The sequence below is a fragment of the Rhodoferax sp. WC2427 genome (assembly GCF_040822085.1).
Taxonomy (GTDB): Bacteria; Pseudomonadota; Gammaproteobacteria; order Burkholderiales; family Burkholderiaceae_C; genus Rhodoferax_B.
Window position 1 is genome coordinate 3,555,861 of record NZ_CP162006.1, and the last position, 57,671, is coordinate 3,613,531.

The window sequence follows — 57,671 nt, forward strand, 5'->3', positions numbered from 1 at the left end:
CTGAACCCGGCGGAGCTGGTGCCGGTGCTGGTGGACGGCAGTGTCACGCTGACCCAGTCGCTGGCCACCATCGAGTACCTGGACGAGTTGCACCCTGCCCCGCCCCTGCTGCCCGCCGATGCAGCAGGACGCGCCCGGGTGCGCGCCCTGGCCCAGCTTATCGCCTGCGAAATGCACCCGCTGAACAACCTGCGCGTGCTGCAGTACCTGGAAGGCCCGCTCAAACTGGACAAGGAGGCCCGATCCGCCTGGTACGCCCACTGGGTGGGGCTGGGCTTCCAAGCCCTGGAGGCGATGCTGCAGGATCCGCGCACCGGCACGTTCTGCCACGGCGACACCCCCACGCTGGCCGACTGCTGCCTGGTGCCGCAGCTCACCAACGCCGAACGCTTCCACGTGCCGCTGCAGGCCTACCCCCAGGTGCGCCGCATCGGCGCGGCCTGCCGGGCGCTGCCCGCGTTTGCCCAGGCCGCGCCCGAAGCGCAGGCCGACGCTACCTGACTTCAGTGCCGCGCAGCAGCCCCAGGGCGGTTTCAAAGTCAAAGCCTTGCACCGCATCGCGCAACGCGGTGAAGCTGCCCGGGAAAGCCGCCTGCAACAGCCCGGCGTGGCTGGCCAGCAGATCGACGGCCTTGCCTTCGTCGTTCTCCAGCAGAGCCACCAGCTGGTTGCACACGCGGCGCAGCTGCGCCGGGTCGACTTCCACCGGGGGCGGCACCTCCACGGTAGGCAGGCGGCGCTGCAACTGGGTCAAAAGTGCATGCAGCGGCTGCACCACGGCCAGCGCCAGCAGTTGCACCGTGTGCATCGCCACGCGCTTGCGCAAGGCGTCTTCCAGCTGGCCGGCGTGGGCCTGCAGGTCGGCCGCACCCAGGCTGCCCGATACGCCTTTGCAGGTATGGGCCAGCCGCTCGGCCTGGGCGTAGTCGCCCGCGTTCAGGGCGGCTTGCAGCTGGGTTTCCAGGTTGTGCTGGTTGCGCACAAACAGGCGCAGCATCTCCAGGTAGACCTGGGGCTTGCCATTGGCGCGGCGCAGGCCCAGGGCGGTGTCCAGCCCCGGAATCCCCTCCATGCGGGCCAGCAGTCCCTGCGCGGAAGCAGACTCCTGCAGGGGCGGGCGACCGGGCTCAGCCTGGGGCGGCACCCCCCGCTGGTGCGGCGGCACCCAGCGCAGCAAGGCGGTCCAGAGTGCCTCGGGGGCAATCGGCTTGGTCACCACGTCCCACATGCCCGCAGCCAGGCAGGCCTCCTTGTCCTGCTGCATGGCGTTGGCGGTCATGGCGATGATGGGCAACTGGGCAAACGCAGGCAGTTGGCGGATGGCGCGGGTGGCCGTCACGCCGTCCATCACCGGCATCTGCATGTCCATCAGCACCACGTCAAAGGTTTTGGCCTGCACCTTGTCGAGCGCGATCTGGCCGTTGTCGGCCACATCCACCACAAAGCCCGCCGATTCCAGCAGTTCACGGGCCACATACTGGTTGAACTCGTTGTCGTCCACCAGCAGCACATGGGCTCCGTGGATGCTGGCCAGGCTGTCGGCCAGCGGGGCTGCGTGGTCCGGGCGCTGGATCGCAGGGTCGGTCTCGCCCTCCAGTGCGGTGCGCAGGACGGCGAGCAGCGATGCCTTGTAGATCGGCTTGACCAGCACGCCGTCCACCTCGCCCGCCTGCATTTGCTGGCCCAGTTCGTCGCGGCCAAAGGCCGTTGCCATGACCAGCCGGGGCCGTGGCGAGAGCTGCAGGGCGTGGATGCGGCGGGCGGTTTCCAGCCCGTCCATGTCCGGCATTTTCCAATCAATAAAAACCAGGTCTATCGCCCGTCCATTCAGCGCAGCAAGCTCTATTTTTTGTAGCGCCTCGGCGCCCGATGCAGCGCTGTCCACCTGCAGCGGCAGGCCCGCCAGCATGTCGCACAGCAGGCTGCGGGCATGGGGGTGGTCGTCTACCACCAGCACCCGGCAGCCTTGCAGCACGGCAGGGTTCCACACGCCACTGTCCGGCAAGGTCTGGGCGCCCTCCAAGGTGCCCAGATCGGCGGTAAACCAAAAGCTGCTGCCCACACCGGGGGTGCTGGTCACGCCCACCTGGCCGCCCATCAGTTCGGCCAGTTTTTTGGAGATCGACAAACCCAGCCCGGTGCCACCGTACTTGCGGGTGGTGGAGGCATCGGCCTGGTGGAAGCTTTGGAACAGGCCCTCGATCTGGCGCGGGGTCAACCCGATGCCGGTGTCCTGTACCGCAAAGTGCAGCTGGATGCGGCCATTCTGCGGCGGTACCTGCACCCGCACCACCACGCGGATGTCGCCGGTTTCGGTAAATTTGACGGCGTTGTTGGCAAAGTTGATGATGACCTGCCCCAGCCGCAGCGGGTCGCCCAGCAACTGCCGGGGCACCTCGGGGGCCACGTCGAACAGGAACTCCAGCCCCTTGTCGATGGCCTTGCCCGAGACCAGATTGGACACATTGGCCAGCAGCACGTCGAGCACAAACGGCACCTGCTCCACCTCCAGCTTGTCGGCCTCGATCTTCGAGAAATCCAGAATGTCGTTGATGATGCCCAGCAGGTGCTGGGCGGAGGTGGCCACCCGCTCGATGTACTGGAACTGGCGCGGATTGAGCTCGGTCTGCAGTGCCAGTTGCGACAGGCCGATGATGGTGTTCATCGGGGTGCGGATTTCATGGCTCATGTTGGCCAGAAAAGACGACTTGGCCTTGGAGCCCTCTTCGGCCAGAAGTTTGCTCTGCTCGACCTGGGCCATCATCTCCTGCTGCCGGTCGTAGGCGGCACGCAGCTGGACCGCCGACTGTTCGCCACGCGCCAGGTCTTCGGCCAGGCGGTTGGCGATCAGCGCAAAGCTTTGGCCCACTTCGCCGAACTCGTCCTTGCGGTCGATGGGCAGGGCCAGCCGGGTGTTGGCATCGCGGTTGCCCGCCGCCCGGGTAAGGGCCTGCTTGAGCGCATCGATAGGCCGCAACACCAGCACCTGCATGCCGTACGACAACGCCAGCAACAGCAGCAGCACCAACACCACCATCTCCAGCACCCGGGCCCACACCAGCCGGCGCAAGGCGGTCTGGATTTCTTCATGGGTGGTCACCACGGTCACAAAACCCAGGGCCTGCAACGAGCCATCGCGGTCGATGGACAGGGGGAACTCCAGGGTGTCTTCCAGGGCCGGTTGCTTACCCGCCTGGGGCGACGCGGCACTGGCAAAGGGCGCAGCCCCCTTGTCTTCACGTACCACGATGCCCAGCACCGGCGGGTGGATCTCGGCGGCCAGGTTGCGGTCCAGGGTTTCCTTGTCCAGCCGCCACATGGGCGAGGCCAGGTTGATCTCCAGGCGCTGTTGCAGCAGGGTGCGGTTGGCCTCGTAGCGCTCCAGCAACTGGGTGCGGCTGTCCGTATACGACAGCACGCCAAACACGCCCAGCAGGCCCGAGACCAACAGGGCGAACAGCAGGTTCAGCCGAAATCGGATGCTGTGGCGATTCACGTGGTTGCTGCGCTGGTAGCCCTGGCAAAACAGAAAGAGGGTGTGCCCGTCATCCCATCAGCGCGGCAGCCCCAGGCGTTGCTTGAAATCTGCGTACATCTTGTCGTACCGGCCACTGGCCTTGAGTTCCAGCAAGCCCGCTTCAAAGAGATCGGCCATGCGCTTGCCGTCGGGGTGGGTCTTGGAAAAGTTGAGCCAAAACCCGTCTTTGCTGATCAGGCCCACCTGCTTGACCTTGCCGCTCAGGCTGGCGTCGTTCTTGATGCGCAGCATGCCGGGCATGGTGTTCAGGATGACGTACTGCACCCGCTTGGCCAGCAGCATCTTGAGCAGGTGCTCGTCCGAGTTGGCTTCGAACTTCTTGATCTTCTTGTTCTGCATGAAGTCGGTGGGGTAGGTGTAGCCGGTGGTGATGCCCACGGTGCCACCTTCCAGCCCCAGCGTGGTCAAGCCGGTCTGGGGGGTGTCCGCCAAGGCGAAAATCGCCAGGCCCTCTTCAAAGATCGGGGTTTTGTGCCAGTAGAACTCGTCCTTGTTCTCGTCGGTGATGGTGGTGTCGAAGCAGGCCACGGCCTTGGCGGTCTTGACCATTTGCAGGCAGCGCACAAACGGCACCGCCACCATCTTCACATCGACCCCTTTGAGCTTGAAGACCGCCCGCACCAGATCGGGCGAAAACCCCTCCGGCCCCGACTTGTCGGCCTTCATGGACGAGTACGGTGCCCAGTCGTCCTCGGCGGCAATGGTGATGGTGGGATTCTGGGCGCAAGCGGCGGTTGCAAGACCCCAAGCACACAAACCGACCTGTAGACGCTGGATGAAAGACATGGTGGGCTCCTTGGCGCAGCACTACAGCGCTTCCAGGCACCACCGATGCGGACCTTGGCGCTATGCTGCTGCCAAGCATTCTGTAACAATTTGCGACTATTTGTCAGTACTTTTACGGTTTTACTGCTAGCAATGGCCCGTTTATGCAGGTAATAAAACCGTACGCCGCACTTTGCGCACATTGAATGCGCTGGCAATCAGCACGCCCTGCACCACAGCCAGGCCGATAAACACCCCCGCATACTGCCGGTGGTCCATCAAGGTGCCAAACAGCAGCGGCGAAATCGCCTGGCCAATGTCCAGCCCGGAATACACCACGCCGTACACCCGCCCGGTGGCATTGGCAGGGGCCGCGCGCTTGACGATCAGGTCGCGCGACGGCCCGCCCGTACCGGACGCAAACCCCATCAGCCCAAACAGCACCGGCACGCTCCAGGCGGGCACGTCGGCAAAGCCCAGCGCCAGCGCAATCGACGCGGCAAAGCCAAAGCCCACGCCAATCACCCGCTCGCAGCGCGCAGGGTCGGCCGCCAGAAAGCCGCCCAACACCATGCCACCGGCACTGCACAGCATGTAGACCGACAGGCACAGGGCCACCAGGTCCGGCGGCACGTTATGCAACTGGCGCGCCGCCTCGGGGGCAAAGGCCTGCACCACGCTCAGCGCCATGGCAAAGCAAAAGAAGAAGCCAAAACACATCCACACCGCCGGGATACGCAGGAAGCCCATGCTGCCGCCTTCCATCTGCGGTGCACCGGGTTTGCCCGCCGACAGCACCGGCAAGGCCAGCCGGTCGCGGTAGATCCACAACACCGCCAGCACCGCAAAGGCCAGCGCACCGGCGCACACCAGCGCGGTACGCCAGCCAAACGCCAGCGTCAGCGGCACCAGCATGGCCGGGGCCAGGGCCCAGCCCAGGGTGCCGGTGATACCGTGCACGCTGTAGGCGTGGCCCAGGCGCGGCGCGCTGATCTTGCGGTTCAGCAAGGTGTAGTCCACCGGGTGGAACACGCCGTTGCCAATGCCCGCCAGCACCGAAAAAGCCGCCAGCATCGCGTAGCTGGTGCTGATGGAAAACCCAAACGCCGCCAGCCCCAGCAGCGCCAGCCCGGCAAACAAAATGGGCCGCGGGCCAAACCGGTCCACCACAAAGCCCGAAGCCATCTGCACCGCGCACGACACCACAAAAAAGATGCTCATCAGCAGCCCCAGCTCGGCATAGCTGGCGTGGAAGTCGTCCTTCAGCCAGGGAAACAGCGGGGCCAACAGCAGCTGGCTGAAATGGCTGATCATGTGCGCCCCGCCCACCAGGCCGATCACACCGGCCTCCTGGCGCAGGCTGGGGGCAGAGGCGAAGGGGGTGCTGGCAGTGGTCATGCGGCTATCGTAGAGGCGGCGGTAATTTTCTGGAATACTGCATAAAGACACATTCCAGCGAATTTCAGACAACCATGCCCCGCAAGCCCGCCATCAAACCGCTCGATCTGGACGACGTGAACGGCTTCGCCCCCACGCCGCAACGCCCGCTGCGCAGCCGCGCCCGCACCCTGCCGGTGGACGCGCATTTCGAGCCGCACCAGCACGCCTGGGCGCAACTGGCCTACTGCGACAGCGGGCTGATGCAGGTCACCGCCAGCGATGCGGGCCAGCACAACAGCTTCATCGTGCCGCCGTCGCGGGCGGTGTGGATTCCGGCCAACATGCCGCACGCCGTCACCGTGCTGGAGCGCGCCCACCTGCGCACCGTCTACATGGACATCTCGGCCACCCCGCCGGGCTGGACAGGCTGCCGCATGCTGGTCATCACCCCGCTGCTGCGGGCGCTGATCCATGCACTGGAAGACACCCAGCCCAGCCCCCGCGAAGACGCGCTGATGCTGCTGAGCCTGGAAGAAATCCGCCTGGCCCACACCCACACCCTGCGCGTCAGCCTGCCCCACGACAAACGCCTGCGCGCCCTGTGCGATGCGGTATTGCGCGACCCGGCCCGCCAGGCCACGCTGGCCACCTGGGCCGCCGACTTCGGTGCCAGCGAACGCACCGTGGCCCGGCTGTTCCGCGAGCAGCTGGGCACCACCTACCTGCAGTGGCGCCAGCAGGCGGTGCTGGCCCATGCCCTGCCCCTGCTGGCGCGCGGCACCTCGGTAGGCCAGGTGGCGGTGGCCTGCGGCTACGCCAGCGACAGCGCCTTTGCCGCCATGTTCAAAGCCGCCATGGGCCAGTCGCCCAGCCAATTCCAGGGCAGCACACTGGGCGTGTAAGGCCCGCTCAGGGCCTGCGCTTGCGCGCCGCCGCCAGCCCCGCCAGACCCCAGCCCAGCAGCGCCAGCGAACCGGGTTCGGGCACCGCGTGCGGCACCTCCAGCACCAGGTTGTCCATCAGCATGCCGTACGACGCATAGCCCGTGATGTCCAGACGGTCCAAATCGGCAAAACCGGCCAGCGTCTCGGTGGTCCACGCGTCCCCGGTCACCAGCGAGGCCGTCACCGTGCCACCACCCAGCACATGGCCCACCAGATCGACCCGTCCGGCCACATCGCCCACCAGGCCATTGGCCAGGTCCAGCCGGTACAGGGAAAAAGGCGACGGGCCCACCAGGCTGATGGCCGTGCCCGGGGTGCAGTTGGGGCTGTCAAAGCTGCAAAACGCATAGCCCGCGCTGCCATTGGCATGCGCCTGGGTGCTGGCGCCGTACACCACCGCGCTGTAGCTCCCCGCGGTGCTGGAAAACGTGAAGCCCTGGGTGCTGAACGGCGAACCCGGAAGGGCATTCAGGTCACTCACCACGCCCTCGAAATCCAGGGTCACAGGGCTCGCGACCGCGGCCACGCAATGCAGGCCCAGGACGCATGCGGCCAAGGCACCAAGGGAAAGATTTTTTAGAAAAAGCATGTATTTTTAACGTTCCAGGGGAATAAAGAAGAATCCGTGTGCGCGCAAGGCTTGACACGCTGGTATTTTGCATACCCGGCATGCCGGAAAAACCGCAAATGCGGTGTCCCAACTGCAGACAAAGTGCAACTTGCGCGAATGCCCCGCCGCCCGCGTGCAGAAGCCGACCCAATTCCCCCAATTCCCCCAATTCCCCCAGTCCGCCCGGTCCCCCCAAGCGCCTCAGCGCAGCCCGGCCCCCCGCACCTCCAGCCGCACGCTGTCGAGCACCGTACCTTGCGCATTGCGGATCTGCACCACGTGGCGGCCCGGCCAGGGCAGCCATTGGGCGGACGGACCCTGGGCAAAAGGCTTGCCGTCTATCCACCAGCGCAGGCCGGCACCGATGGCCTGCAGATCCACCCGCTGGCGATTCGGCGGAATGTCGGGGTCCAGCGCGAAGATGGTGCCGGTGGCCGGGCTGGTGATGCGGGCCGGGTGGTCTTTCAAGTCTTTTTGGCCTCTAGCGCTTATTCCATCAGCGTGAGAAGCTACGGAATGCATAGCAAACTGGTTTTGCTGCGTGCCCTGCACGAACCACTCGCGGCGGGCCGCTTCGGTGCCGCCGAAGGCCACCGTTTGCTGCACCACGCCGGGGGGCGGTGCGGGCGCGCGGCTGGGCTGGGTGCGGTGCAGGAAGTGCATCACGGCGGCCCAGACGGGTGCAGCACCCGTGGTGCCGCTCACGTCCCACATGGGCGCGCCGCTGGCGTTGCCCACCCACACGCCCACGGTGTAGGCCTGCGAGTAGCCCACCGCCCAGTTGTCGCGCATGTCTTTGCTGGTGCCGGTTTTCACCGCCGTCCAGAAGCGCGTGGCCAGCACGCTGTCGCTGCCGAAGGTGCGGGCGCGGGCCAGGGGGTCGGACAGGATGTCGGTGGTGATGAAGGCGGCACGCGGGTCCAGCGCGGGGCGGAACTCGGGTTTCGGATTCGGCGTGAACGTGGTGGCGCTGGCCCGCCCGCCGTTGGCCAGCGCCCGGTAGGCGTTGGTGAGGTTCAACAGCGACACCTCGGCGCTGCCCAGCGCCAGGCTGTAGCCGTAATAGCCGCCCGATTCCTTCAGCGGCAGGCCCAGCGCCACCAGCTGGTCATGGAAGGCATCGGGCGACACCATCACCAGCGTGCGCACTGCCGGTACGTTGAGCGACGCGCCCAGCGCCGTGCGGGCCGACACCCAGCCTTTGAACTGGTGGTCGTAGTTTTGCGGGATGTACAGGCCGCCTGCGGTGGGGATGTGGGTGCTGGCGTCTTCCAGCAGCGAGGCGGCGGTGATGCGGCGCTCGGCAATCGCCTCGGCGTACAGAAAAGGCTTCAACGTGGAGCCGGGCTGGCGCAGCGCCGTGACGCCGTCCACTTCGGCAGCGGCGCTCAGGGTGCCGGACGAGCCCACCCAGGCCAGCACCTCGCCGGTGGCGTTGTCCAACACCACGATGGCCCCGTCTTCCACGTGCCGCCCTTGCAGTTCGCGCAGTTGCTGCTGCAGGGTCTGCACGGCAAAGCGCTGTAGTGGCGCGCGCAGGCTGGTGGTGACGGTGCTCGGGCCTTTCGCCACCAGCCGGGACAGGTGCGGCGCAATGCCCTCGCTGCTGTCAAACGCCTTGCGCTGCAGGGCGGCGGTGGTGAACATGTCCAGGCCCATGCAATCCGCCTTGGGCTCCACCGCCTGCAGCACGCCGCAGGCCCGCTGGGTGAGCGGGGTCAATTTGGCATTGGGTGCGCGCACCAGGGCCACGGCGACTGCCGCCTCGCGCGCGTCCAGCCCATGGGCGGCTTTGCCAAACAGGGTGCGGCTCAGTGCGTCGATGCCCACCAGCTCGCCCCGGAACGGCACCAGGTTCAGGTAGGCCTCCAGAATCTGGTCCTTGCGCCAGCGGCTGTCCAGTTGCTGGGCCGACACGGTCTGGCCGATCTTCTGCACCACACTGCGCCCGCCCGCACCGGGCTGCAAATCGGCATCCAACAGCCCCGCCAGTTGCATGGTGATGGTCGACGCGCCCCGGGTTTTGCGGTTCCACAGATTGGCCCAGGCCGCAGCCGACACGGCCTGCCAGTCCACCCCGCTGTGTTCAAAAAAGCGCTTGTCTTCGCTCAGCACCAGGGCCGTGCGCAAGGCGGGCGACACATCCGCCAGCGCCACCCACTGGCCGCGCCGCACGGTGGTGTCGGTGCGCAGGCGCTGCAGCAGCGCACCTTGGCGGTCCAGCACCTGGGTGTCGGACGGGCGGTAGCTGGATTTTATGGAGTCAAAAGTGGCTGTAGCGCTTATTCCATCAGCGCAAGAAGCTATTAAAAATATAGCAATACACCAGACACGGCCGGGATTGCTCACTTCACCCCCACCACCTTCACCCGTGCATTCGGCCACTCGCCAAACATCTCGGGTGCGTACATCGCCTCGACGCGGCTGGGCGGCAACGCAAAATCGCCCACGTTGTTCAGCCGGATGGTGTATTCCATCTTGACCACGCCCTTGGGCAAATACTCGTAGTAGCTGCGGAAGGACTCGAAGCTGCGTTCTTCAAAAGCGGGCCAGCCGCTGCCGCTGCGCTTTTCGCCCTGGGTGGCTATTTCGGAGTCGCGGCCCAGGCCGCTGCCAAGGATGGTGGCACCGCCGGGCACGGGGTCGGTGATGGCGACCCAGGTCATGTCGGCGCTGGCGTTGACTTCCAGGGTGATGCGCAGCACGTCGCCACGGGTGTATTGCCCTTTGACGGCCTGCTCCACCGGTTGAATAGTCTTCTTGATCTGGTAGCCCGCGTTGAACGGGGCTTTCAGGTCAATGGCCACTACGGATTGCAGGGTGAGCCAGGGCTTGCCGGCGCCTTGCTGGGTCACTGTGAGCGTGTCTTTGCTCCACGGCAGGAACATGCGGTTGTTGCGCAGGTTGCCCGGGGATGCGGGCGCACCGAAGGCGGTGGTTTGGTGCGGGGTGTCGGTGGCGGGTACGCGGTCTACCTTGCTCCAGTCCACGCTGGCGGTGGCGGCACCCAGGGCGGCTTTGGTGACCCCGGCCACGGGGGTGGCTTCAAACTGGGCGCTGAACTTCTCCAGCGCCATGCCACCCCAGAGGTTGGCGGTGGTGGTGCTCCAGGCGCCATGCTGCTGGCGGCTGATGAAGCCGTTGGCCAGGCGGCCCATGTCGGGCTTCCAGGCCGGGTCGGTCAGCACGGCCAGGATCAGGCGGGCGGTGTTGTCGTCGCCGTTGTGCATCAGCCACCACCAGTAGTCCTCTTGCTCGGTGCTGAAGACCATCTTGGTGCCCTGGAAGCTCAGGCGGGCGCGCAGAATTTGCTGGGCCTCGGCCAGGCGCTCGTCGCGCTTGGGTACATCGGTCACGCGCTTCAAGATGTTGAGCCAGTCGATCACCGCGTGGGTAGGCCACTGGTTCGGGGCGATGGTGATGCTGCCCAGCATGCGGGCCTGGGCCTTGCCATAGCGCGACAGGGCTTCGATGGCGGCGAGCTTGCGCACGTCCAGGTCCTTGCGCGGGCTCCAGAATTCGCGCTGGATCTTGCCTTCCACAAACGCGATCAGGCCGCGCTCCATGGGCGCACGCACTTCGTCGCTCAGGGCGAAGGCGGGGTTGATGCCGCCCGCCTCGTCCGAGGCCGCCAGCAGGTAGGCCGTGAGGGTGTCGCTGCCCCGGCTCGCCTCGCCGTCGCGCGGCGGAAAGTAGCTGGCCAGGCCGTCGCTGTCGAGGTAGCTGGGGATCTGGGCGACCACGGTTTGCCACAGCTTGGCATCGCGCAGGCCGATGGCCTTGCTGGTCTTTTGCTCCAGGCAGGCAAACGGGTAATTGGCAAACCAGTCGCGTACTCCGGGTAGGCCCTCGGCCAGCGTGGGCTGCAGGGCCAAGCGCAAACCGCCCCGGCCCGGCAGCGCATCGGCGGGCGGCGCAACCGGCAGCGTGAACGTGCCGTCCACCTGCACCAGGGTGGCCTGCTGCACCGTCAGGGGCACGGCGGGGATGATGCGTTGGCGCACCTTGAGGGCATCGCGGGCACCGCCCAGGGTGTCTTTGGCTTCCACCTCCCACAGGATGGCCTCGGCGCGGGTTTGTGCGAGCTGCGCCGGGGCGGTCACGGTCCATGCGACCTCTTTGGCCTCTCCCGCTGGTATGTCCACGGTTTGTTGCTCTAGATTTAGTAGCGTAGCGCGCGGGGCGACCTCTACCTTCATGGCTTTTTGGGTGGTGTTGCGCAGGGTGATCTGGGCGCGGAACTGGTCGTCTTCGCGCACCAGGGGCGGCAGGCCGCTGATGATTTGCAGGTCTTGCGTGGCGCGGATGCTGGTGGAGCCGGTGCCAAACAGGCCGGTGGAGGCATCGGCCACAGCGACGATCTTGAAGGTGGTGAGCGCGTCGTTCAGCGGCACGGCAACAACAGCCTGGCCGTTGGCATCCAGCTGCACCTTGGGGTTCCACAGCAGCAGTGTTTCCAGCAGCTCGCGGGTGCCGCTGTGGCCCCCACCGCCGCCTGCGGCCACGGCTTTGCGGCCGTAGTGGCGGCGGCCGATGATTTCCATCTGCGCGGTCGAGGTTTCCACGCCCCAGGCGCGGCGCTGCAGCATCGCATCGAGCAGGTTCCAGCTGCTGTTGGGCATGAGCTCCAGCAGCGCCTGGTCGACTGCGGCCAGGGCGACTTCGGCATGGGCGGCGGGCTGGCCGTTGGGCAGCTTGACGTTGATGGTCACCTTAGCCTGGCCGCGCACGGGGTAGCTTTCCTTGTCGGCCTTGACGCTCACGGCCAGCTGGTGGGCTTGGGTGCCGACGCGGATTTCGGCCACGCCCAGGCGGAAGGCGGGTTTGCTCAGGTCTACCAGCGAAGTGGGGGCCACGTATTCACGTCCCTCGTACCAGAAGCTGGTCCACCACTCGCGCGGGGCCTTGTAGCCCCAGGTGAAGAAGCTGTACCAGGGCACCTCGCGCAGGCGGCCGCGCAGGGCCAGCACACTCACATACACGTTGGGGCCCCAGCCTTCCTTAATCTGCACGCGCACCGTCGGGTCCTGCCCGTTGAGCTGCACCACCTGGGTTTGGATGATGCCTTCGCGCTCCACCGCCACCAGGGCGGTGGCAAAGCGGAACGGCATGCGCACCTGGAACTGGGCGGTCTCGCCGGGCTGGTAGCTCTTTTTCTCGGGCAGCAGGTCCATGCGGTCGTGGTTCTCGCCGCCAAACCAGAGCTCGCCCTGCTTGGTCACATACACCGACGCGGCGGCCTGGATGCGGTTGCCCGCAGCGTCTTTGGCAGTGACCACCAGCTCCACCTCGCCCGCTTCGTTCAAAGCGGCTTCGCACAGCAGCAGGCCCCGGCTGTCGCTCTTGCCGCTGCACACCACGCCCAGGTCCTTGGTGCTGGTCTTGTTGTCGTAGGTGTAGAAGCCACCCACCATGCGCTTGCGGCTGGTGGTGACGATGCGGGCGGTGGCGCGCACTTCCAGGGCCACGTCGGCCTGCGGTTTGCCGGTCAAATCCAGCGCCAGGGCCTGGAACTTGAGCTTTTGGCTGGTAGACACCCAGCCTTCGGTCTTGATGCCTGCAACCACGGCGGCGGGCCACAGCGTTTGGGTGCTGCGGAGGGTTTGCACCTCGCCGTTGGGGTCGGAGTAGCTGGCTTCCAGCAGCAGATCCTGCGGCTGCGGGCTGGGCGTGAGTTTGTCGATAGTGGTTTTGCCCGCGCCGTTTTTGTCCAGCGTGAGCGGCAGCTTGTCGGCCACCACGCGGCTGTCTTCGCTGGCGGTGTTTTCTTCTTCATCGCCCTCCCCGGCGGCCTCGCGCTTGCCGCGGGGGGCGGCGAAGCTGAAGGCCTCGAAGTCGCCATAACTCAAATATTTGCCGCGCACCAGTGCCGACACGCGCACCGGCAGATTGGCCGCGCCGCCCCCGGCCACGTAGTTGATCTGCACGTCCACCGGCACGCTGGTGGCATGGACCAGCGGCTTTTTGTCGCTGGGAGTGACGCGGCCTTCGAGCACCGGCAGGCGGAATTCTTCGACGCGGAACTGGCCGGTGCTGAAGGTTTTGTCGTCGCCCGGCCCTTTGAGTTCTACGCTGTACACGCCCAGCTTGGCGGCGGGCGGGATGGACCAGGTGCTCTCGGCGCTCTGGCCGCCGGTGGCGGTCTTGCGCCAGACCAGGGGCTGGGTGGTCTGCTGGCCGCTGCCGATGTGGGTGATGACCAGGGTGTCGGGCTGCACCTCCGCCAGGCCAAAGCCTTTGCGGGTTTCGGTGCGCAGCAGGTGCTTCATGGACACGGTTTCGCCCGCGCGCAGCAGCATGCGGTCGAACACGGTGTGGGCGCGCTCGTCGGGCTCTGCGCTGCGGCTGGTGGGCAGGTTGAAGCGCCAGGGTTCGATGCCCCGGTTCCAGTCGCTCCAGGTGAAGGCCATGTCTTCCGCGCCGGCCTGCATGCTGCGGGCGCTGATGAAATAGGCCTGGTTGTAATGGCCCTCGTCCTGGCAACTCGGGGCCTCGGGGGGGATGTCGGCCACATAGGCGATGCCCTGGGCGTTGGTGGTGGCGTGGCCCAGCGCATTGCCGCGGCAGTCGGACACCTGCACCTGGGCGTTGGCCACCGGCAGGCCCTTGTCCAGCGTGGTAACCCAGGCCAGTGCGTTCTCGCGGCCCAGCTTGAAGTGCACGCCCAGGTTGGTCACCAGGGCCGAGGTGCGGACGAACATGGTGCGTTTGCCGCCATGGCGTTCGTCCAGCAGCGAGGCACCCAGCTTTTGCGAGGCGATTTCGACCACGTGGAAGCCGGGGGTGAGCGGGATGCCCACCACCTCAAAGGGGCGCGGGTCTCCACTGGCAGGCTGGGGCAGGTCCAGCGTCTTCACGCCCGGCTGGCCTTGCAGCAGCGACAGCATGCGGCTTTGCACATAGCCCTTGCCTTCGTCCGGCAGCACCTTGGGCAGCGGGCCCTTGACCTGGGCGGCGGCCAGCTTGCGGCTGACGTTGTAGGCATCGAACTGCTGCACTTTGGCGTACCAGGCAATGATGTCGGCGTCGCTGCGAGGCTGCAGGGTGCTGACCTTGCCCGCGTTCAGGGCTTGCACTTGCAGCTTGGATTCGACATTGCGCAGCGTCACCGGCAACAGCGCCACGCCGTTGGGCTCGGCAAAGCGTTCCACAATGCCAAACGGCGACGCGGCAAACTTGGCCAACGGCGGCATGGCCCCCGTGCCCACCTGCAGGGGGAAACTCGCGGCATTGGCCAGGCTGCGGCCCGACGCATCTTTGAAGCCTGCAGGCAGGGCCAGCGTGTATTGGGCCTGCTCGGCAAACGGGCTTTTGAAGGTGATGCTGCTGACCACCGCCTCGCTGTCGCTGTCTTCTTCGTCAAAGGTGGGGGCAACCGTGTCCTTGCCCGAGGTGAGCTTGATGCCCTCCAGCAGCTTGCGGGCCACGGGGGCGTTGAAGGCCAGGTGCATGGGGCGGATCGGCAGGCAGGCGCTTTGGGCGTTTTCACGTTCGCAGCTGAAGCTGGCGGCAAACGGCGCGCGCACGGTGTAGTCGAAGCGCTTTTCCACCGTGTTGGGCACGCCGCTGGGGGTGGCCACGCCCTTGCCGTAGACCAATTGCACGGTGGCACTGGGTGGCAGGCGGCGGTTGCAGGCCAGGGTGAGGTAACGCAACGGCTCCTTGGCGGCGGCCTTGTCCAGGCCCTGGGCTTTGAGCAGGTCGGTCCGGTCCTTGCCGTCCAGCAGGCGCACGGCCACGCGCTCGCCCAGGCCGTCCACCGCACACCACAGGTTCGCCTGCACGCTGGCCAGCGTGGCCGGGCCGTTGAGCGTGAGGGTGAAGAACTGCTCTTCGTCGATCTGGTCGCCGCCCTCAAAAGGCCGGATGTTTTGCACAAACGGGCCGCCACTATTGAATTTATAGCTGCTCACGCCCTTGGTATAAGCGCTGGGTGCCGATTTGATGCCTAAAGCGGGTTGCAGCGTACAGCGCACGCCGGGCGGCAGGTCGTTGGCAAATTCAAACGCCCATTCGCGGTCGCTGGTCCAGCGGCCCGTGCCCTGGCTGGCCTGCGCGTCGTTGCACTGCAGGCTGGCCGGTGCCGGGGCCTTGGGGTCGCCGAAGTTGACGGCACTGGTGTCGAACTGCACCACCACCTGGCGGATGCGGGCCACCTCGCCCTGGGGCGAGACGCGGGTGATCTGGGCGGCTTGGGCTAAAGCACTGCTGGCGAGCAGGCAGCAGGCGGTGAAGAGGGTGTGGATACGCACGCGGGCTCCGGTTGGGGAGCCGCAAGGGTAGCCGATGCCCGCATGCGTTCGCCTGTTCCAGACGCAAAAAGGGCTGGCAAACGCCAGCCCTTTTGGGGAAGCTTACGGACCGTTACCGTTTAGGCCGCCGGTGCGCGCAGGCGGATGTGCAGTTCGCGCAGTTGCTTCTCGTCCACCGTGCTCGGTGCCTGCGTGAGCAAGTCCTGGGCGCGCTGGGTTTTGGGGAAAGCGATCACGTCGCGGATGGACTCGGCACCGGTCATCAGCGTGACCACACGGTCCAGGCCAAAGGCCAGGCCGCCGTGCGGGGGCGCGCCGTATTGCAGGGCATCCAGCAGGAATCCGAACTTGTCTTGGGCTTCTTCGGGCGTGATCTTCAGGGCATCGAACACCTTTTGCTGCACGTCGGCGCGGTGGATACGGACCGAGCCGCCGCCCATTTCCCAGCCGTTGAGCACCATGTCGTAGCCCTTGGAGATGCATTTCTCAGGCGCCGTAACCATCCAGTCTTCGTGGCCGTCCTTGGGCGCGGTGAAGGGGTGGTGCGTGGCGGTGTAGCGCTGCGCGTCTTCGTCGAATTCGAACATCGGGAAGTCCACCACCCACAGGGGTTTCCAGCCTTTTTCGAACAGGCCGTTCTTCTTGCCAAACTCGCTCTGGCCGATCTTGATGCGCAGGGCACCGATGGCATCGTTGACGATCTTGGCCTTGTCGGCACCAAAGAAAATCAGGTCGCCGTTTTGCGCGCCGGTGCGCGCCAATACTTCGGCCAGGGCCTTGTCATGGATGTTCTTGACGATGGGGCTTTGCAGGCCGTCGCGGCCCAAGGCCGTGTCGTTGACGCGGATGTAGGCCAGGCCCTTGGCGCCGTAGATCTTGACGAACTCGGTGTAGGCATCGATTTCGCTGCGGCTGATGCCGCCGCCTTCAGCCGAGCCACCGGGCACGCGCAGGCCCACCACGCGGCCATTCTTCATGGTGGCCGCACCCGAGAACACCTTGAAGTCCACGTCGGCCATCACGTCGGTGAGCTCGGTGAATTCAAGCTTGACGCGCAGGTCGGGCTTGTCGGAGCCAAAGCGGTGGGCGGCTTCCTGGAAGGTCATCACCGGGAACTCGCCCAGGTCCACGCCCAGGGTGTTCTTGAACACGGTCAGGATCATGCCCTGGAACATGTCGCGGATTTCCTGCTCGGTGAGGAACGAGGTTTCGATATCGATCTGGGTGAATTCAGGCTGGCGGTCGGCGCGCAGGTCTTCGTCGCGGAAGCACTTGGTGATCTGGTAGTAGCGGTCGTAGCCGGCCACCATCAGCAGCTGCTTGAACAGCTGCGGGCTTTGCGGCAGCGCAAAGAACATGCCTTCGTGCACGCGGCTGGGCACCAGATAGTCGCGCGCGCCTTCGGGGGTGGACTTGCCCAGCATCGGGGTTTCGATGTCGATGAAGCCGTGCGCGTCGAGGAACTTGCGCACTTCCATGGACACGCGGTAGCGCAGCATCAGGTTGTTTTGCATGTACGGACGGCGCAGGTCCAGCACGCGGTGCGTGAGGCGCGTGGTTTCGCTGAGGTTTTCGTCGTCGATCTGGAACGGCGGGGTGACGGAGGGGTTCAGCACCACCAGCTCGTGGCACAGGATCTCGATCTTGCCGCTTTTCAGGTTCTCGTTGACGGTGCCTTCGGGGCGCGCGCGCACCAGGCCCTTGATCTGCACGCAGAACTCGTTGCGCAGCGACTCGGAGACGGCAAACATCTCGGCGCGGTCGGGGTCGCAAACGATTTGCACATAGCCTTCGCGGTCGCGCAGATCGACAAAGATCACGCCACCGTGGTCACGGCGGCGGTTCACCCAGCCGCACAGGGTGACGGTCTGGCCCAGCAGGGCTTCGGTCACAAGACCGCAGTAAGTGGTGCGCATTTGAGATTGCATGGCTATTTTTTTCTGGCGCCTCTTGGGGCGCGTGGGTTGAAAGGAAATGCGCAGGCCAAAGGGACCCGCGGGTACTAGCTGGATTGGATGGGGTTGACGGGTTTGGGTGCGGACGGAGCCACGCCGTGGGGCACGACCACACCCATGGAGACGATGTATTTCAGCGCCTCGTCCACGCTCATTTTCAGCTCAATGCAGTCGCTGGCCTTGAGCATGATGAAGTAGCCGCCGGTGGGGTTGGGCGTGGTGGGCACGTAAATGCTGAGGTACTCGCCTTGCAGGTAATTGGCCGCGTCGCCACCGGGCACGCCGGTCACAAAGGCAATGGTCCAGGCGCCTTCACGCGGCCACTGGATCAGCACGGCCTTGCGAAAAGCGTTGCCGCTTTCCGAAAACAGCGTGTCCGAGACCTGCTTCACACCCGAGTAGATCGAGCGCACGATGGGGATGCGGTGCAGCAGGTTGTCCCACCAGCCGACCAGTTTGCGGCCCACAAAGTTGCTGGCCACGGCGCCCACCAACAGCAGCGAACCCAAAGCCAGCAGCACGCCAAAGCCGGGTATGTGAAAACCCAGCAGTTTGTCGGGCTGCCAACTGTCGGGCAGGATCAGCAGGGTCTGGTCCAGAAAATTCAGCACCCATTGCAGCACCAGCAGGGTGATGGTCAGCGGCACGATGACCAACAGGCCCGACAGCAGCCATTTGCGGATAGAAGCCATCATGGATGTCAGACCGCCGGGGTGCCGCCGCCGGACGGTGTGGGAGCTGGCGCTGGGGCGGGCGAAGGCGCAGCAACCGGTGCAGCCGACGTGTCGGCAGGTTTGGCGGGCGGGGCATCGGCAGCAGGTTTGTTGTCTGCAGGCTTGCCGTCATCGACTTTGGGGGGCGGAACCGCCGCGCCACCGCTGCCGTTGCGGAAATCGGTCACGTACCAGCCCGAGCCCTTGAGCTGGAATCCGGCCGCGGTGACCTGTTTTTGCAAGGCTGCCGCGTGGCAGCTGGGGCAATCGGTCAGCACCGCGTCGGACATTTTTTGCAGTACGTCGAATGCGTGCCCGCAGGACTCGCATTTGTAAGCGTAGATAGGCATGGCGTAGAAAGCTCGGGTTGAAGTCGCAAAACCTATGATTATAAGATGGCAGGGTGAAAACCCTGACCGGGTACGAACCTGTTCACGTTCTTAGAAGAGGAACGGCGATACCAGCAGCACGCGCATGGCCAGCAGGCCCAGGCCGAAACCGATGGCCCCGTAAACCAGGCCGTGCAGCAGGCGGTTGGTGCGTTTGTGCTCGGCCAGCAGCTCTTCCATCAGCTTGCGCTGCTCGGTGCCCCGGTCCCGGTTGTCGCTACCGCCCTGCTTGAGAAAGTCCACCAGCAGGCGCGGCAGTTCGGGCAGCAGCTTGGCGTAGCGCGGGGCTTCGTTTTTCAGCTGTTCGATGAAGGCCTTGGGGCCGATCTGCTCCAGCATCCACTTTTCCAGGAAGGGTTTGGCGGTGTTCCACAGGTCCAGTTCGGGGTCGAGGTCGCGGCCCAGGCCTTCGATATTGAGCAGGGTTTTCTGCAGCAGCACCAGTTGCGGCTGGATCTCGACCTGGAAGCGGCGCGAGGTCTGGAACAGGCGCATCAGCACCATGCCCAGCGAGATTTCCTTCAGGGGCCGGTCAAAGTACGGTTCGCAGACGGCGCGGATGGCGGCTTCGAGCTCGTCCACGCGGGTGGTGGCGGGCACCCAGCCGGATTCGATGTGCAGCTGGGCCACGCGCTTGTAGTCGCGGCGGAAGAAGGCGGTGAAGTTTTGCGCCAGGTACTCCTTGTCGTACTCGGTGAGCGTGCCGACAATGCCGAAATCCAGCGAGATGTAGCGGCCAAAGGTGGCCGGATCGACCGACACCTGGATGTTGCCCGGGTGCATATCGGCGTGGAAGAAGCCGTCACGGAACACCTGGGTGAAAAAGATCGTCACGCCGTCGCGGGCCAGCTTCTGGAAGTCCACGCCCGCCGCGCGCAGCCGCTCGGTGTGGCTGATGGGGATGCCCACCATGCGCTCCATCACGATGGCTTCCGTAGCGCACAGGTCCCAGAACATCTCGGGGATCAGCACCAGGTCCAGGCCTTCCATGTTGCGGCGCAACTGGGCGGCGCTCGATGCCTCGCGCACCAGGTCCAGCTCGTCGTGCAGGTATTTGTCGAACTCGGCCACGACTTCCAGCGGTTTCAGGCGCTTGCCGTCTTCCGAGAAGCCGTTGACCCAGCCCGCCATCATGCGCATCAGGCCCAGGTCTTTTTCGATCGCGGGCAGCATATTCGGGCGCAACACCTTCACCGCCACGTCGCGCAGCCGACCGTTGCGGTCTTTCAACACTGCAAAGTGCACCTGGGCAATGGACGCACTGGCCACCGGCTCCTGGTCAAAGCTTTCGAAAATTTCACCTAGGGGCTTGCGAAACGCCCGTTCGATGGTGGCCACCGCGATGGACGAGGCAAATGGCGGCACCCGGTCTTGCAGGCGGGCCAGTTCGTCCGAGATATCGGGCGGCAGCAGGTCGCGCCGGGTGGACAGCACCTGGCCGAACTTCACAAAGATGGGGCCAAGCCGCTCCAGCGCCTCGCGCAGGCGTTCCCCGCGCGGGGCATCCAGGTTGCGGCCTACCGACAAAATCCGCGACACCATCGCCAACCAGGGCTTATTGAAGCTGGTCAGCACCAGCTCGTCCAGGCCGTAGCGCAGGACGATCCAGACGATGTACGCGCCCCGAAACATCCGGCTCACGCAGAGGCCTTGTCGGCACCGGGGCGCTTGCCGATGAAGCCACGCAAAGCCGCCACCGCACTGCGCACCACATTGCCCAGGGTGTGGGCGGCGGTGTCACCCACCACGCGCGACAGGTCTTCTTCCAGATCCCAGCGCACATGGTCTACCAGCCAGTTGACTTCGGCGGCCAGTTGCACATCGCCCTCGATACGCACGGCGGGCTTGCCGGTGCTGAGCGCCTGCTGGGCCAGGGCGATGGGCGAGGTCTCGGAAATGGTGAGGGTGAGGTCGGCGCGCATGCCGGGCGTGGCGCGGTCCAGCAGGCCGGCCGGGGTGGCCACCAGGGCCATGTGGAAACTGCGCCACTGCATCAGCACTACCCGGCCCTTTTGGCGGGCCAGGCGGGCGGTGGCTTCGGGCTCTTGCTGCAGCACGTGGTTGAGCAGCAGGACGGTGCGGTTTTGCACCTCATCGACCACCCAGGGGGGTGGCTGCAGCGTGGCGCTGGCGCGGGTGAAGAGGTTTTCGAGCAAAGAAAAGGGGGACTGTGTTGCCATAGTCCCCCATTATCCGGGATAGTTACTTGACTCCAGGACGCAAGCGTCCTTGACCAATCGCAATTGCAGGGCTTACGCAAGTCCCCTTGCGCGCCCGGCGGGCGACACAAGGGGCGCTGCGTAAGTCCTGTCGCTATTGCAGGGCTTGTACGCCCGCCACCAACCAGCCGCTGGCGCCGCTCTTGGGTTTGGTCATGTTCCAGACCTCGCGGAACGGGCTGGGGCCGGCCGATGGCTCTTCACGGATCATGCCGGAGAACTCGACGCTGGCCATGTAGTCATTGCCCAGATCTTCGATGCCCAGCAACTTGGCATCGAGCATCACTACGTCTGTCTTATTGGTGTTGCCGCCGGTGTGGGTTTCCCGCTCGGTCAGCTGCGACTGGATTTCGCCCAGCATGGTGTCGGTCATCATGGCGCGCAGGGACGAAATGTCCGAGCGGTCCCAGGCCGATTGCAGGGTGATGAAATTGTTTTTGGCAGCGCGCAGAAAGCCTTCGGAATCAAAACCGGCGGGGGCACCCCATCCCTGCGGACCGGCCAGCGCGGAGCCGATCATTGAGCCGCCGGATTCCAGCGGAGCCATGTGGCTGCTGCGCTCAAAAGGCCGCGCCGACGCATCGTTGCCCACATGGTCGGGCGAATAGGTCGGGGCGGCGCTAGGTGCAGCGGCACCCTGGAAGGCAAACGGGCTGGGTGGCGGCGCATTGCTGGCCGCCTTGCGCGAACGGATGAAGCCCCACAGCAGCATACCTGCCAGCACGACCAGGCCAATCATCAGGAACTGGCCCATCTCCGCGCCCAGCCCCATGGAATGCGCCAGCCAGGCCAGGCCGGCCCCGGCCGCCAAACCACCCAGCATGGCGCCCCATGGACGCCGGGGGGCCGCAGCCGGTGCGGCAGCTGGTGCCGAAGGCGCGGCATTGGTGGCACTTTGCGACGGTGCCACCGGCGCGGGGGCCGCCTGGCGCTGCGTCACATTGCTGGACTGTCGACCCATCGAGCGGCCGCCGCCCAAACGCGCAGCTTCGGCATCGAAGCCTGCGGCCATGACCATTGTGGCGGCCAAAACCAATGCCCAAACTTTCATACTGACTCCGTTTATTGTTATGGATTAGACCGGACTACGCTTAACACTTGATCCCCACATGCAATGCCACCATGCCTCCGGTAAGGTTGTGGTAATCGACATGGCCAAAGCCTGCGGCCTGCATCATGGTTTTCAGCTCTTTCTGGCCGGGATGCATACGGATGGACTCGGCCAGATACCGGTAGCTGGCGTCGTCGCCTGCCACCAGCTTGCCCAGTTGCGGCAGCACCTTGAAGGAATACCAGTCGTAGACCTTCTCCAGCGGCTGGGCCACTTTGGAAAACTCCAGTACCAGCAGCTTGCCGCCGGGCTTGAGCACGCGGCACATCTCCGCCAGGGCCACGTCTTTGTGGGTCATGTTGCGCAGGCCAAAGGCCACGCTCACGCGGTCGAAGCTGGCATCGGGGAAAGGCAGTTTTTCGGCATCGCAGACCATCGTGGGCAGCACCACGCCCGCGTCCAGCAGGCGGTCGCGGCCGGTGCGCAGCATGGCTTCGTTGATGTCGGTGTGCACCACCCGGCCGGTGGCGCCGACCTTTTTGGCAAACGCCATGGCCAGGTCGCCAGTGCCGCCTGCGATGTCCAGCACCTGGTGGCCTTCGCGGATATCGGCCACCAGCACGGTGTAGGCCTTCCAGGCGCGGTGCAGGCCTGCCGACATCAGGTCGTTCATCAGGTCGTATTTGGAGGCCACGGAGTCGAACACGCCGCGCACATGGCGGGCCTTGTCGCTCTCGTCAACCGACTGGAAACCGAAGTGGGTAGTGCTCATGTTTGTATACTAAATCAGAATGGTGGCGCAGGACAGCGACAACCCTGCGCTGCACAGGGAATTTAAAGAAAATCGGCCTCTACCGCCCATTCCATGAGCGTGACAAGCTATAGTTACTATAGCAAATCAATGGGAGTGGCTGCCGCAACCCTTGGCCACTTTGCCGGGCATGGGCGTATCGCGGCTGGCACCGGCGGCGGCCAGGCGGGCTTCGTAGTCGGCCCATAGCTTGTCTTGCTCCCGGCCCAGAAAGTACAGGTACTCCCAGGTAAAGATGCCGGTGCTGTGGCCGTCGGAGAACGCGGGCTGCACGCCGTAGTTGCCCACCGGCTCCAGGCCGACCAGGGTGACTTCGCGCTTGCCGGTTTGCAGGGTTTCCTGGCCCGGGCCGTGGCCTTGCACTTCGGCCGACGGCGAGTACACGCGCATCAGCTCGAACGGAATGCGGAACACCGCGCCGTCGGAGAACGTGACTTCCAGCGCCCGCGACAGGCCGTGGACGGTAATATCTTTAGGGGTAGGCGCGCCCGCCTTCAAGCCGGCCATCAGACTAAAACCCGCTCAATGCCGCCGTGGTTGGCTTGCGCCACGTAGGTCGGCAGCCAGTCCTTGCCCAGGATCTGGTTGGCCATTTCGACCACGATGTAGTCGGCCTCCAACAGGCCGTTTTGCAGGTCGTTGCCGTAGCGGCTCAGGCCCTGCAGGCAGCTGGGGCAGCTGGTGAGGATTTTCACGTTGTCCTTTACGTCATTTCCGGCCAGTTTACCCATGGCCCGCAGCTTGGTTTCGTCGTTGCGCAGCTCTTCTTCCTTGCGGAAGCGGATCTGCGTGGAAATGTCGGGGCGGGTCACGCCCAGGGTGCCGGACTCCCCGCAGCAGCGCTTGCTCTCCAGCACCTGGTCGCCCAACAGCGCCTTGACCGTCTTCATCGGCTCCTGCAGCTTCATGGGGGTGTGGCAGGGGTCGTGGTACAGATAGCTGCCGCCGTTGTCCAGCGTAATGCCCTTTTCCAGCAGGTACTCGTGGATGTCGATGATGCGGCAGCCGGGGAAGATCTTGTCGAACTCGTAGCCCTGCAACTGGTCGTAGCAGGTGCCGCAGCTGACCACCACGGTCTTGATGTCCAGGTAGTTCAGCGTATTGGCCACGCGGTGGAACAGCACCCGGTTGTCGGTGATGATCTTGTCGGCCTTGTCGAACTGGCCGCTGCCCTTTTGCGGATAGCCGCAGCACAGGTAGCCGGGTGGCAGCACGGTTTGCACCCCGGCGTGCCACAGCATGGCCTGGGTGGCCAGGCCGACCTGGCTGAACAGGCGCTCGGAGCCGCAGCCGGGGAAATAGAACACCGCCTCGGATTCGCTGGTGGTGGCCACCGGGTTGCGGATGATGGGCACGTAGTCGCTGTCTTCGATGTCCAGCAGGGCGCGGGCGGTCTTTTTGGGCAGGTTGCCCGGCATCTTCTTGTTGATGAAGTGGATCACCTGCTCCTTGATGGGCGCGGCGCCCACCGTGGCGCGGGGTGCAGCGGTCTGCTTCTTGGCGAAGCTGCGCAGCAGGTCGTTGGCCAGGCGCTGGGCCTTGAAGCCCACGCCCACCATGGCGGCACGTGCCAGCTTGATGGTTTCGGGGTTGGTGGCGTTCAGGAAGAACATGGCGGCGGCGTTGCCGGGGCGGAAGGTCTTTTTGCCCATCTTGCGCAGCAGGTTGCGCATGTTCATGGTCACGTCGCCAAAATCGATCTTCACCGGGCAAGGGGTCAGGCATTTGTGGCACACGGTGCAGTGGTCGGCCACGTCCTCGAACTGCTCCCAGTGCTTGATGCTTACGCCGCGGCGGGTCTGCTCTTCGTACAAGAAAGCTTCCACCAGCAAGGAGGTGGCCAGAATCTTGTTGCGCGGGCTGTACAGCAGGTTGGCGCGCGGCACGTGGGTGGCGCACACCGGTTTGCATTTGCCGCAGCGCAGGCAGTCCTTCATGCTGTCGGCAATGGCGCCAATATCGCTTTGCTGCATGATCAGCGACTCGTGGCCCATCAGCCCGAAGCTGGGCGTGTAGGCATTGGTCAAATCGGCCTCTAGCGCTTTCCCATCAAGCATTGGCAGCTCTGATTTTCGTAGCAACTTGCCTTTGTTGAAGCGGCCTTCGGGGTCGATGCGCTGCTTGTAGTCGGTGAACGGCTGCATCTCGGCATCGCTCAGAAACTCCAGCTTGGTGATGCCGATGCCGTGCTCGCCCGAGATCACGCCGTCCAGGGCTCTCGCCAGCGCCATGATGCGTTTGACGGCACCGTGCGCGGTTTGCAGCATCTCGTAGTTGTCGCTGTTGACCGGAAGGTTGGTGTGCACATTGCCGTCGCCCGCGTGCATGTGCAGGGCCACCCAGACCCGGCCCTTGAGCACGGTTTTATGGATGGCGGTGCACTCGTCCAGGATGCCCTTGAAGGCCGCGCCGGTGAAGATGTTTTGCAGGCCCGCACGAATCTGCGTCTTCCAGCTGGCGCGCAGGCTGTGGTCTTGCAGCTGCGGGAACAGGGTTTCCACCCCGTCCAGCCAGCCCTGCCACAGGGCACGGGTCTCGGCCACCAGGGCCAGGGCCTGGGTAACCCGCTCTTCCAGCAGCTCGGGCGAGGGAATATCGCCCTCCTCGTCCCCCTTGCCCAGCGGCAGGTTGCCCTTGCGGAAGAAGTCTTGCAGCGCGTCGCACAGGGCCAGCTTGTTTTGCAGGCTGAGTTCGATGTTGATACGCTCGATGCCATCGGTGTACTCGGCCATGCGCGGCAGCGGGATCACCACGTCTTCGTTGATCTTGAAGGCGTTGGTGTGGCGGCTGATGGCGGCGGTTTTCTTGCGGTCCAGCCAGAATTTCTTGCGCGCCTCGGGGCTGATGGCGATGAAGCCTTCGCCGCTGCGCGAATTGGCGATGCGCACCACTTCGCTGGTGGCGCGGGCCACGTCGTCGGCGTTGTCGCCCGCGATGTCGCCAAACAAGGCCATCTTGGGCAGGCCGCCGCGCTTGGACTTGGTGGTGTAGCCCACGGCTTTCAGGTAGCGGTCGTCCAGATGCTCCAGCCCGGCCAGCAGCACGCCGGTGCGCTTTTGCTCGGCAAACATGAAGTCCTTGATCTCGACGATGCTGGGCACGGCGTTCTTGGCATCGCCAAAGAACTCCAGGCACACGGTGCGGGTGTGCGCGGGCATGCGGTGCACCACCCAGCGGCCACTGGTGATCAGGCCGTCGCAGCCCTCTTTCTGGATGCCGGGCAGGCCGCTCAAGAACTTGTCGGTCACGTCCTTGCCCAGGCCCTCCTTGCGGAAAGTGCGGCCGGGGATGTCCAGGCGCTCGGTGCGGATCTTGGTTTTGCCGTCGGCCTCGAAGTACTGCAGCTCGAAGCTGGCCACTTCCACGTCGTGGATCTTGCCCAGGTTGTGGTTCAGGCGGGTGACTTCCAGCCACTGCGCGTCGGGCGTGACCATGCGCCACGAGGCCAGGTTGTCCAGCGCCGTGCCCCAGAGCACGGCCTTCTTGCCACCCGCGTTCATGGCGATGTTGCCGCCGATGCACGAGGCCTCGGCCGACGTGGGATCCACTGCAAACACATAGCCGCCGCGCTCGGCCGCATCGGCCACGCGCTGCGTGACCACACCGGCTTCGCTGAAGATGGTGGCCACGGGGTGGTCCACGCCGGGCAGCATGCGCATCTCCACCTCGGTCATGGCCTCCAACTTTTCGGTGTTGATGACCGCGCTGTTCCAGGTCAGCGGAATCGCGCCACCGGTGTAGCCGGTGCCGCCGCCGCGCGGAATGATGGTCAGGCCGAGTTCGATGCAGCCCTTGACCAGCCCGGCCATCTCGGCCTCGGTGTCGGGGGTGAGCACCACAAACGGGTATTCGACGCGCCAGTCGGTGGCGTCCGTCACGTGGCTGACGCGGCTCAGGCCGTCGAACTTGATGTTGTCGCGGGCCGTGAGCTTGCCCAGCACGCGCGCAGTCTTGCGGCGCAGGTCGTAGGTCTGGGCGAATGTCTTGTAGAACGTGTCCACCGCCTGCTTGGCCAACACCAACAGCTCGCCGACCAGCGCGTCGCGCTCCTGGTCCTGCTCGGGGGTGCGGCGTTTGCCCACTTCGTCCAGGCGGTGGTGCAAAGCGTCGGCCAGTTGTTTGCGGCGCTTGGGGTTGTCCAGCAGGTCGTCTTGCAGGTAGGGGTTGCGCTGCACCACCCAGATATCGCCCAGCACCTCGTACAGCATGCGGGCGGAGCGGCCGGTGCGGCGCTCCTGGCGCAGCCCGTTCAGGACATCCCAGGCACGCGTGCCCAGCAGGCGGATGACGATTTCGCGGTCGGAAAACGAGGTGTAGTTGTACGGGATTTCGCGCAGGCGAACGGCTTCAGGGGCCTGCGCCAGCAGGGTGGACAAAGCGGTGGGAGCATTCATTGGGGGAAAACCTGGGGTGGGCACAGCGCCCATGGGCCTGGGATGACAGTCGGATAGCGATTTTAGGGCAGCGGACTTTCACCCTGCCGACAGCGGGTTGTCGGGAAACGACAGCGAAATCAGAACAACACGCGGCTGCGGATGGTGCCGGGCACTGCTGCCAGCTTTTCCAGGGCCAAGTCGCTGGACTCCGCATCGATATCGATCACCACATAGCCAATTTTCTCGTTGGTCTGCAAGAACTGCGCGGCAATATTGATGCGGTTGTCGGTAAACACCTGGTTCACCGCCGACAGCACGCCGGGCACGTTGTGGTGGATGTGCAGCAGGCGGTGCTTGCCCAAATGGCTGCTGAGGGCCACCTCGGGAAAGTTGACCGACGAGGTGGAGGTGCCGTTGTCGCTGTACTTGACCAGTTTTTCTGCCACTTCCAGGCCGATATTGGCCTGGGCTTCGATGGTGGAGCCGCCCACGTGCGGGGTCAGGATCACGTTGTCCAGGCCGCGCAGGGGCGACTGGAACTCGTCCTTGTTGCTGCGCGGCTCTTCGGGGAACACGTCGATAGCGGCGCCCAGCAGCTTTTTGGTCCGCAGGGCGGCGGCCAGCGCATCGATATCCACCACCGTGCCGCGTGCGGCGTTGATGAAGATGGCGTCCTGCTTCATGGCCGCGAACTCTGGGGGGCCAATCATCCACTGGGTGGCGGGGGTTTCGGGTACGTGCAGGGTGACGATGTCGCTTTGGCCCAGTAAATCGTGCAAGTTAGCGACCTGGCGCGCATTGCCCAGCAGCAGCTTGGTCACCACGTCGTAAAAGCAGACCTGCATGCCCAGGCCTTCAGCCAGCACCGACAACTGCGTGCCGATGGAGCCGTAGCCCACGATGCCCAGGGTTTTGCCGCGGATCTCGTACGAATTTTCGGCCGACTTAAGCCAGCCACCGCGGTGCGCCACCGCGCTTTTCTCGGGGATACCGCGCAGCAGCAAAATCGCTTCGGCCAGCACCAGCTCGGCCACCGAGCGGGTGTTGGAAAACGGCGCGTTGAACACCGCAATGCCGCGTTCGCGGGCGGCCTCCAGGTCTACCTGGTTGGTGCCAATGCAAAAGCAGCCTACGGCTACCAGTTTGCTGGCATGGGCAAACACTTCGGCGGTCAATTGGGTGCGCGAGCGGATGCCGATGAAATGCGCGTCGGCGATTTTTTCTTTCAGCTGGTCTTCGGGCAGCGCACCGGGCAGGCTCTCGATCTGGGTGTAGCCCGCGCTGCGCAGCACCTCCAGCGCCGAAGGGTGCACGCCTTCCAGTAAAAGAAATTTGATCTTGCTTTTGTCCAGAGAAGTCTTGCGCATACGGTGCCCGGCTGTCAGAGGTGAAGGGGGTGGCGATGCTAGCATGCTGCGCCGCAGCAAATGGCCTCCGCCCCATGCGGCACTTCCCCTAGCAGGGGCTATTTGAAATCCCGGCTGGCGGTAGGCAGGCTACCCAGCAAGGGGGTCAAGTCCACCAGTTTCCGGGCGATCAGGTTCATCACATCGCCTTCGCGCTGCCAGCGGCCGTACACCGCCAGCAGCCTGGCGCCCAGGAGCACTGCACGCTGCGTCTCCCGCACGGCCCTCCAGCAGATCACCTGCACCACCCCGGTTTCGTCTTCCAGGGTGATGAAGGTGGTGCCCTTGGCGGTGGGCGGCTGCTGGCGCAGCGTGACGATGCCGCAGTGGCGCACCATGCGGCCATCGGGTACGTCCCGCAGGTCTTGGGCCGACATGAGCCTGCGCCGGGCCAGTTGGGGCCGCAGCAGCGCCAGCGGGTGGCTGCGCAGGGTCAGGCCCAGGGACGCGTAATCCCACACCACCTCTTCCCCTTCCAGTGCGGGGGGCAGTTCCAGCAGATCCTCGTCCACCGGCGCATCCCGCAGCAGCAGCGGCGTGGAACGCAGCGCCGAGGCATCCCAGACCTGTTGCCGCCGGTGGCCGGACAGGCCCATCAGCGCATCGGCGGCGGCCAGGGTCTGCATCTCGTGCTGCTCCAGGTGGGCACGCCGGGCCAGGTCTTCGGCGCTGTCAAACGGTGCTTCGGCACGGGCCTGCACGATGCGCTGGGCGGACTTTTTCTGCAGCTTGTCGATGAGGCGCAGGCCCAGCCGCACGGCCGGGGGGTGCGGCAGGTCTTCCAGGGTGCAGTCCACCTGGCTGTGCATCACATCCGGGGACCGCACCTCCACCCCGTGGCGCTGGGCATCCTGCACCAGTTGCGAGGCCGAGTAAAAACCCAGCGGCTGGCTGTTGAGCATGGCGGCCAAAAATTCGGCCGGGTGGTGCCGCTTGATCCAGCAACTGTCATAGACCAGCAAGGCAAACGATGCCGCATGGCTCTCTGGAAAGCCATACTCGCCAAAGCCCTTGATCTGCTCGAAGATGTTCTGGGCAAACGCCTCGTCGTAGCCGCGCGCCGTCATGCCACCCACAATCTTGTCGTAGTATTTTTCCAGCCCGCCCTTGCGTTTCCAGGCGGCCATGGCCCGCCGCAGCCCGTCTGCCTCGCCCGCGGTAAAACCTGCGGCCAGGATGGAGATCTGCATCACCTGCTCCTGGAAGATCGGCACCCCCAAGGTGCGGCCCAAGGCCTCTTCCAGCGCCGCGCTGGGGAACGTGACGGGCTCGATGCCCTGCCGACGGTTCAGGTAGGGGTGCACCATGCCACCCTGGATGGGCCCGGGGCGCACGATGGCCACTTCCACCACCAGGTCGTAGAAGCAACGGGGCTTGAGCCGGGGCAGCATGCCCATTTGCGCCCGGCTCTCGATCTGGAACACGCCCACGGTGTCGGCTTGGCAAATCATGTCGTAGGTGGCCACACACTTGGGCGGGATGTCCTGCATGGTCATGGTCTGGCCGGTGCGCTGGCCAATGAAGTCCAGCGACTTGCGCAGGGCGGTGAGCATGCCCAGCGCCAGGCAGTCCACCTTGAGCAGGCCCACGGCATCCAGGTCGTCCTTGTCCCATTCGATCACGGTGCGGTTGGGCATGGCAGCGTTTTCGATGGGCACCATACGCGCCAGCGGGCCCTGGGTGAGCACAAAGCCCCCGGTGTGCTGGGATAGGTGGCGCGGAAAGCCCAGCAAGGCCGTGGTCAGCTCCAGCAGTTGCTGCACCGCCAGGTCGTCCAGGCGCAGGCCCGCTTCCTGCAGCCGCACGGGGTCCACGGTCTGGCCATCCCACCAGTGGTGGCCCTTGGCCAGCAGTTCCAGGGTCTCCAGCGGGAACCCCAGCGCCTTGCCCACGTCCCGGATGGCCGATTTGGGTCGGTAGCAGATGACCACGCCGGTCAGTGCCGCGCGGTCCCGACCGTATTTGGCGTACAGGTACTGCAGCACCTCTTCACGCCGCTCGTGCTCGAAGTCGATATCGATGTCGGGCGGCTCGTTGCGCTCGCGGCTGATGAAGCGCTCAAACAGCATGCGCATGCGCGCCGGGTCCACCTCGGTCACCCCCAGGCAGTAGCAAACCACGGAGTTGGCCGCCGACCCCCGGCCCTGGCAGAGGATGTGCTGGCTGCGGGCGAAACGCACGATGTCGTAGACAGTGAGAAAGTAGTGTTCGAAGCGCAGATCGCCAATGAGTGCCAGCTCGTGCTCGATCTGCTCCTGCTCTTTGGCGGCCATGCCCTGCGGCCAGCGCCGCCCTGCCCCCTCGTAGGTGATGCGGCGCAGATACCCCATAGGCGTTTCGCCCGGCGGCACCACTTCGTCCGGGTACCGGTAGCGCAACTCGTCCAGAGAAAAGTCGCAGCGGGCGGCCACTTGCAGGGTCTCCATCAGCAGGTCCGGGGGGTAGGTCTGGGCCAGGCGCAGCCGGGTGCGCAAATGCCGCTCTGCATTGGGCTGCAGGGCCAGGCCGCAGGCGGTCAGGGGTTGGCCGATCCGGGTGGCGGTAAGTACATCCTGCAGCGGCTTGCGGGAGCGCACATGCATGTGCACGTCCCCGGCGGCGACCAGCGCAATGGCGGTGAGCGCGCTGACCTGGCGCAGCTGGTGCAGCCACATCTCGTCGCCCAGCACGCGCAGCATCTGCACCGCCAGCCAGCAGCGGCCGGTAAAGGCACCGAGCAGCCAGCGGGCCACGGATTCCAGCTGCGCGCCAGTGGAGCGCCGGTCCGGTGCGGCCAGCACCACGCAGTCGGCCAGGGCCTGCGGGGCGATGGCATCGCGGCTGAGGTGGTACGTGCCCTTGTGCGCCGACCGGCGCAGCCCGGTGATGAACTCGCACAGATTGCCGTAACCGTTGAGGTTGCAGGCCAGCACGATGAAGGTGAACGGCGCCTCGCCATCGACCTGGAACTGGCTGCCCACCAGCAATGGCAGGCCCTGCTCCTTGGCGGCCACGTGGGCGCGCACGATACCCGCCATGGAACACTCGTCGGTGACCGCCAGGGCGGCATAGCCCAGTTTTTTGGCCCGTTCCACCAGCTCGTCGGGTTGGCTGGCACCGCGCAGAAAAGAGAAATTACTCAGGCACCACAGCTCGGCATAGGCCGGAATGGTCGATGGAACGGTCGGTCGGTCGGACAACATGGCTTCAGGCGAACATGCCGTGCAGGAACCAGGCGGTGTCCTCGTCGGCCAGCCGGGTCTGGTAGATCCATAGCACCCCGGCGTGTGCGCTCAGGGCGACCCAGTAGTCGCGCACCACGGTCTGGGCATGGGTGCCCGTCTCATCGCTGAGCCGGTGCCACCAGCCGCCTTCGACCCGGTGCGGGCCCGACAGCAACTGCAGCAAACCCTGGTACAGCGGCCGATGGTCCTGCACCGCCAAGGGCAAGGGCTGCAGCAGTACAAAGCTGGGCTGGGGCAGCGTGTACGGCGCCGGAGAGGTGGCAGCGCTCTTGCGTGGCAGCGGTGCCGGGGCCGGTTGCCAGTGGACGGTCCACTCCAGGCGGTGGTCTTCCTGCAGCACCGGGCGCAGCACCCGCTGCGGCCCCAGCCGGGCGGCAATGCGCTCCAGCACCAGGGCCAGCGACTCGCCGTCTTGCTGGCTGTCGGGCAGCAAGGAGGCGGTGGGCGCTTCAAAGGCCCGCACCTCCACGGCCAGCAGCTCAAGATCCCCCACCGGGGCCAGCAACTGCACTTTGGCCAGGTTTTCTGCGAGCAACCGTGCCAGGTGCTCGACGCTGCGGGTGGGCTCTGCGGTGCGGATGGTGAGTTCACCACCGTCACCGGCGGTTTTGGAGCGCATGGCATCGTGGCACCAGCGCAGGGTGACGGCCGTGACACCGCAGCGCCGGGCTGCCAGCCAGCCGCACAGCTGCAGCAGCAGGCGGCGTGCACCGAACAGAATGGCCGGGGCATGCTCGACCCGCGACATCAGCTCCAGCCGGGCATGGAACTGCTCGGGCAGCGCCACCCAGGCATGGGCACAGGGGCGCAGGCCATAGGCCTGGTCCAGGGCCACCAGCAACTCCTTGTCGAAGCGGCGGCTGAGCCCGCCGCGTGGCAGCGCCCGGACCTGGCCCAGGGTGGTGCAGCCCAGGCGCGCCAGCATCGGCGCATGGGCCGCCACCGCCGCCAAAGATGCCAGCGGCAGGGCATCCAGCAGCACCGCCAGCGGCTGGGCAAAGCCGTTGCGCACGCCGCAGCGCGCCAGGGCCAGCGCCGCCAGGCTGGTGGGGGCCCAGGCCAGAAAAGCCACGCCCAGCGCCGCAGATTCCGTACGCACCTGCGCCGCCAGCGCGCGCCTGCCGCCAAACAGGCGCTCGCTGCCCTCCACTTCCATCAGCACGGCGGCTTCCAGCACGGCCACGCGGGGGGTGAATTGCAGACACCACACCGCCAGACCCTGCAGCGCCTCAGTGCGGGGCGGGTTGGGGGGTGGGGGTGCTTCGGGGAGCAAGGCGGCCCACAGCATGGGAACTTTCGCGGGGAAGAAAAAACTGGCTGGGGCGCAGCAGGCGCGGTGTCAGCACCGACGCCAGCCCACCGGGCACCGAGGGCAGCGTGACCTGCCCCGCGTGCACCGGGCCGCGGCGCTTGAACACCTGCACGCGCAACGCCCAGTCCAGGCCCAGGCTGGCATGCACCCGCAGCGGGGCCGCCGAGGCTTCATGCTGCGCGGCTTCGGGGCGGCACAGGAACACCAGGCCCGCACAGCTTTGCGCGCACACCTGCAGGCGGCGGATCTGCTCTTGCCGCGCCTGCGGCACCCAGGCCACCAGGGCACCGGCCGAGCCAGATTTGATGAGCTGCTCGGTCACCCACAGCCGTTCTGCGGGGGTATCGGCCTGGATCCACACCAGTTGGCGCGGGTCCAGCCCCGCATGTACCAGGCCCGGCAGGTGCGGCTGCCGGGGCGGGGCCACCACCACCACCTGGCCGCCCCGGGCCACCACCTGGCGCAGCGCTGGCCCCAGCAGCCGCCATTCCAATACCGCCGGTTGCGGACTCAGCACCTCGGCCAGCGCATGGCAGGGCCAGCCGCCGCCGGGCAGTTCCTGGTCCAGCAGTGCCCACCCGGATGAAACCACCGAGGCCACGGGCGTGCCCAGCTCGGAACCACGCCAGACCGCCGCCGCCACAGCGGGAGGCAGCTGGCCGAGCCCCCGTGGGGGACTTGGGAGACGTGGAGTTGGCACGGGCGCTGCGGGGAGCGCTTCGTACCATGCGGGTTGGGCTTGCATGGGCGTCAATATACTGTTTATACGTACAGTATACGCACATCACCCCAACCCCGCTAGCTCGTAGGCCGTGCTCCGGGCAGTTGCATCACCTTCCCCACCAGGGCGGGCACGGGCAGTGCATGGTGTGCCGCCGCGATGCGCTGCACCCGGGCCAGCACCTCGGCGGGAAAGGCCGCCGAACGGGGGCCACGCATGTCCACATGCAGCAGCATCTGCTCGCACACCGCCACCGGCTCCGCCTGGCCCGGCAACAGCAGCTGCAGAAAAATATGCAACCGCTTGGCGTCCAAGCCCAGCACCTGCAGTTGCACCTGCACTTCGGCCCCCAGCTTCACCTCGTGCAGGTAGTGGATATGGCTTTCCAGCGTGAACAGGCTGCCGTGGGTGCGGGCGCGGCCCGCGGCATCCAGGCCGATCTGGTCCATCAGTGCGTCGGTGGCGTAGCTACAAATCAGCCCGTAGTAGGCATCGCGCAGGTGGCCGTTGTAGTCCACCCATTCGGGCGGCACTTTGGCGATGTACAGGGGGTCAGATGCCATGGCGGGCTTTGGCGGCTTCCACGGCGGCCATCACGCTCTGGATGGCATCGTCGCGGTAGCGCTCCAGTTGCTTGATGCTGTGGGTGCCGAGCTGGGCAGTGGTGCCCTCCACCACGCTGTCGATCAGCGCATCGGTGAGTTTAGGCGCCACCAGCTTGGTCCAGGGCAGCTCCAGGGCCGGGCCAAACTGCGCCATGAAATGCCGCATGCCCGCATCGCCCCCTGCCAGGGTGTAGGTCAGGAACGTGCCCATGAAGGACCAGCGGATGCCTGCGCCATAGCGGATGGCATCGTCGATCTCGCCGGTAGTGGCCACGCCGTCGTTGACCAGGTGCAGGGCCTCGCGCCACACGGCCTCCAGCAGGCGGTCGGCGATGAATCCGGGGATTTCCTTGCGTACATGCAGGGGCCGCATGCCAAGTGCGCTATAGATTTTGATAGCCGCGGCAATGGCTTCGGCGGAGGTCTTTTCGCCGCCCACCACTTCCACCAGGGGCAGCAAGTACACCGGGTTGAACGGGTGACCGACCACGCAGCGCTCGGGGTGAGTGGCACTGGCGTAAAAGTCGGTGGGCAACAGGCCGGAGGTGGACGAGGCGATGATGGCATCGGGCCGGGCGGCCGCGCTGATCTGCGCGTGCAGCGACAGCTTGAGGTCTTGCCGCTCGGGGGCGCTTTCCTGGATGAAGTCGGCGTGCTGCACGCATTCGGCGATGGTGGCGACAAAACGCAGGCGCTCCATGGAAGCCCCTGCCGCCAAACCTTGCCGCTCCAGCGCAGGCCAGGCATTGGCCACGTTGGCGCGCAGTTGCTGCTCGGCCCCGGCAGCCGGGTCCCAGGCGACGACATCCAGCCCGTGGGCCAGTGCGCGTGCGACCCAGCCGCTGCCGATAACGCCTACGCCCAGGGCGGCGAAAGTCTTGATGTGGGTGGTGATGGTCATGGTGAAAGCTTAAAGAGTTGTTAATGAGTTGAACCACCAGGCGGGCCAGGCCAGCACCTGGTCGGCCACCAGTTGGTAGCCCGCCGCCCCCGGATGGCAGCCGTCGCTGGCGGCCACGTCGGCCCGCCAGAGTGCGCTGTCGGCCAAGAATCGGGCCACCGGCATATACGGCACGCCCAGGGCCCGGGCGCGGTCGGCGTACAGCGGGCACAGGTCCAGGATGCGGGCATCCTGCGCCGCCTCGCCCACCGGGAACGGGCCCAGCACCACGGTGGGGTGCAGCGCCTGGGCCGTGGAGACGATGCGGGTAAAGCATTCCACACTCTGCGCCACCGGCACCCGCAAGCCGTCGTCCTGCGGGGTCATGTCGTTGGCACCGAATGAAAACACCAGGTATTTATGGCACTGCACCTGCAGGCGCACTGCCGACTCGGCCTGCCAGCGCGCCGCGATGCCCTGGCTGGTATCGCCGCGGATGCCCAGGTTATGGGCGGTCACCGCATAGCCCCGGTTCCACGCAGCGGCACTGACACGGCCCGGCCAACCCAGGCAGGTCGGGTCGCTGGTGCCCTGCGTCATCGAATCGCCGACGAAGCAAATGCGGTGGTCGTTGATCAGATCAGCCACGCTTTTTCAGGCCCAGCTTCTGGCGTCCTTCTTCCGGGGTGAGCGTGCGCGCACCCATCATGCTGATGATGCTGCGGGCCCGCTCCACCAGCGATCCGTTGCTGGCGGGCACGCCCTTGTCCAGCCAGAGGTTGTCTTCCAGCCCCACGCGCACATTGCCGCCCAGCAGCACGGCCTGCGCCACCATGGGCATCTGCATGCGCCCAATGCCAAAGCCAGCCCAGGTGGCACCCGGCGGCATGTTGTCGGCCATGGCTTTCATGGTGGTGGTGTCGGCAGGCGCACCCCAGGGGATGCCCAGGCAGACCTGGAACAGCGGCGCGTCGCCCAGCAGGCCTTCTTTCAGCATCTGCTTGGCAAACCACAGGTGGCCGGTGTCGAACACCTCCAGCTCGGCTTTCACGCCCAGCTCCAGAATGCGCTTGGCACCGGCGCGTAACTGGGCAGGGGTGGACACGTAGATGTAGTCGCCGTCGCCAAAATTCAGCGTGCCGCAGTCCAGCGTGCAAATTTCGGGCAGTAACTCTTCGATGTGGATCAGCCGGGCCAGCCCGCCAACCAGGTCGGTGCCGGGGCCGAACTGCATGGGGTTTTCGCCCGCGCCGATTTCCAGGTCGCCGCCCATGCCGGCCGTCAGGTTCAGCACCATGTCCACGCCGCTGGAGCGGATACGGTCCACCAGCTCGCGGTACAGCGCCGGGTCGCGGCTGCCTTTGCCAGTGGCCGGGTCGCGCACATGGCAGTGCACTACGGTGGCCCCGGCTTTGGCGGCCTCTACCGCGGCTTCGGCGATCTGCTTGGGGGTGACGGGAATGGCCGGGTGGCGGCCAACGGTGTCGCCCGCGCCGGTCACGGCACAGGTCAGGATGACATCATGGTTCATGTGTGGCTTTCTTTATAGACCGAGGGACGTGCGCACGGCGGGCAGGCCGTCTTTGCCGTCATAGGTTTTAACGCCCGCCAGCCATTGGGTCAGCAGCTCGGGGTTTTGCTTCAAGAAGGCTTTGGCGGCGGTGGCGGGCAGGACCTTGGCCATGATGGGCACCATCAGGCGGTTTTCCACATCGGTGCTGAAAACCAGGTTGGACACCAGCTTGCCTGCGTTCGGGCAGCGCTCCTGGAAGTCGGTGGCCACCAGGGTTTTGACCGAGGCCTCGCCAAAGTTGGGCCCAAAGTAGGCGTCACCGCCGGTCAGGTAGTTCAGCTTCATCTGGATGTTCATGGGGTGCGGCTCCCAGCCCAGAAACACCACCATCTTCTTCTGCCGAATGGCGCGCTGCACCTCGGCCAGCATGCCGGCCTCGCTGGACTGCACCAGCTTGAAGCCGCCCAGGCCCAGCTCGTTCTTGTCGATCATCTGCTGCACCTTGGCATTGGCGCTGCTACCGGCTTCGATGCCGAAAATCTTGCCGTCCAGCTCCTTCTGGAACTTGGCAATGTCGGCAAAGCTCTTCAGACCCGCCTCGGCTACATAGGCGGGAACCGCCAGGGTGGCCTTGGCACCGCTGAGGTTGGGGGTGGGCAGCACCACCAGGCTTTTGGCCTTGGCCAGCGGATCGACCATGCCGTCTTGCATGGGGCTCCAGTAGCCCAGCGACACGTCGATCTGCTTGCTCTTCAAGCCCGCAAAAGAGATGGGCACCGAGGCGATGGTGGTGCTGGGGCTGTAGCCCAGGCCTTCAAAAACTGTGGTGGCCAGCGCGGTGGTGGCGGTGATGTCGCTCCAGCCGATATCCACAAAACGGATCTTCTTGCAGCTTTCGGCATCCTGGGCCATCGCAGGCACCACGCACATCGCCGCCACCGCCAACCCCACACCCTGGAGCAATTTCTTCATCATGTTTCCTTTGGAATAAACACCGCAAACAGCGCCCACCGCCTTGCGATGGAAGGAATTTACCGGGGGGACCCCTCAAAAAACGACGCATTGCGACCAGTCATTGACCAGCAGCGACCACGCGGGTTTGCCCCAGTCTGCTAAAAACCGGCATGCCCACCGAAGACCTGTACTTTCTGCTGCTGCCCGCGTTTTCGATGCTGGGCTTTGTGTCGGCGGTCGAGCCGCTGCGGGTGGCGAACCGGTACCACAAAGACCTGTACCACTGGCACATCCTGAGCGTGGACGGCGGCCCGGTGACGGCCAGCAACGGCATGTCGCTGAATGCCGAAGGCTCGCTGGACACGGTCGCCAGCGCCCCCACCTTGTTCATCGTGGGCGGCTTCAACCCGCTGGAGCACTACACGCCAGCGCTGGGCAACTGGCTGCGGCGGCTGGACCGGGCGGGCACGGTGCTGGGTGCCATCGACACCGGTAGCTTTGTGCTGGCCGAGGCCGGGCTGCTGCAGCGCCAGAAACTGACCCTGCACTGGGAGGCGATATCGGCGTTTGTGGAGCGCTACCCGGCGCTGGCCGCCTCGGTGACGCAGGAGCTGTTTGAAATTGACGGCCAACGCATCACCAGCGCGGGCGGCACGGCCTCCATCGACATGCTGCTGGCGCTGATTGCCCGCAAGCATGGCCACGCGCTGGCCACCAAGGTGTCGGAACAGTTTGTGTTGGGCCGCATCCGTAACCCTTCGGACCACCAGCGCATGCAGATTGCCGCACGGTACGGCATCCACAACAAGAAAACCATCCAGGTGGTGAGCGAAATGGAGCGCCACATGGAAGACCCGCTATCGCCCGATGCGCTGGCCGACAGCATCGGCGTGACCCGGCGGCAGCTGGAGCGGCTGTTTGCCACCTACCTGAAAGACACGCCCTCGCACTTCTACCTGGGCCTGCGGCTGGACCGGGCGCGCCAGCTCCTGCAGCAGACCGAAATGCGCATCATCGAGGTCAGCGTGGCCTGCGGATTTGAATCGCCCTCGTACTTCTCGCGGGCCTACCGCAGCCGGTTCCACAGCCCGCCCAAGCAGGACCGCCTGGCTAGCTGAGCCCAGAAACGAAAAAACCACCCGAAGGTGGTTCTTATTTTTTGCTGGCAGCGCACCCTACAAAACGGCGGACAGTGGTGACACCGTCCGGGCGGTTTGCTTAAAAGATTTAAGCAGCGACAGGTGCGGCCACGAGTGCCTTCACCTTGGTGCTCAGACGGCGCTTGTCGCGAGCTGCCTTGTTCTTGTGGAAGATGCCCTTGTCGGCAACCGTGTCCACCACCGCTTGCATCTTGGCAAACAGTTCGGTGGCTTTGGCTTTGTCGCCGGTCAGAACGGCTTTTTCGACGTTCTTGACAGCGGTACGGTATTTGGAACGCAGCGAGGTGTTCGCAGCGTTGATCTTGATGTCCTGGCGGACGCGCTTACGGCCCGACGCAAGGCGTGGGTTCTTTTTCTTGGGTTTGGTTGCCATAATAAATTTCCTTGAGATTGTTAGAGGATGATGCCAGCAAAGCCCACGAGTATAGCAGTTGGGCGCTTATGCCACCCAGCCGGGCTACACTGGGTGGGTGAGTCTCTTCAAATCTGCTTCCACCATCTCCCTGCTGACCCTGGCTTCCCGCGTGGCGGGTCTGGTCCGCGACCAGTTGTTTGCTGCCACCTTCGGCGCCAACGCCATGACAGACGCGTTCTACGTGGCGTTTCGCATTCCCAACCTGTTTCGCCGCCTGTTTGGCGAAGGCGCGTTCAGCCAGGCCTTTGTGCCAGTGCTGGCCGCCAGCAAGGCTACGCACGGGCTGGAAGCCACCAAGCTGCTGATCGACCGCGTAGCCACCCTGCTGACCTGGGTGCTGGTGCTGACCTGTGTGCTGGGGGTGCTGGGCACGCCGCTGCTGGTCTGGGCCATGGCCGGGGGCATGCAGCAGGAACCGCAGGCCTATGCGGCGGCCACCACCATGACGCGCTGGATGTTCCCCTACATCCTGTTCATCTCGCTGGTGTCCATGGCCTCGGGCATTTTGAACACCTGGCGGGTGTTTGCGGTACCCGCCGCCACGCCGGTGCTGCTGAACATCGCCATGATCGCCGCCACCGTGTGGGCCACGCCCTGGTTCCGCAGCCACGGCATTGAGCCCATCTATGCGCAGATCATTGGTGTGATGCTGGGTGGCCTCTTGCAATTAGGGGTGCAGATTCCGGCGTTGAAGCGCCTGGGCCTGTTTCCGAATATTGGACTAACTTGGTCGCTTGTGCGCACCGCATGGGCCGATGACGCTACCAAAAAAGTAGCAAAGCTGATGGTTCCGGCTCTGCTGGGGGTGGGCGTGGCGCAGATCTCGCTGTTCATCAATACCCAGATCGCCTCGCGCCTGGCCCCCGGCAGTGTGAGCTGGCTCAGCGGGGCCGACCGGCTGATGGAATTCCCCACCGCCATGCTGGGCGTGGCCCTGGGCGTCGTGCTGATGCCGCAACTGGCCGGTGCCAAGGCCGCCAACGACCCCAAACAGTATTCCGCCATGCTCGACTGGGGCCTGCGCCTGGTGGTGTTGCTGGCCGTACCCTGCTCGGTAGCCCTGCTGACCTTTGCCACTCCGCTGGTGGCGGTGATCTTCCACTACGGTGCTTTCACCGAGCGCGACGTGGCACAAACTGCGCTGGCGCTGATGGGCTGGGGCGTGGGCCTGCTGGGTGTGGTGGCCATCAAGGTGCTGGCCCCCGGCTTTTACGCCAGCCACAACATGAAGACCCCGGCGCGCATTGCCGTGGCCGTGCTGGTCATCACCCAGCTGCTGAATCTGGCGCTGGTGCCGCTGTTCCAACACGCCGCGCTGACGCTGTCGGTGGGCCTGGGGGCCCTGATCAACGCCACCTGGCTGCTGATCGGCCTGCGGCGGCGCGGCAGCTACCTGCCGGTGCCCGGCTGGTGGAAGTTCATTTTGCAGGTGCTGGCCGCCAGCGCCCTGCTGGCGGTATTCTTGATCTGGGCGACCAGTGCCGTGCCATGGACCCAGTTTGCGGGCGCAAAATTGGAACGGGTTGGCTACATGGCGCTGGTGTTGCTTGCGTCAGCAGCTATTTATTTTGTAGCATTGTGGGCAGCGGGAATGAAATTACGTAAAGTGGTGCATCCGGGCGGCATTTAGGCTTGACGCTGCGCCACGACACGCTAGAAACTAGACCATGCACATCCCCTACCACCCCCCCACCCCGCTGGAGTATTTTGCGGCGCTGGTGCAAAGCGACGAACACTTTCCGCTGCTGGAGGCCGTGACCAGCCTGGCGCAAGACGAATACCCTGAACTCGACATCGAACAGGTGCTGGGCGATGTCGACCAGCTGCTGGCCCGCCTCAAGCGTCGCCTGCCACGCGACGCGGTGCCGCTGCAGCGCCTGCGCTCGCTGAACCAGTTCTTCTACCGCGACCTGAACTTTGGCGGCAACGTCAACGACTACTACGACCCCGACAACAGCTACCTCAACGCCGTGCTGCGCACCCGCCGGGGCATCCCGATCTCGCTGGCGGTGCTGTGGATGGAGCTGGCCCAGGGCATTGGCCTGGTGGTGCGGGGCGTGGCGTTTCCGGGGCACTTCATGGTCAAAATCAACCTGCCCAAGGGCCAGGTGGTGATGGATCCGTTCACCGGCCAGTCGCTGAGCCGCGAAGAGCTGTCCGAGCGGCTGGAGCCCTACACGCGGCGCAATACGCTGTCTGACGATTTCGAGGTGCCACTGGGCCTGTACTTGCAGGCCAGCCCGCCACGCGACATCCTGGCCCGCATGCTGCGCAACCTCAAAGACATCCACACCGCGCAAAGCGACTGGCCGCGCCTGATCACCGTGCTGGACCGCCTGCTGGTGCTGCTGCCCGATGCCTGGAGCGAATACCGCGACCGCGGCCTGGCGCACGCCGCCCTGGGCCACACCCGGCCTGCCGTGATCGACCTGGAAAAGTACCTGCTGTGCTCACAGGATGCGCTCGATCTGGACAGCATTTCCGAGCGCCTGAGCAGCCTGCGCCGGGCGAAAAACTAGGTTTTAGACTGGTTTTTAGGCTCGGCCAAAAACAACGCCTGCAGATCGCTCAGGAAGTCAAAGCCCCGCACCGTGGGCCGCACGCGCACACCTTCGCGCTCCAGCAAACCCTTGCGCTCGCCCTCGGCCAGACCCTTCTGGATGCTGGTCAGCGGCAAGCCGGTGCGTTCGGTGAACTTCGGCAGTTCAAAGCCGTCGCGCAGGCGCAGGGCGTTGAGCATGTACTCGAACGGCAACTCGGCGCGCGCAACGTCGTCGTCCTGCGCCACCGCCTTGCCCGCCAGAGCGTTGGCCATGTACAGATTCGGTTCGCGAAAGCGCACCTGCCGGATGATGCGGTGGGCAAAGCTGAGCTTGCTGTGCGCGCCCGCGCCAATCCCCAGGTAGTCGCCAAACTGCCAGTAATTTTGGTTGTGCACGCAGGCGTGGCCGGGCAGCGCGTAGGCCGAGACCTCGTAGCGGTCCATGCCGGCGGCCAGGGTCATTTCGGTGATCTTGTCCAGCATGTCGTAGCCCAGGTCTTCCTCGGGTACCACGGGTGGGAACTTGGCAAAGTAGGTATTGGGCTCGATGGTCAGCTGGTAAATGCTGATGTGTTTGGGCCCTAGCGCAAGAGCGGTGCGCATATCCAGCTCTAGATTTTGTAGCGTCTGGCCGGGCAGCGCGTACATGATGTCCAGGTTGAAGGTGTCAAACGACTGGGCCGCTTCTTCCACCGCCGCAATGGCCTGGGCGCTGTCGTGCACCCGGCCCAAGGCTTTCAGGTGGTCATCGTTGAAGCTCTGTACCCCGACCGACAGCCGCGTCACACCGGCGCTGCGGTAGGCACGGAAGCGGTTCTTTTCGAAGGTACCGGGGTTGGCTTCCAGCGTGATCTCGCAATCCGGCTCCAGCTTCAGGCGGGCGCGGATGTCGCCGATCAGCCGGTCGATGGCCTGCGGCGAAAACAGGCTGGGCGTGCCGCCACCGATGAAAATGCTGTGCACCGTGCGGCCCCAGACCAGCGGCAGCGCAGCCTCCAGGTCGGCCATCAGCGCGTCGATGTAGCGCTGCTCTGGCACTTCGCTGGTCGGCGTGGGGGCGGCCAGATTGGCAGCCGGATGCAGGGTCTGCGCGCCGTCCGCCCGCAGTTCGTGCGAATTGAAGTCGCAGTACGGGCACTTCTTCAGGCACCAGGGCAGGTGCACGTAGAGCGACAGCGGCGGCAGCGCGGCCAGTTGCAGCAGGCCGGGGCGCATGTGGTGTTGCAAATCCTTCACGGCAGCCAGCGCTCGCGCATCAGGGCCAGCATGGCGCGGGAGGATTGGCCCCGGTGGCTATTGGCGTTCTTCACCTCGGGGGTCAGTTCGGCAAAGGTCTTGCCGAACTGCGGGAGGAACATCACCGGGTCAAAGCCAAAGCCGTGCTCGCCCTGCGGCGCGCGGGTGATCTCGCCCACGGCGCGGCCCACAGCAATCAGCGGCTCGGGGTCATTCGGGCTGCGCACGGCCACCAGGGTGCTGACCAGGGCGGCGCGGCGGTTGGCGATGTGCGCCATCTGCTCCAGCAGCGCCCGCACATTGTTGCTGTCGCTCTTGGGGTAGCCGAACTGGGTGGCGTAGTAGGCGGTTTGCACGCCCGGCAGGCCGCCGAAGGCATCGACGCACAGGCCCGCGTCGTCGGCCACTGCGGGCAGGCCGCTGTGGGCGCTGGCGTGCCGGGCTTTGGCCAGGGCGTTTTCGACGAAGGTGTGGAAAGGCTCGTCGGCCTCGGGGATGCCCAACGTGCCCTGCGCCACCAGTTCCACGCCCAGCGGGGCGAACAGGGCTTGCAGCTCGAACAGCTTGCCCGCGTTATTGGATGCCAATACGATTTTCATAAAAAATATGCCTCTAGCGCTTATTCCATGAGCGTGAGCAGCTCTTATTTTGATAGTGCCTGCTGTTGCAGGTCCATCAGGCCGATGATGCCTTTTTCGGCCAGCGCCAGCAGCGCGTCCATCTCGGCGCGGGTAAAGGCCACGCCCTCGGCCGTGCCCTGCACTTCCACGAAATGGCCCGCGCCGGTCATCACCACGTTCATGTCGGTGTCGCAGGCGGCATCTTCGGTGTATTCCAGGTCCAGCAGCGGCGTGCCCTGCACGATGCCCACCGAGATGGCCGCCACGGGCTGGAGGATGGGGGTGGTGCTGATCTTGCCCGACTTGAGCAGCACGTTGACGGCATCCTGCGCCGCCACAAACGCACCGGTGATGGCGGCGGTGCGGGTGCCGCCGTCGGCCTGCAGCACGTCGCAGTCCAGGTGGATAGTGCGCTCGCCCAGCAACTTCAAATCGAACACGGCCCGCAGAGAGCGGCCGATCAGGCGCTGGATTTCCTGCGTGCGCCCACTTTGCTTGCCACGGGCGGCCTCGCGGTCGCTGCGGGTGTGGGTGGCGCGCGGCAGCATGCCGTATTCGGCGGTGACCCAGCCCTCGCCGCTGCCCTTCTTGTGGCTGGGCACCTTTTCTTCCACCGAGGCGGTGCACAGCACTTTGGTATTGCCAAACTCGATCAGCACCGAGCCTTCGGCGTGGATGGTGTAGCCCCGGGTGATGCGCACCGGGCGCAGCTGGTGGGCGGCACGGCCGCCGCTACGGATGAATTCGGTCATGGTGTGGATTTTTGTAATTGCGCTGTGGCAGCTTAGGTAGCAAATAGGTTTCAAACAAGAGGGATGCGTTCCAGGAGCACCGCAGAACCGGCATTGCCGACCCGCTGGTGGTGCCCCCGGCAAGGAGGTTGGCGCTGCAACGCGAGGTGCACCCGCCTGGGGGTGTTACATACGCTTTGCGGCTGCTTTGCGGATGGCTTCGTTGATCTCGGCGATCGATCGCTCGATGGCGGCATCGTCCAGATCGTCGATCAGGCTTTCCGGCCCCTGCGGTTGGATGGACGACGCAAACACGCCCGGCTGGATTGCCTCGGTGGAGATGCCCCGGGTGGACTCGAACATGTCCGGCGTCTCCCACTCGATCGCCAATACGGTGACATTGTCGCTGCGGGCACCGGCCTTGCGCAGCGCCTGCTCGACCAAGTCGGGCACGGCCTGCGACACCGGGGCGCTGGCCAGACCGCGCACGATGGCGGCATCGTCCAGGCTGTCCCACAGGCCGTCCGAGCACAGCATGATCTTGTCGCCCTGGTGCAGCGCGATGGGGCCGGTGATGTCGAACTGGGGCTTCACCGGCGATCCCAGGCAGGTGTAGAGCACGTTACGGTTCATGGCGTGGGGGAGTTGCGCCCCCCCTTCTGAACGGTGCTGCTCGGCGTAGGAGTGGTCGCGCGTGCGGGTCAGCAGCGCGCCGTCGCGCACCACGTACAGGCGCGAATCGCCGCAGTGCACCCAGGTAGCGCTATTGCCCTGCACCACGGCGGCCACCAGCGTGGTGCGGGGGGTGTCCAGCATGCCGTGTTTGGCGGCGTAGCGCAGGATCTGGTCATGGGCCGACAGCAGCGCGGCGCTCAAGAAATCGGCCGCCTGGGGCAGCAGCGGGCGGGCCTGCTTCTGGTACAGAGCAGACAGGGTTTGCAGCGCCATCTGGGCCGCCACCTCGCCTTCTGGGTGCCCGCCCATACCGTCGGCCAGCAGGAACAGGCCCGAGCCGCTGGTATAGCAATAGCCCATACGGTCTTCGTTTTTTTCGCGGCCGCCCTTGCGGCTGACCTGGAATACCGAAAACTTCACTTGGGCGTAGGCCCGATGCCGGTGGCATCACGCACGTTCTGCACGTTTTTCTTGGTGTCGGACACCAGGGTGTCGAACTGCAGGCGCAGCTTCTCGGCCACGGTCAGCTTGGTGTAGCGGCGCTCGCCTTCGCGGCTGAGTTCTTTTTGCAGCGCAAACACCGACTGTGGGCGCGACAGGGGGTCGATCGACATGCACCATTCGACCACCTCGATCAGGTTGTCCGAATAGATGCCGCGCAGCCGCGACAGCGCCAGGCCGATGCGGTCTTTTTCCAGCCGCTGCGGCGCCTCATTGGGCGGAAAACCCTGCATGCACGCGTAGATGCAGGCGCCGATGGCGTAGATGTCGGTCCAGGGCCCCATGGACGCGTCACGCCGGTACATCTCGGGGGCGGCAAAGCCGGGGGTATACATGGGGCGGATGAAGTTGCCTTCCTTGTTGAGCACCTCGCGGGCCGCGCCGAAGTCGATCAAGACCGCCTTGTTGTCGTCGGTGATGAAGATATTGGCGGGCTTGATGTCCAAATGCAGCATCTTGTGCTGGTGCACGATGCGCAAGCCGCGCAATATTTCGTCAAACAGGCTGCGAATGGTGGATTCGCGGAATACCTTCTGCTTGCGCTGGTCCCGCGAGGTGATGATGAAGTCCTGCAGGGTGGCGCCCTCCAGGTAGTTCATCACCATGTAGACGGTTTCGTTCTCGCGGAAGAAGTTGAGCACGCTGACCACCGACGGGTGCGAGATCTGCGCCAGCGAACGGCCTTCTTCAAAAAAGCTTTTCAGCCCCAGCCGGTACAGCGACAGTTTTTCGGGCTGCACCTGCGGCAGCAGTTCGCCGACTTCGCGGGTGGCCAAGCTGCTGGGCAGGTATTCCTTGACCGCCACCTGGCCGCCGTCGGCACCCACTGCCAGATACACCACGCCAAACCCGCCCGACGAGAGCCGCCGAACGATGTGGTAACCCCCGATAGCGGTGCCGGGCGGAAGCGTGGCCGGTTTGTTTTTGGACATAAATAGCAGGGGAAGCGCGGAAGCGGCGGAAAGGCAGTTTTTAGACCTGCCCCCCATCCGATGCAAAAGCCTGGGGTCTTTACATCAGAGGCTGAACAGGTCGTCGGTTATTCTCAGGCCATTGCAACGATATGTACCTTCTCAATGCCAGTTTACAGCATGACCGGCTACGCCAGTGCCCAGCACAGCAGCGCCACCGCCACCCCGGATACGGAATCCAAAAGCACGTCGGCGCGCCGCTTGGGAATCGAAATCCGGTCCGTCAACAGCCGCTTTCTGGACCTGAGCTTTCGCCTGCCCGACGAGCTGCGCAGCCATGAGCCCGCACTGCGCGAACGCGTCATGGCGCAGCTCAAACGTGGCAAGGTAGAAGTACGCGCGGCAATTGAAAGCACGGCCTCCGGCAGCCTGGCAGCGCCCTCCCCGCACCTGTTGCAGCGGGTCAACTCCTTGCAGGATTCGGTCAAAGCCTGGCTGCCACAGGCCGCGTCGCTGAGCGTGGCCGACATCCTGCGCATGGCCTCCAACGAGCAAGCCCCTGCCAACGATTGGGCCGACGATGTACTGCCGCTGGCCGACACGGTGCTGCAATCCCTGGTGGCCGCCCGCCAGCGCGAAGGCGAACGCCTGACGACCATGCTGCTGGGGCACCTGAAGCAATTGCGCACCCTGGCCGAAAAAGCCCTGCCCCTGGTGCCCCAGTTGGTGGAACAGCAGCGCCAGCGCTTCATCGAGCGCTGGAAGGAAGCCATGGCCCTGGCCGACGGCGCCACCCTGCCCGAAGCCGCGCAGGACCGCGCGCTGACCGAAGCCACGGCCTTCGCCATCCGCATCGACGTGGCCGAAGAGCTGACCCGCCTGCATTCGCACCTGGACGAGATGGAGCGCATCCTCAAAAAAGGCGGCGAAGTCGGCAAACGCCTGGACTTTCTGATCCAGGAGCTGCACCGCGAGGCCAACACCATGGGCTCCAAATCGGCCGCGCTGGAGCTGTCCCGCATTTCGGTGGACATGAAAGTGCTGATCGAGCAGATGCGCGAGCAGGTACAGAACGTCGAGTAGTTTTGGGCGGGGCTAAAGCGCCAACACCCGGTCAGGGCGCAACGTCAAAAATACAGCCACGGGCATACCCATATACCCATGGCCATGGCGCTGCATCAGATGCCGTGTGTGCTGAGCCGTGCGGCATACCACTTCGAAAAGCCTTCCACATAGGTTTCCGTGAAGGGGCTGAACGGGCCAGGGATGTAGGCCGGGTCTTGGGTGCCGTTGTGGTTGATGGAAACCAGGTTGGCATCCTGGGCGTTCGTGGCGCGCCATACCGCAGTGAGCCCGTCCAGGCTGTAGTCCACGCCTTCCACCGCTTCGGGATGCACCAGCCACTTCGAACGCACCAGGGTACGGTCCGGTGCCAGTGGAATCACGTAGGAGACCACCGCGTGGTCGCTCATCACGTGGGTCCACGAACTGTGTGTCCAGAGATGCGTATCACCGAGGTCGCGGCGCTTCAGCCCGCCCAGCAAACGTGTGCTGGCCACCTTGGTATCCATGGTTTGCGACTCTCCGTGGCCGGCAATCACCAGCCGCTGGGTGCGAAAGATCGTAGCGACGCTCCCATCGAGCCGCTCCACCGCCTTGCAAATGTGGCCTTCACTTTCCCAGTCGGCCACCCGGGAGGCATTGAGCGCATGGTATTTGTCCAGCGCCAGCTGCGACTCTTCACTCAGGCCATCCGGGCAGAAACCAAAGTCTTCCGGCAAGAAGGACGCGGTGAGCTCGGGATGCGTTGCGCTGCAGTGGTAGCACTCGCGATTGTTTTCCATCACGAGTTTCCAGTTGCCGTTCTCGATGATTTCGGTTTCGTGTGCAATTTTGCAGTGTGCCAGGTCGTAGGGGGCGAATCGGGGTGTCATGGTCTGGTCCAGCACGTCCACATCTTCGGGGGGAGTGTCGCCGAGGCACACAAAAATGAGTCCGCCCACCACACGGGTATGCACAGGAATCAGACTACGGCACGTGGGGTCAAAATCCAGCCCCATATGCGCAGCATGGTGCAGGCTCCCATCCAGATCGTAGGTCCACGAATGGTAGGGGCATACCAGCCTGCCCACGATGGCCTTCCCTGCCGGCATTAACCGAGCGCCACGGTGTCGGCACACATTGCGGTAGGTGCGGATATTTTCGTCGTCGTCGCGAACGATCAGGATCGACGACTTTCCGATGTCGATGGTCGACACATCGCCCGACTCGGGAACGTCCGCACTCACCCCCACCAGAATCCAGTGGTTGTTGAAGAAGACTTCGACATCGGTATCGAAAACATCCTGTCGCCCAAATAGGCCGCCAGGCATTCCGTAACCGACCTGACGACTGCGAACCAGGGCACCGTGTGGCATGAGCGTCTGTGTAGACATGATGGGATTCTCGAATTGGGATGAAGGGGTTTACGCGTATTTTTTGCGGTGAACCCAGTGTCTCAGTCCAAAATGTGAGCGTCAACGCGACTAATTCGTTGGTTCGCATTACCCTGGATTACATGAACACGGCGGGCCCCCGTCCCCGTACCAGCACGCTTGGCCAGGCCACCGAGAGCGGGGGGCAAAAGTCAGCGTGCAAAAGTGCTCAGTCTGTCCAAATAGGCGCACCACGCAGCCATTCGATCAGATGCTCTGTCGCGGGTGAGCCGGAGCGCCCATGCGGAACCACGGCGAAATAGGCATCCTGGACTTTGACAGTTGCCGCGGTCACTCGGACAAGTTGGCCCGCATCCAGCAATGCGTCTACCAAGCGGCGCCAACCGAGAACCACGCCCTGGCCTAGTAACACAGCCTGGATGGCATCGGTATAGAGACTGCAACGCAAAACATAATTCAGCCGCGGAGCGCGGAAACCAGCGGCTTGAAACCAGCCTTCCCATCCCATCCAACCCTCGGAAGTCGCATCGGACTCGATCAGCGGAAGTTGCGCCAACTCCTCCAGCGTTGCCGGTGTCTGGTGGGCAGCCAGCCAGGCGGGGGAACATACCGGAAACACCTCTTCGCCAAATAAAAAGGTCGCCGTGCCATCGCCCCATTTGCCGTTTCCGTAGCGCACCGCGAGATCCACTTCGTTATGCCGCAAGTCTGCGGTAAACATCTGCGTGATCAGCCGGAGCCTCAAATGCGGCTGCGCTTTTTGAAGCGCCGACAGCTGCGGCAGAACGCGAAAATGGGAAAACGCTGCGGTACTTGCCAGCACGACTTCTTGCTCCAGGCTTCCCATGCTGAGCCGGTCGAAGGTTCCGGCAATTCTCCGCATCGAGTCGGAGATCACTTGGTACAGCTGCTCGCCCTCACTCGTGAGTTGGATGGATCGGTGCAAACGATAAAACAAGCGCACACCCAAGGTGTCTTCAAGGAAGCGAATTTGGCGGCTCACCGCTGCTTGCGTGACACCCAGCTCCGCCGCCGCCAGCGTAAAGCTGCTGAGGCGGGCTACCGCCTCAAAATCAACCAACGCGGTCAACGACGGGATCAGCCTTCTGTAACCTTTCACGCCTTCTGGAGCCGTTTTCATCTTGGATTTTTCTCGTCAATTGCGGATGCGGAAATGCTTGGAACCACCGCGTAGCGAACCATAACCGAGCCCGTCGCCTTGCGCTTGCCAATTGACGCAAGTTCCAACCCACTCCCACAGCGGAGGGGCAGGCCCTTCACATGCCCGCGTAGTTGGGGCCTCCACCGCCTTCAGGTGCCACCCAAACGATGTTTTGCATCGGATCCTTGATGTCGCAGGTCTTGCAGTGCACGCAGTTCTGCGCATTGATCTGCAGGCGCTGGCTGCCGCCGCCCTTGGCTTCGTCGGGCACGAACTCGTACACGCCCGCAGGACAATAGCGCGCCTCTGGGCCCGCATACAAGGCCAGGTTCACGTCCACAGGCACGCTCGCATCCCTGAGGGTCAAGTGCGCTGGTTGCTTTTCTTCGTGGTTTGTATTGCTGATGAACACGCTCGACAAGCGGTCAAAGGTGAGCTTGCCATCTGGCTTCGGGTAGGCGATCGGCTGGCATGCGGCAGCGGGTTTCAGATACGCGTGGTCCGGCTTGCTGCGCCGCAAAGTCCACGGCATACGCCCGCGCAAAACCCACTGTTCAAAACCGTTCATCAGCGTGGCTATCGCAAGACCGTACCTGAACCAGTTTTTAAAGTTCCGGTCCTTGTACAACTCGGTATACAGCCAACTCTTTTCGAATGCCGCAGGATAGGCAACGAGTTCATCGCGCTGGCGTCCGGCCCGGATTGCGCCATAGGCCGCCTCGGCTGCCAACATCCCGGTTTTGATGGCGGCATGGCTGCCTTTGATGCGGCCGACATTCAGGTAGCCCGCATTACAGCCCACCAGGGCACCGCCTGGGAAAACGGTTTTTGGCAATGCATGGATGCCGCTGGCATTGATGGCCCGCGCACCATACGACAGCCGCTTGGCCGTGACTTCACCCTGGTCGTTTTCAAAATAGTGGCGAATGCTGGGATGGGTCTTCCAACGCTGCAACTCCTCGAAGGGGCTGAGGTAAGGGTTGGAATATGCCAGGCCGGTCACGAAACCCACGGCCATTTTGCGGTCGTCCAAGTGGTAGAGAAAAGCGCCACCATAGGTATCGTTTTTCATCGGCCACCCCGCGGTATGCACCGCCAAACCAGGCCGGTGCCTTTGGGGATCTATTTCCCATAGCTCTTTCACCCCCAGGCCGAAGCTTTGCGGGTCACGGCCCTTGTCAAGTTGGTAGCGGGCCACCAGCTGCTTGCCGAGGTGGCCGCGAGCGCCTTCGGCAAACACCGTGTACTTGCCCACCAACTCCATGCCGAGCTGAAAACTGTCAGTCGGTTTTCCATCCTTACCCATGCCGACATGGCCGGTGGCAACGCCCCTGACGGCACCCGCATCGTCGTAGAGAATTTCAGCAGCAGTGAAGCCAGGAAAAATATCGACACCCAGCATCTCGGCCTGTTCCGCAAGCCACCGCGTCAGGGCACCCAAACTGACGATGTAGTTTCCATGGTTTTGTGCAAACGGCGGCAAGAATATGCGAGGCACCCGAAAGCACCACTTCCGCCCCAGAAAGAGGTAGGCATCATCCGTCACAGCCTGGTCCAGCGGAGCACCACGTTCTTTCCAGTCCGGAACCAGCTCGGTCAGCGCCCTGGGGTCCATGATGGCGCCCGACAGAATATGGGCACCGGGCTCGGAACCCTTTTCAAGCACCACTACGGAAATATCCTGGCCGTTTTCAGCAGCGAGCTGCTTGAGTCGAATTGCCGTCGCCAGCCCCCCAGGTCCGGCGCCCACTACGACCACGTCATAGTCCATGGTCTCGCGCGGGCCGTACTTTTCCAGCAACACGTGCATGTCATTCATCGTTTTTCAACTTTTGTCATAAGCCAATAGGCTGGTCCTGGGTGAAATCGGACCGAGAACGTTCCCGGCCAGCCCTCAAACAGCAGTCCAGCGCCGGGGCCCAAGCTAGCGATAAGGGCACCGCCCACCAGAACTTCCGCCGTACCTTCCAGTACACACAAGGCACCATGCGCCAAAGCATCCACCGTCCTGAGCCTGTGTCGCGTGACATCCACCGTGGTGGCTACATGGCGCGGGTCCGACATGACGTTCCACAGCCGTGCGCCCGGGCTTGCATTTTCGCTCCCATGAAGTACGGCCTGGAGAGGCAGATCACCTGAGAATGCAGCCCACGCTCCCAGCCGCTCCAAGCGCCACGATGTCTCTGCTCCTTGCAAAATCACACCACTCCCCTGCAGAAGAACCGCTTGGCGCTGGAGCCCAGCAAAGACCGAGAACGGGCCGTCGCGCACGATATCGGCAATGCTGATGCGCCAATGCGTTTGGCCGTCAACCCCGCTGCGCACCAGGGTGCGGGCGACCCCGCCGCCATTGCGCCACGTTTCCTGCGGCAGATCCTGGATCGCAAAGAGGTGTAAACCTCGCTGCAGGGTTCGCATGCCAACCATCAGGCCCCAAGAGCCGGGAGACCGGCGGTCAGCGCAGGTAGAACCTCAAACAGATCCCCGACCAAACCCACATCGGCATACGAGAAGATGGGCGCATCGGGGTCCTTGTTGATGGCAACGATGACCTTCGCGTCCTTGATGCCCGCAACATGCTGAATCGCTCCGGAGATACCGACGGCTATGTATAGGGCTGGCGCAACCACCTTGCCGGTCTGTCCCACTTGCACGGAGTTCGGCGCGAAGCCGGCGTCCACGGCCGCACGCGAAGCACCGACGGCACCGCCCAGGCGATCTGCCAATGCTTCCACCAGTTGCATGTTTTCTGCCGAGCCCAAGCCGCGACCACCAGCGACCACGACCCGGGCGCGCGTCAGGTCTGGTCGCTCGCTTGAGCTGCGCTCCTTGCCCACGAGGCAACTGCGCCCGTCCTCTACCAGACCGTCAAGGGCGACAATGTCGGCAGCGTCGGCAGAGTCCGTCGCAGCGTCAAAGGCGGAAGCACGAACGGTCAGGAAAACCCGGCTCTGTGTCTGCACGGTGGATAACACGCTGCCTGCATACATGGGCCGCACAAAGCTATTCGCGCCGCGAACCGCCGTGACATCGGCAAGATAGGCGGCATCGCACAGGGCTGCTGCGCGCGGCAGCGCCGCGCGGGGAAGCATGCTGTGTGCGGCGATGACCATGTCAAAGCCCTCCGCCACCAACGCAATCGCCTTGGCGACGGTCTCGGCATTGGCAAAGTCCACATCGTGGTGGATGACACGCGCCACACCGTCCAGGCGAGCAGCCTGAGCGGCAACCGCGGCCGGCCCCAAAACCAGGACATGGACAGGCTGTCCAAGGGCCTTCGCGGCAGATAAGACACTAGCGGTCGATGCGTCCAGTTCCTCGGATTCGTGGATGGAAAGCAGCAAGGTTGGTTTAGTCATGGCGTAGACCTCAGGCATTCAGAAGCGGCAGGCGCTTGATTTGTTCGATGAGTGCGGCGACATCGGCCACACGCACTCCAGCGGGTCTGGCGGGCGGCTCGACCGCCGACACCAATTGCGCGTGGGCCGTCGGCAGGACGGCCAACTCAGCCGCAGGTATGGTGGTTATGCCCGCCTTCTTGGCCTTCATCATGTTGGGCAGCGTGATACTGCGTGCATCGCAGAGGCGCAGGTCCACCGTGAGAACGGCGGGCAGCGGCACTTTCCACTGCTCCATACCCCGGTCGCCGTCACAGCTGATCTCCAGGATGCCAGCCTCCAGCGTGAGCCGGTTAACAGAAATGGCCTGAGGCCAGTCAAGCAGCGCAGCGAGCATCGGGCCGGTGGCTCCGAGATCATCGTCGATCGCCTGTTTGCCACACAGCACCAGCGTGGCGTGCTCTCGGACAACCACGGCCTTTAGCAAACGCGCGACGTTGAGAGGGTCCAGCGTGGCATCGGCGGGGTCTATGAGGATGGCGGCATCGGCACCCATTGCCAGTCCGGTGCGAAGCACGTCTTGGCAGACTACCGGGCCGCAGCTCACCACGGTCACTTTTGTCGCCAAGCCTTTGTCACGCAAACGAATGGCCTGTTCAAGCGCCACCTCGTCGAATGGGTTGATCGACATCTTGAGTCCGGTGGAATCAACACCTGAACCGTCGGACTTGACACGGATTTTGACGTTGTAATCAACCACACGTTTTACAGGAACGAGTATGTGCATTTTTAAATTATTCCGTTGGCGGGTTCAGGAAACGGCACCAAGGCCGTACTTTCCGCTCAGCAAATTGCCGGTGCGGAACCGCTCATGCGCGTAGGGCACCAGCGAAACATCCGTTTCCAGGCCTAGAGCACACTGCGCGAGCACGCGGCCTACGCCCGGCGACAGCTTGAACCCATGGCCGGAGAAACCGTAGCCAACCACCAATCCGGGTACGTCGGGTAGCCGCCCCAACACGGGATTCCAATCGGGAGTGACGTCGTAGACGCCTGTCCACGACGAAGCCAGGCCGGCAGTTTCAAAAGACGGAAAACGCTCCGCCACCTGTGCACCGACTTCAACAACATAGTCCATCGAGATGTCGCCCTGCTCGTTGTCGGGGGACTTCAGCGTCTCACCCACGATGCCTTCGCTCACCAGCATTTGATTGCCACCATAGCTACGGCAGTACAGCATCCCGGGCGAACCCAGGTCCTTGTAGACCGGCATCTTGAAGGTATAGGCTTCAGGGCCTTCCAGGGCCAGCACGGTGTGGCGCTCGGCGCAAACCGGGGTGGGCACACCCGTCCAGCGCTCGATGTCACGTGCCCAGATGTTCTGCGTACTAATGACCGTAGCCGCCGTAAAGCGCCCTTTCGAGGTGTTCACACCGACGACCTTGCGACCGTCCATCACAAGGCCCTCCACCTCGACCCCCTCCATAATTTTCACGCCGCGTTTACGGGCGGCGCGCGCAAAGCTGGTAGCCACCAGGTAGGCATCCGCGAAACCGGCATCCGGCTCATAGCCAATCAGCGCGGCATCGTCGAAGCGGCAAATCGGCAGCAACGATCGCGCTTGCGTCTGGTCCAGCAACTGCACGTTGATACCCTTGTCCGCCTGCCCTTTCAACGCGGCCCGAAGGGGCTCCAATTTCGGGCCGTCGGGCGCGGCAATCACGTATCCACATTGGACCAGCCCGGCCGAGGCCTCCTCGTCACCCAGGTATTCTGAAAAATGGCTGAACACCTCCCATGACTTTTGCGCCAGTTCGACATTCTCAATAATGGAATAGTGGGTACGCAAGATACCGCTGGATTGCGATGTCGTACCTGCACCGATTTGGGTCCGGTCCAGCACGAGGACGCGCTTTGCACCCAGCTGGGCCAAGTGGTAAGCGACCGAACAGCCGATAACCCCTGCGCCAATCACGATGGCATCGTAGTTTTCCATGGTTTAAGTTGAATATGTGGTTGGAATGGCATGCAGCGTAAATGCCGCTGATCCAAACACTCGCACCATCAACATGGCTGAAGCTATGGTTTAGACAATTCGATCCCGGGAACGGTGCAAGGCGATAGCGGCAAGAATTTCATGGCGTTTCATGGCTCTATCCCACGGCAAAGAAGCTCTGACATCGCCGGTGCCAACCGTAGCGGCAGACACCTCAGCGCAACAGTCCGGTCAGACGGAGCTTGCACATAGGCACAGCCTGCCCATTTCAAATTTTCAACGGATCTTGCCCAACTGATGGATACACCAACTTATTCGCTTATCCAGGGGACCAGCCCTATCCTCATCTCGATTCCCCATCTCGGAACCCAGATTCCACCGGATTTGCATGCCTCGTACCGCAGCGAGGCCATGGACCTGGGGGACACCGACTGGCATCTGGACCGCCTCTACCAGTTCGCCAAGACCCTAGGTGCAAGCGTGTTGTGCGCGCACGTGTCTCGCTATGTGATCGACCTCAATCGTCCCCCAGACGGTGCGAGCCTCTATCCGGGCCAAACCACCACCGGTTTGTTCCCTACCCTGACATTCAAAGGCGAACCCATCTACCAAGATGGAAAAGAACCCGAAGAGCCGGAAATGCATCGGCGGATCGACGCCTACTGGCAGCCCTACCACCATGCCTTGCGCGCTGAACTGGACCGCCTGCGCGGCATGCACCCACGCGTTCTGCTTTGGGAAGCGCACTCCATTCGAAGCGTATTGCCCCGTCTGTTTGACGGCAAGCTCCCAGATTTGAACTTTGGAACCCACAGTGGCCAATCGTGCGACCCCGCGCTCCTGCAAGCCGTCCTACAGCCCTTGGTGCACCACAAGAATGTTTCGCATGTGGTCAACGGGCGGTTCAAGGGTGGATACATCACCCGGCATTTCGGCGAGCCATCCAAAGGCATCGATGCGATCCAGCTGGAGATGGGCCAGTGCCTCTACATGGACGAAAATCCCCCGTACGCATACCAGGAAGATAGCGCCCGGCGTATCCAGCCACTGCTGCACGACCTGATCCATGCCGCACTTCAGCATATGAAGGTAGCAGCAGACCGAACCCGTTAAATTGGACCATGGTTTAAGCGCTGCACTGCGCCTAAGCCATGGTGGTTTGAATGCGCCCCACAGGGCTTCGTGGGCGCTGTGGGAGCCGCTGAACCTATGCCTGGCCTGTAGCGGCCAACTGGGTGTTACCGCCCGATGCGCTCACATTGATGGTGATTTGGCGCTCGATCACCAGCCGCCACCATGGATAGCGCCCGTTGGCATCTTCCGACAAAACAGGAATGGCCACGCCCGCCGGGCTACTTTTGGCGTGCTGGCGCGGTACGGTCACCAGATTGCTATCGACCTCTGCCTCGCCGAGCACCGCCACGGGTGCCAATGGCGCGTCCAGGAAAACACGCTCGGCGTCGACCAGCTGGCACCACTCCGCGCCCAGAATTTTCAGATAGCGTTCATGTTCGACGGACTTTGAAAGCACCACGGACGCGCCACAGGCAATGGCAACCATCACCTGTGCAAGTACGCCATCCTTCGAAGGACCTTTGCACAAGACGGGTCCACGCGGCACAAAGACCAACGTGTTTTCTTCGCCGGACAGAGAGGGCAAAGACATGGATGCCAGGCTGTTGGCCAATGCCCGCAATTCGCCGAGGTGGCGTTCAGCGTGCGACGTACCGCCCGAGGTGGCGATGGTAGACAGACGCTCAAGCAACTCGACACGTTGGGCCAAACCGCGGGCCTCAAAGGCGCTACGGCTTTTCAGGCGGCCGTTTACCAGAACCGGGTATTCCAGGTAGTTGCTGCTCTGCAGGTCGGAAGACTGCGCAAAGGGTCCCTGGGTCCGCCCCACCGGGCCGTACAGGTTACGTACCAATTCCCGCAAGTACAGGGGGCCCGTCGGACTGGGGCCGAAGTCCGTGGTGGATGCGCCATCCACCTGCATGCCCGTACGGGTGCCATGCACCGCCCGGTTGACGTAGATACTTGCGAATTTATGCAGGGACGACACCTGTCCCGCGGTCTCATGGATGCGCGTGTGCAGGCCCAGCGTAGCCGGGGCGATGTGCTGCTCCAAGGCTGAGATCAACGCTTCCAGCTGGTCCGAAGACCAACGAACAACGTGCAGCACCGGGCCGACGACACCGATGTCAATGCCGTGCAGCTGATCGAACGAACCAAGGTCGACGATGGCAGGCTGCACAAAGGCTCCCGTTGCGCGGGACGGCATACGGCCCGCACGCGTTACCGCATAGCCTTTTCCAGCCAGCCGATTGAGAT

The 57,671-nt window shown here is 64.3% G+C and carries 45 protein-coding genes (2 of these 45 cut by a window edge); 7 read left to right on the forward strand and 38 right to left on the reverse strand.

From position 1 onward, the window contains the following. A protein-coding gene (maiA, locus tag AB3G31_RS16615) for a maleylacetoacetate isomerase (protein WP_367850368.1) crosses the window boundary here: on the forward strand, nucleotides 1-501 show its 3' portion. Its footprint begins 141 nt before the window's first position; only the last 501 of its 642 coding nucleotides appear in the window; the start codon falls outside the window, past its left edge; the stop codon is at nucleotides 499-501. Here the strand turns inward: maiA and AB3G31_RS16620 are convergent. The 3 genes from AB3G31_RS16620 to AB3G31_RS16630 form a co-directional block, all read right to left on the reverse strand. Next, nucleotides 494-3,496 carry a response regulator gene (locus AB3G31_RS16620; protein WP_367847185.1) on the reverse strand — a complete coding sequence of 1,001 codons (3,003 nt, stop codon included), beginning with the start codon at nucleotides 3,494-3,496 and terminating at the stop codon, nucleotides 494-496. The two genes, maiA and AB3G31_RS16620, sit on opposite strands and share 8 nt — an antisense overlap. Before the next feature lie 57 nt (nucleotides 3,497-3,553). Then, nucleotides 3,554-4,324 (reverse strand): substrate-binding periplasmic protein, encoded by a 771-nt coding sequence (locus tag AB3G31_RS16625; RefSeq protein WP_367847186.1) that lies wholly within the window; start codon nucleotides 4,322-4,324, stop codon nucleotides 3,554-3,556. Nucleotides 4,325-4,465: 141 nt separating this feature from the next. After that, nucleotides 4,466-5,701, reverse strand: coding sequence for an MFS transporter (locus tag AB3G31_RS16630; protein WP_367847187.1), 1,236 nt, complete (start codon nucleotides 5,699-5,701; stop codon nucleotides 4,466-4,468). A 74-nt stretch (nucleotides 5,702-5,775) separates the two neighbouring features. Between AB3G31_RS16630 and AB3G31_RS16635 the strand changes: the two genes are divergently transcribed. After that, a complete protein-coding gene (locus AB3G31_RS16635; protein WP_367847188.1) occupies nucleotides 5,776-6,585 on the forward strand; it encodes a helix-turn-helix transcriptional regulator in 810 nt (269 codons plus the stop codon). A gap of 7 nt (nucleotides 6,586-6,592) precedes the next feature. Here the strand turns inward: AB3G31_RS16635 and AB3G31_RS16640 are convergent, their stop codons facing one another. The 21 genes from AB3G31_RS16640 to choX all read right to left on the reverse strand — a co-directional run bounded on the left by AB3G31_RS16640 (nucleotide 6,593) and on the right by choX (nucleotide 37,594). Continuing rightward, complete coding sequence (locus AB3G31_RS16640; RefSeq protein ID WP_367847189.1) at nucleotides 6,593-7,183, reverse strand: PEP-CTERM sorting domain-containing protein; 591 nt, start codon at nucleotides 7,181-7,183, stop codon at nucleotides 6,593-6,595. Nucleotides 7,184-7,438: 255 nt separating this feature from the next. Further along, on the reverse strand, nucleotides 7,439-9,559 hold the full coding sequence (gene pbpC, locus AB3G31_RS16645) for a penicillin-binding protein 1C (RefSeq protein WP_367850369.1): 2,121 nt from the start codon (nucleotides 9,557-9,559) through the stop codon (nucleotides 7,439-7,441). Between the two features lie 23 nt (nucleotides 9,560-9,582). Next, on the reverse strand, nucleotides 9,583-15,489 hold the full coding sequence (locus AB3G31_RS16650) for an alpha-2-macroglobulin (RefSeq protein WP_367847190.1): 5,907 nt from the start codon (nucleotides 15,487-15,489) through the stop codon (nucleotides 9,583-9,585). Nucleotides 15,490-15,608: 119 nt separating this feature from the next. Continuing rightward, nucleotides 15,609-17,405 (reverse strand): aspartate--tRNA ligase, encoded by a 1,797-nt coding sequence (gene aspS, locus AB3G31_RS16655; RefSeq protein ID WP_367847191.1) that lies wholly within the window; start codon nucleotides 17,403-17,405, stop codon nucleotides 15,609-15,611. Between the two features lie 86 nt (nucleotides 17,406-17,491). Continuing rightward, complete coding sequence (locus AB3G31_RS16660) at nucleotides 17,492-18,136, reverse strand: DUF502 domain-containing protein (protein WP_367850370.1); 645 nt, start codon at nucleotides 18,134-18,136, stop codon at nucleotides 17,492-17,494. An 8-nt stretch (nucleotides 18,137-18,144) separates the two neighbouring features. Beyond that, the gene (locus tag AB3G31_RS16665; protein WP_367847192.1) at nucleotides 18,145-18,507 is read right to left on the reverse strand and encodes an FmdB family zinc ribbon protein; all 363 of its coding nucleotides are present in this window, start codon (nucleotides 18,505-18,507) and stop codon (nucleotides 18,145-18,147) included. A 90-nt stretch (nucleotides 18,508-18,597) separates the two neighbouring features. Then, on the reverse strand, nucleotides 18,598-20,187 hold the full coding sequence (ubiB, locus tag AB3G31_RS16670; protein WP_367847193.1) for a ubiquinone biosynthesis regulatory protein kinase UbiB: 1,590 nt from the start codon (nucleotides 20,185-20,187) through the stop codon (nucleotides 18,598-18,600). Continuing rightward, nucleotides 20,184-20,726, reverse strand: a complete 543-nt coding sequence (locus AB3G31_RS16675) for an SCP2 domain-containing protein (protein ID WP_367847194.1) — start codon at nucleotides 20,724-20,726, stop codon at nucleotides 20,184-20,186. Before AB3G31_RS16675 ends, ubiB begins: the two co-directional genes overlap by 4 nt. 133 nt (nucleotides 20,727-20,859) lie before the next feature. Then, nucleotides 20,860-21,816, reverse strand: coding sequence for a Tim44 domain-containing protein (locus tag AB3G31_RS16680; RefSeq protein ID WP_367847195.1), 957 nt, complete (start codon nucleotides 21,814-21,816; stop codon nucleotides 20,860-20,862). 40 nt (nucleotides 21,817-21,856) lie between these two features. Continuing rightward, entirely contained in the window at nucleotides 21,857-22,588 is a 732-nt protein-coding gene (gene ubiE, locus AB3G31_RS16685) for a bifunctional demethylmenaquinone methyltransferase/2-methoxy-6-polyprenyl-1,4-benzoquinol methylase UbiE (protein WP_367847196.1), read from the reverse strand. A 126-nt stretch (nucleotides 22,589-22,714) separates the two neighbouring features. After that, a complete protein-coding gene (locus tag AB3G31_RS16690; RefSeq protein ID WP_367847197.1) occupies nucleotides 22,715-23,134 on the reverse strand; it encodes a gamma-butyrobetaine hydroxylase-like domain-containing protein in 420 nt (139 codons plus the stop codon). Further along, nucleotides 23,134-27,021 (reverse strand): DUF3683 domain-containing protein, encoded by a 3,888-nt coding sequence (locus tag AB3G31_RS16695; RefSeq protein WP_367847198.1) that lies wholly within the window; start codon nucleotides 27,019-27,021, stop codon nucleotides 23,134-23,136. The genes AB3G31_RS16690 and AB3G31_RS16695 overlap by 1 nt, the downstream gene beginning before the upstream one ends. Before the next feature lie 119 nt (nucleotides 27,022-27,140). Next, a complete protein-coding gene (serA, locus tag AB3G31_RS16700) occupies nucleotides 27,141-28,370 on the reverse strand; it encodes a phosphoglycerate dehydrogenase (protein ID WP_367847199.1) in 1,230 nt (409 codons plus the stop codon). Between the two features lie 98 nt (nucleotides 28,371-28,468). Next, nucleotides 28,469-31,591 (reverse strand): error-prone DNA polymerase, encoded by a 3,123-nt coding sequence (locus AB3G31_RS16705; protein ID WP_367847200.1) that lies wholly within the window; start codon nucleotides 31,589-31,591, stop codon nucleotides 28,469-28,471. A gap of 4 nt (nucleotides 31,592-31,595) precedes the next feature. After that, on the reverse strand, nucleotides 31,596-32,921 hold the full coding sequence (locus tag AB3G31_RS16710; protein ID WP_367847201.1) for a DNA polymerase Y family protein: 1,326 nt from the start codon (nucleotides 32,919-32,921) through the stop codon (nucleotides 31,596-31,598). Beyond that, nucleotides 32,863-33,588 (reverse strand): translesion DNA synthesis-associated protein ImuA, encoded by a 726-nt coding sequence (imuA, locus tag AB3G31_RS16715; RefSeq protein ID WP_367847202.1) that lies wholly within the window; start codon nucleotides 33,586-33,588, stop codon nucleotides 32,863-32,865. The genes AB3G31_RS16710 and imuA overlap by 59 nt, the downstream gene beginning before the upstream one ends. Before the next feature lie 155 nt (nucleotides 33,589-33,743). Then, nucleotides 33,744-34,229 carry a thioesterase family protein gene (locus tag AB3G31_RS16720; protein ID WP_367847203.1) on the reverse strand — a complete coding sequence of 162 codons (486 nt, stop codon included), beginning with the start codon at nucleotides 34,227-34,229 and terminating at the stop codon, nucleotides 33,744-33,746. Beyond that, complete coding sequence (locus AB3G31_RS16725; protein WP_367847204.1) at nucleotides 34,219-35,172, reverse strand: L-carnitine dehydrogenase; 954 nt, start codon at nucleotides 35,170-35,172, stop codon at nucleotides 34,219-34,221. The genes AB3G31_RS16720 and AB3G31_RS16725 overlap by 11 nt, the downstream gene beginning before the upstream one ends. A gap of 9 nt (nucleotides 35,173-35,181) precedes the next feature. Continuing rightward, nucleotides 35,182-35,799 carry a GDSL-type esterase/lipase family protein gene (locus AB3G31_RS16730; RefSeq protein ID WP_367847205.1) on the reverse strand — a complete coding sequence of 206 codons (618 nt, stop codon included), beginning with the start codon at nucleotides 35,797-35,799 and terminating at the stop codon, nucleotides 35,182-35,184. Next, the gene (locus tag AB3G31_RS16735) at nucleotides 35,792-36,682 is read right to left on the reverse strand and encodes a 3-keto-5-aminohexanoate cleavage protein (protein WP_315227782.1); all 891 of its coding nucleotides are present in this window, start codon (nucleotides 36,680-36,682) and stop codon (nucleotides 35,792-35,794) included. Before AB3G31_RS16735 ends, AB3G31_RS16730 begins: the two co-directional genes overlap by 8 nt. A gap of 12 nt (nucleotides 36,683-36,694) precedes the next feature. Then, entirely contained in the window at nucleotides 36,695-37,594 is a 900-nt protein-coding gene (gene choX, locus AB3G31_RS16740) for a choline ABC transporter substrate-binding protein (RefSeq protein WP_367850371.1), read from the reverse strand. A 194-nt stretch (nucleotides 37,595-37,788) separates the two neighbouring features. On the opposite strand from choX, the gene AB3G31_RS16745 reads away from it, so the two are divergent. Beyond that, nucleotides 37,789-38,736: a GlxA family transcriptional regulator gene (locus AB3G31_RS16745; protein ID WP_367847206.1), complete on the forward strand. Its 948-nt coding sequence runs from the start codon at nucleotides 37,789-37,791 to the stop codon at nucleotides 38,734-38,736. A 109-nt stretch (nucleotides 38,737-38,845) separates the two neighbouring features. Here AB3G31_RS16745 and rpsT read toward each other — a convergent pair whose 3' ends face one another. Then, a complete protein-coding gene (gene rpsT, locus AB3G31_RS16750; RefSeq protein WP_367850372.1) occupies nucleotides 38,846-39,154 on the reverse strand; it encodes a 30S ribosomal protein S20 in 309 nt (102 codons plus the stop codon). 94 nt (nucleotides 39,155-39,248) lie between these two features. Here rpsT and murJ point away from each other — a divergent pair, with 94 nt between their 5' ends. Both murJ and AB3G31_RS16760 read left to right on the forward strand, forming a co-directional pair. After that, nucleotides 39,249-40,823 (forward strand): murein biosynthesis integral membrane protein MurJ, encoded by a 1,575-nt coding sequence (gene murJ, locus AB3G31_RS16755; RefSeq protein ID WP_367847207.1) that lies wholly within the window; start codon nucleotides 39,249-39,251, stop codon nucleotides 40,821-40,823. A 37-nt stretch (nucleotides 40,824-40,860) separates the two neighbouring features. Then, nucleotides 40,861-41,712, forward strand: coding sequence for a SirB1 family protein (locus AB3G31_RS16760; RefSeq protein ID WP_367847208.1), 852 nt, complete (start codon nucleotides 40,861-40,863; stop codon nucleotides 41,710-41,712). Here AB3G31_RS16760 and hemW read toward each other — a convergent pair. From hemW to AB3G31_RS16785, 5 genes are all read right to left on the reverse strand, one after another. Beyond that, nucleotides 41,709-42,950: a radical SAM family heme chaperone HemW gene (gene hemW / locus AB3G31_RS16765; protein ID WP_367850373.1), complete on the reverse strand. Its 1,242-nt coding sequence runs from the start codon at nucleotides 42,948-42,950 to the stop codon at nucleotides 41,709-41,711. The two genes, AB3G31_RS16760 and hemW, sit on opposite strands and share 4 nt — an antisense overlap. A gap of 17 nt (nucleotides 42,951-42,967) precedes the next feature. Beyond that, entirely contained in the window at nucleotides 42,968-43,570 is a 603-nt protein-coding gene (rdgB, locus tag AB3G31_RS16770) for an RdgB/HAM1 family non-canonical purine NTP pyrophosphatase (protein ID WP_367847209.1), read from the reverse strand. A gap of 44 nt (nucleotides 43,571-43,614) precedes the next feature. Beyond that, the gene (gene rph, locus AB3G31_RS16775) at nucleotides 43,615-44,343 is read right to left on the reverse strand and encodes a ribonuclease PH (protein WP_367847210.1); all 729 of its coding nucleotides are present in this window, start codon (nucleotides 44,341-44,343) and stop codon (nucleotides 43,615-43,617) included. A 165-nt stretch (nucleotides 44,344-44,508) separates the two neighbouring features. Continuing rightward, on the reverse strand, nucleotides 44,509-45,417 hold the full coding sequence (locus AB3G31_RS16780) for a PP2C family serine/threonine-protein phosphatase (RefSeq protein ID WP_367847211.1): 909 nt from the start codon (nucleotides 45,415-45,417) through the stop codon (nucleotides 44,509-44,511). Further along, a complete protein-coding gene (locus tag AB3G31_RS16785; protein ID WP_367847212.1) occupies nucleotides 45,414-46,430 on the reverse strand; it encodes a serine/threonine protein kinase in 1,017 nt (338 codons plus the stop codon). Before AB3G31_RS16785 ends, AB3G31_RS16780 begins: the two co-directional genes overlap by 4 nt. A 144-nt stretch (nucleotides 46,431-46,574) precedes the next feature. Here AB3G31_RS16785 and AB3G31_RS16790 point away from each other — a divergent pair, with 144 nt between their 5' ends. Next, entirely contained in the window at nucleotides 46,575-47,492 is a 918-nt protein-coding gene (locus AB3G31_RS16790) for a YicC/YloC family endoribonuclease (protein WP_367847213.1), read from the forward strand. A 95-nt stretch (nucleotides 47,493-47,587) separates the two neighbouring features. Here AB3G31_RS16790 and AB3G31_RS16795 read toward each other — a convergent pair whose 3' ends face one another. The 7 genes from AB3G31_RS16795 to AB3G31_RS16825 form a co-directional block, all read right to left on the reverse strand. Continuing rightward, entirely contained in the window at nucleotides 47,588-48,844 is a 1,257-nt protein-coding gene (locus tag AB3G31_RS16795) for an SRPBCC family protein (RefSeq protein WP_367847214.1), read from the reverse strand. A gap of 208 nt (nucleotides 48,845-49,052) precedes the next feature. Further along, nucleotides 49,053-49,985 (reverse strand): LysR substrate-binding domain-containing protein, encoded by a 933-nt coding sequence (locus AB3G31_RS16800; RefSeq protein ID WP_367847215.1) that lies wholly within the window; start codon nucleotides 49,983-49,985, stop codon nucleotides 49,053-49,055. 136 nt (nucleotides 49,986-50,121) lie between these two features. Continuing rightward, the gene (locus tag AB3G31_RS16805; RefSeq protein ID WP_367847216.1) at nucleotides 50,122-51,825 is read right to left on the reverse strand and encodes an electron transfer flavoprotein-ubiquinone oxidoreductase; all 1,704 of its coding nucleotides are present in this window, start codon (nucleotides 51,823-51,825) and stop codon (nucleotides 50,122-50,124) included. Continuing rightward, complete coding sequence (locus tag AB3G31_RS16810; protein WP_367847217.1) at nucleotides 51,822-52,424, reverse strand: HutD family protein; 603 nt, start codon at nucleotides 52,422-52,424, stop codon at nucleotides 51,822-51,824. The genes AB3G31_RS16805 and AB3G31_RS16810 overlap by 4 nt, the downstream gene beginning before the upstream one ends. Before the next feature lie 8 nt (nucleotides 52,425-52,432). Further along, entirely contained in the window at nucleotides 52,433-53,365 is a 933-nt protein-coding gene (locus AB3G31_RS16815; RefSeq protein WP_367847218.1) for an electron transfer flavoprotein subunit alpha/FixB family protein, read from the reverse strand. A 10-nt stretch (nucleotides 53,366-53,375) separates the two neighbouring features. Beyond that, nucleotides 53,376-54,131 (reverse strand): electron transfer flavoprotein subunit beta/FixA family protein, encoded by a 756-nt coding sequence (locus AB3G31_RS16820; protein WP_367847219.1) that lies wholly within the window; start codon nucleotides 54,129-54,131, stop codon nucleotides 53,376-53,378. A 24-nt stretch (nucleotides 54,132-54,155) separates the two neighbouring features. Continuing rightward, entirely contained in the window at nucleotides 54,156-55,340 is a 1,185-nt protein-coding gene (locus AB3G31_RS16825; protein ID WP_367847220.1) for an NAD(P)/FAD-dependent oxidoreductase, read from the reverse strand. Between the two features lie 297 nt (nucleotides 55,341-55,637). On the opposite strand from AB3G31_RS16825, the gene hutG reads away from it, so the two are divergent. Beyond that, nucleotides 55,638-56,453 (forward strand): N-formylglutamate deformylase, encoded by an 816-nt coding sequence (hutG, locus tag AB3G31_RS16830; RefSeq protein ID WP_367847221.1) that lies wholly within the window; start codon nucleotides 55,638-55,640, stop codon nucleotides 56,451-56,453. Nucleotides 56,454-56,547: 94 nt separating this feature from the next. Here the strand turns inward: hutG and AB3G31_RS16835 are convergent, their stop codons facing one another. Then, nucleotides 56,548-57,671 carry the 3' portion of a proline dehydrogenase family protein gene (locus tag AB3G31_RS16835; protein ID WP_367847222.1) on the reverse strand. The gene runs 2,560 nt beyond the window's last position, so the window shows 1,124 of its 3,684 coding nt (coding positions 2,561-3,684); the start codon falls outside the window, past its right edge; the stop codon is at nucleotides 56,548-56,550.

What these genes read in the sequence shown, in the direction of transcription:
- AB3G31_RS16675 (WP_367847194.1), bottom strand. Translation starts at nt 20,726, where the DNA reads ATGGCAACACAGTCCCCCTTTTCTTTGCTCGAAAACCTCTTCACCCGC.
- AB3G31_RS16680 (WP_367847195.1), bottom strand. Translation starts at nt 21,816, where the DNA reads ATGAAAGTTTGGGCATTGGTTTTGGCCGCCACAATGGTCATGGCCGCA.
- AB3G31_RS16760 (WP_367847208.1), top strand. Translation starts at nt 40,861, where the DNA reads ATGCACATCCCCTACCACCCCCCCACCCCGCTGGAGTATTTTGCGGCG.
- ubiE (WP_367847196.1), bottom strand. Translation starts at nt 22,588, where the DNA reads ATGAGCACTACCCACTTCGGTTTCCAGTCGGTTGACGAGAGCGACAAG.
- AB3G31_RS16785 (WP_367847212.1), bottom strand. Translation starts at nt 46,430, where the DNA reads ATGTCCAAAAACAAACCGGCCACGCTTCCGCCCGGCACCGCTATCGGG.
- serA (WP_367847199.1), bottom strand. Translation starts at nt 28,370, where the DNA reads ATGCGCAAGACTTCTCTGGACAAAAGCAAGATCAAATTTCTTTTACTG.
- AB3G31_RS16635 (WP_367847188.1), top strand. Translation starts at nt 5,776, where the DNA reads ATGCCCCGCAAGCCCGCCATCAAACCGCTCGATCTGGACGACGTGAAC.
- AB3G31_RS16735 (WP_315227782.1), bottom strand. Translation starts at nt 36,682, where the DNA reads ATGAACCATGATGTCATCCTGACCTGTGCCGTGACCGGCGCGGGCGAC.
- AB3G31_RS16790 (WP_367847213.1), top strand. Translation starts at nt 46,575, where the DNA reads ATGCCAGTTTACAGCATGACCGGCTACGCCAGTGCCCAGCACAGCAGC.
- AB3G31_RS16725 (WP_367847204.1), bottom strand. Translation starts at nt 35,172, where the DNA reads ATGACCATCACCACCCACATCAAGACTTTCGCCGCCCTGGGCGTAGGC.
- AB3G31_RS16720 (WP_367847203.1), bottom strand. Translation starts at nt 34,229, where the DNA reads ATGGCATCTGACCCCCTGTACATCGCCAAAGTGCCGCCCGAATGGGTG.
- AB3G31_RS16810 (WP_367847217.1), bottom strand. Translation starts at nt 52,424, where the DNA reads ATGCGAACCCTGCAGCGAGGTTTACACCTCTTTGCGATCCAGGATCTG.
- AB3G31_RS16820 (WP_367847219.1), bottom strand. Translation starts at nt 54,131, where the DNA reads ATGCACATACTCGTTCCTGTAAAACGTGTGGTTGATTACAACGTCAAA.
- choX (WP_367850371.1), bottom strand. Translation starts at nt 37,594, where the DNA reads ATGTGCGTGGTGCCTGCGATGGCCCAGGATGCCGAAAGCTGCAAGAAG.
- AB3G31_RS16815 (WP_367847218.1), bottom strand. Translation starts at nt 53,365, where the DNA reads ATGACTAAACCAACCTTGCTGCTTTCCATCCACGAATCCGAGGAACTG.
- AB3G31_RS16665 (WP_367847192.1), bottom strand. Translation starts at nt 18,507, where the DNA reads ATGCCTATCTACGCTTACAAATGCGAGTCCTGCGGGCACGCATTCGAC.
- hutG (WP_367847221.1), top strand. Translation starts at nt 55,638, where the DNA reads ATGGATACACCAACTTATTCGCTTATCCAGGGGACCAGCCCTATCCTC.
- AB3G31_RS16625 (WP_367847186.1), bottom strand. Translation starts at nt 4,324, where the DNA reads ATGTCTTTCATCCAGCGTCTACAGGTCGGTTTGTGTGCTTGGGGTCTT.
- AB3G31_RS16825 (WP_367847220.1), bottom strand. Translation starts at nt 55,340, where the DNA reads ATGGAAAACTACGATGCCATCGTGATTGGCGCAGGGGTTATCGGCTGT.
- rph (WP_367847210.1), bottom strand. Translation starts at nt 44,343, where the DNA reads ATGACCGAATTCATCCGTAGCGGCGGCCGTGCCGCCCACCAGCTGCGC.
- rdgB (WP_367847209.1), bottom strand. Translation starts at nt 43,570, where the DNA reads ATGAAAATCGTATTGGCATCCAATAACGCGGGCAAGCTGTTCGAGCTG.
- AB3G31_RS16805 (WP_367847216.1), bottom strand. Translation starts at nt 51,825, where the DNA reads ATGAATGACATGCACGTGTTGCTGGAAAAGTACGGCCCGCGCGAGACC.
- hemW (WP_367850373.1), bottom strand. Translation starts at nt 42,950, where the DNA reads ATGCGCCCCGGCCTGCTGCAACTGGCCGCGCTGCCGCCGCTGTCGCTC.
- AB3G31_RS16695 (WP_367847198.1), bottom strand. Translation starts at nt 27,021, where the DNA reads ATGAATGCTCCCACCGCTTTGTCCACCCTGCTGGCGCAGGCCCCTGAA.
- AB3G31_RS16710 (WP_367847201.1), bottom strand. Translation starts at nt 32,921, where the DNA reads ATGCTGTGGGCCGCCTTGCTCCCCGAAGCACCCCCACCCCCCAACCCG.
- AB3G31_RS16705 (WP_367847200.1), bottom strand. Translation starts at nt 31,591, where the DNA reads ATGTTGTCCGACCGACCGACCGTTCCATCGACCATTCCGGCCTATGCC.
- aspS (WP_367847191.1), bottom strand. Translation starts at nt 17,405, where the DNA reads ATGCGCACCACTTACTGCGGTCTTGTGACCGAAGCCCTGCTGGGCCAG.
- AB3G31_RS16745 (WP_367847206.1), top strand. Translation starts at nt 37,789, where the DNA reads ATGCCCACCGAAGACCTGTACTTTCTGCTGCTGCCCGCGTTTTCGATG.
- AB3G31_RS16630 (WP_367847187.1), bottom strand. Translation starts at nt 5,701, where the DNA reads ATGACCACTGCCAGCACCCCCTTCGCCTCTGCCCCCAGCCTGCGCCAG.
- AB3G31_RS16800 (WP_367847215.1), bottom strand. Translation starts at nt 49,985, where the DNA reads ATGAAAACGGCTCCAGAAGGCGTGAAAGGTTACAGAAGGCTGATCCCG.
- AB3G31_RS16660 (WP_367850370.1), bottom strand. Translation starts at nt 18,136, where the DNA reads ATGGCTTCTATCCGCAAATGGCTGCTGTCGGGCCTGTTGGTCATCGTG.
- AB3G31_RS16795 (WP_367847214.1), bottom strand. Translation starts at nt 48,844, where the DNA reads ATGTCTACACAGACGCTCATGCCACACGGTGCCCTGGTTCGCAGTCGT.
- AB3G31_RS16690 (WP_367847197.1), bottom strand. Translation starts at nt 23,134, where the DNA reads ATGGCCGGCTTGAAGGCGGGCGCGCCTACCCCTAAAGATATTACCGTC.